The sequence below is a fragment of the Pseudomonas sp. CFBP 13727 genome, from assembly GCF_014841915.1.
In the GTDB taxonomy this organism is placed as follows: domain Bacteria; phylum Pseudomonadota; class Gammaproteobacteria; order Pseudomonadales; family Pseudomonadaceae; genus Aquipseudomonas; species Aquipseudomonas baltica.
In genome coordinates, this window is sequence record NZ_JACYUT010000003.1 from 446,784 (window position 1) to 504,454 (window position 57,671).

The following is a 57,671-nucleotide window of genomic DNA, read 5'->3' on the forward strand; positions in this document are numbered from 1 at the left end:
GTGCAGTCATCCAGGTGCGTCAGGACGCCACGCCGATGATTCTGGCGCAGTTCAGCGCCGCGGGCCTGGGCAACGACTGCGTGGCGGTGGTCGGCCAGCCGATCAACAACGGCGCGGTGAACATTCGCTACCACGACGACCTGCTGTTCAGCGGCGAGCGCCGCCTGCTGCAACGTCAGTGGGCCGAGACCAGCTACCAGATCCAGCGCCTGCGCGACAACGCTGCCGGTGCCGATCAGGAATTCGATGCGCTGCTCGAAGAAGACAATCCAGGGCTGAGCTTCAACCTCAGCTACGATGTCGACGAAGACATCGCCGCCCCGTACATCAAGAAGAACGTCCGTCCACAGGTCGCCGTGCTGCGCGAACAGGGCGTCAATGGTCAGGTCGAAATGGCTGCGGCCTTCGACCGTGCAGGCTTCAACGCCATCGACGTGCACATGAGCGATATTCTCGCCGGACGTGTCGACCTGAACGAGTTCAAGGGTCTGGTTGCCTGCGGTGGCTTCTCCTACGGCGACGTCCTGGGTGCCGGTGAAGGCTGGGCCAAGTCGGCACTGTTCAATGCCCGTGCCCGTGATGCGTTCCAGCAGTACTTCGAGCGCAGCGACAGCTTCACCCTCGGCGTGTGCAACGGCTGCCAGATGATGTCCAATCTGCACGAGTTGATTCCAGGCAGCGAGTTCTGGCCGCACTTCGTGCGCAACCGGTCCGAGCAGTTCGAGGCACGGGTTGCCATGGTCCAGGTGCAGGAGTCCAACTCGATCTTCCTCCAGGGCATGGCCGGTTCGCGCATGCCGATCGCCATCGCCCACGGTGAAGGTCATGCCGAATTCGCCACCGCGGACGCCTTGGTGCAAGCCGATGTGTCGGGCTGCGTGGCGCTGCGCTTCGTCGACAACCACGGCAAGGTCACCGAGCAGTACCCAGCCAACCCGAACGGCTCGCCGCGCGGGATCACCGGATTGACCAGCCGCGACGGCCGCGTGACCATCATGATGCCGCACCCGGAGCGGGTATTCCGCGCTGTGCAGAACTCCTGGAAGCCTGAGGAGTGGAACGAGGACGGCGCCTGGATGCGCATGTTCCGCAATGCCCGCGTGTGGGTGAACTGACAGGTCGGTGAACCAGCAGATGTTCAAACTGGCCTTCTTCGTTCCCGACAGCCATGTCGAAGCCGTCAAGAGCGCTGTATTCGCCGCCGGTGGCGGTCGCATCGGTGCTTACGACAACTGCGCATGGCAGGTGTTGGGGCACGGTCAGTTTCGGCCATGTGATGGCAGCCAGCCATTTCTGGGTCAGGCCGATACACTGGAAAAGGTCGAAGAGTGGAAGGTCGAGCTGGTAGTGGCCGATTCACTCATTGAACCGGTGGTCCAGGCATTGCGCCTGGCCCACCCGTATGAAACCCCTGCCTTCGAAGTGTGGCGACTGCACGATCTGTGAGTCGCCACGTTCCCCTCAGCGGATGCGTACCTGCTCATACAACCGCTTGACCGCCTCCAGGCCTGTGTTGCCCGTGGCTAGCTTGTGGCTGGTCTGCAGTTCATGGGCGCCTGCTGCCATTGCGTGAGTCGTGCCTCGTGCAACTTTGAGGCTCATGGGCTCGCTGCTGAACATTCCGGATTGTTCGCTCACGCCCGTTTTGTCGGTGCGGGTGAACTCGAAATTGGCCTGTTCGACTTCGCCTTTGCCAGCGTTTGGCTGCTGCGCCAGAGCTTCCTTGACCGGCGAATTCCACTTGCCGCCCAGCGCTGCCACTTCATTGAGCATTGTGCCTGGAGCCGTACCTTCGGCCAGCACGACACGCCCCTCGACACCGAGGATTTGCGTGCTGTCGGCGCGATGAGTGATCGCCAGCTTGCCCTTGACGTTGCCGCTCAGGTTGTCGGCCTGCAGACGTGCGCCGTCCAGACGTGCATCCATCTGGCTATCGAGCCTGAGCGTCGCAGCTCGTAGCTGCGCATTGTGCTGTGTCTGCTGCTGCTCGTTGCGGTAGCTGAGGCCAAGAGCCGGCTTGAGCGGATCACTGGCATCGGCGCTCAGTTGCTTGCGGTCCGATTGACGCTGGTCGCTGGCGCTTTCCAGATAGACACCGCCTGCGGTGGCCGCCAGCTTCATGCTGGCTGCGTCGGCCTGGACACCCTGCAGGTGCAGGGCGCGTGCCTTGCGAGCGCCGGCCTGCAGCGCCATGTCGCCCTTTACCTGCCACTGATTGCCGTGCTGATGTTGCGTGCTTTCGTCTCGTTGACCGAAGGTATGCAGACCTTCGGCACTCCTGGATTCACCACCACCCTTGAGGGTTGTCTTGTCCACGGCCGCGAGGCTGGTGAGGGTGCCTCCCGCCGTCACCTTCAGACTGCCAGCGGGCTTGTCCGGCGTGCCTATGTCCACACCGTTGAGCTGCACATCGCCGCTGGCGCGCAGGATCACGTCGCCTGGCGCATCGATCCGCGCCTTGCTCGCCGTGCGTTGCTGGTAAGCGCCGTCCTTGCCCATGCGGTCGAGGGTGGCGTGGGCGGGGTTGAACGCCAGGTTGGCACCGGCGTCGATCTGCACCGCGCCTTGCGAGGTGCCGATGCGGGTGCCTTCGTAGCGACCACTGCCGGTCAGGCGGATGTCGATGCCTTCGGCCGCGCTCAGGCTGCCGGCCTTGGCTGTGCTGGTGGTTGCCGCGCCCGCCTGGACCTTGTGCATGGCCGCCTTCATCTCATGGCTGTCGGCATGGATGGCGATCTTGCCCAGGGTGCTGGCGTACTCGGTACCGGTATCAGCCAGTTTGCCGCTGACATCCAGCGATACCGTGCCGCCCTGCAGGCGACTTGAGCCGGTATTGACCATGGATGCCGCGTTGACCTTCAACAGGCCGCCGCTGTTGATCTCCGCACCCTGGCTGCGCACACCGTCGGCGAGCAGGCGCACATCGGCTTCGCTGGCCAGGCGTGCCGCGCCCAGATTGAGCTGACGGCCGGCTGCCAGGTGGATCTCGCCCGCTCCGCCGTGCAGTTCGGTGGGGGTCTGTGGCTTGCCGGCGCGCGCAGGTGCATGCAGCGTGAGGTCGCCGGCCGATTCGATACGGATGCCTTGACCGGCCGTGAGTCGAGCGCCTGGCATCTTGATACCCGCGCCTTCCTCACTGCTGACGATGCGGATGCGCTTGTCCGTGGCCATCGCGCCGAGCAGGTTGGCATCGATGAGTTTGGTCGTGCGCGTGCTGCCGATCACACCATTGCTGGCGTAGTCGACGACATTGCTGCCCAGCACCAGGTCGATATCGGCGCCTGCGGCCATTGGCCCGCTGCTGACGATACTGGGTGCTATCAGCGCCAGGCTGCCGGCCGGGTTGCTGACACCGCCGCTGTCGACACGCAGCAACTGGTCGGTGGCCTGCGTATCGAACGTTGTCAGCCGACCGTCCTGGACAGTGGCCGCGCCGACCACGAAGGTGGCTCGTGGCGCGTTGACCAGGCTTGCGCCGTTGAGCGTGATGCCATTCGGGTTGGCCAGGACATAGTCTGCCGCGGCGCCGAAAACCACTTGCGGGCCGTTGATGTTGGAACGGTTGTGGCCGACCACCTCGTTGAGGATGGTGCTGGCGGCCGTGCCGCCCAGTTGTGGATTGGCCTTCAGCTCGCCGGCCATTTCACTCTTTCCAGCCACCAGGCTGTTGTTGAGCACCAGGCCCTGGGTGCCGACGTTGTATTCGCTGTAGACGTTGTGCGAAAGGCCGTTGGCATTGGGCGCAACGATGTCGATGACCGGTACTTTGTACTGGCCGTTGATGATTGGCGCCGTTTCGCCACCCGCAAACGCGGTCAGGCCATCGGCCCAGGCAGGGGAGCAGGGCACCAGCAGCGCGCTGGCGATGGCCAGCGGCAGCGAGCGCAGGGTCAGGTGGCGCAATTGTTCCATGGTATGAGGCATCGAGGTCTTTCCTTAGGTCCAGGATTGGCTGTGCATCGACCTGGGGGCCGATGCACGAGAGCTACCTTAGGAAGGGTGGGGCGGACGCGATAGCGGCAGCGCGCGCGGCCCATCGTAGGATGCGGCCCAAACGGATGTCGGGCCGGCGGAGAGTCATGCTCAGAGCGCGAGTTTTTCCACGCCCCCTGTCAGATACTGAGTGCGGTTGTGCCCGCCGGCGCGGAACAGCCCGGTATCGATCATCACCTCTTCGGGCTTGTCCTTCTGCAGATGGCTGTACAGGTCCTTGATCGCACCCAGTGACGGCGTCAGCGCCAGCAGGGAGACCGTTACCAGTCGGTCGCGCGCAGTCAGGTCACTGGTCTGCATCGAGTTCGGGTCCGGATGCAGCGCAGTGCCGCTGGTCTGCAATTGTGCGCCGACCAACTGGGTTGTCCCCAAGACCTCCAGGCCCAGGGTGTCGCGGCCATTGAGTACGGTACTCTGGGCCACGGTATCGCGCAGTTCGCGACGCATGTCGAAGCCCAGCTTGGCCGAGATATCGGTGGAGTAGGCGGCATTCAACTGGTCCAGGCGCTGCTTGCCCTTGCTCCCCCACTCGCCTGCCAGCTTTGCCAGGCTGCCGATCGCGCCCCACGGATCGCCACCCTTGCCGACTTCGGCCTCGGCATTGACCTTGGTCGCGTCAACGTTGTCCCTGACGCTGACTGCCCGCAGGCTGCCCACCGAACCGCTTATTGTGCCGGCATGCACTTGCGCGCCGCCCAGCAACAGCTCGCCCGGGCTGTTGTATTCCACTGTGCCCGCGGTGAGCCTGGCGTTGGCATAGGTGTCGCTCTTGAGCTTGTCGTAGTCGAGCTTGAACTGAACGTTGAACTCATCGAGTGCGTAGGACTGCTTCGCGCCGCCTGAATGGCCACCCAGGCTGAAGGTGGCGGAAATCAGCTTGTTGTCGCGATCGCTGGTCGACCGCGCGGCGATCACGGCGATACCCCCCTTGCGTGCGTCCAGCTTGATCCGGTCGGCCGTGGCGTGCAGGCCTTCGAGCAGTATCGCTGCCGCATGGTCACTGCCTGCCGTGACCGCCATGTCGTTGAGCACATGCCACTGTGCGCCGCGACGCAGTGCCGAATCCTCCGCAGTCTGACCGAATTCGAAGCCTGCGCTGCCTGCCACCGGCAAGCCGCCTGTCGATGGCCTGGCGCTGACCTTGAGCGAACCGCTGCCGCCATAGACATTGCCTTGGGCCCTGGCAGTGTCGATGCCGGCCAGTGCCACGACACTCTGGCCAGCGTCGATCGACAGGCTGCCCACCGGCGTCTGTTGCGAGCCGATGGCAGTGCCCTGCAGCATCACGTTGCCTTGCGCGCTCAATGTAACGGCGCCGGGGGTGTCCAGCCTGGCGCCGACGGCGAAGGTCTGGGTACTGTCGAGTACGGTGTATTGCCCGCTGCCGCCGATGGCGCCACCCTGAACCACAGGGGCTGGTGCGACCACCCCATTGAGCTGCGCTGCGCCCCGCCCGCGCGTGCCATCGTCATGCTTGACGATACTGTTGCCGGCTTGCAGGAACTGCAGGTTACCGCCGCTGTGGATCTGGATTGGCCCCTGCACACTGCTCATGACCGTGCCTTCATACAGGCCATCGGTGCCCAGCTGGATACGGATGCCGTTGTTGCCGAGCAGACTGCCGACTACTGCCGTATCCACCGTCTTGTATTGTGCGCTGCTGTGACCGCGGGCTGCGGCGCCCATGGCCCAGTCGGCGCCGGTCGAGGTTTCCAGCCTGGCAATGGCGTCCACCCCCAACGCGTCGATTGCGCTACGCACGCTGTTTCTGGCAGCGTCCATGACATGCCTGTCCGCGCTCAGCGCGATGGCGCCGATCGTGCTTTCGTACTGGGTACCGATATCGTGCAGCTTGCCGGTCACAGCGATATCGAGCTCACCCCCCTTGAACTGCGACACCCGGGCAATGTGCGTCAGCGACTGGGTATTGCGGTCCAGGTAGTCACCCTTGAGATTGATGCCCACGCTCCACGGCAGCAGGCCATCCTCCAGGCCACTGGCATACAGGCTGGTCTGGTCGACCCCGCTCCACAGCTTCTGTACCTGACGGGTAATGGCGCCGTAGTCCAGCGAGCTGCCCGCACTGAGCTTGATCTTGTTGTAGTCCAGGGCGGTCTTGGTGCTGTCGGTAACGGCCTGATTGTGGACACGGTCGGCGCGCACCTTCAACAACTGGCCTGCTTCCACCTGCGCGGCCTGGGTGGTCAGTGCCTTCGCGGTCAGGCGTACGTCGTTGCCGGCCTTGATCGAGCTGCGCGTGTTTACGTTCTCGCTGCGGCCGTCGGTGTCGGTCTGCAAGGCGAAAGCGGCGCCGGTACCGAAACGGTCAACGCCCGCAGTGATCTCGTAACCCACCGTTCTTCCGGTTTCCTGGTTGCGGAAACTGCGTTGCGCCTCGGTGGCCAGAATGCGCATGTCATCGGCATCGAGCAGCACGTTCTGTTCGGCTTGTACCGACGAGCCGACGATGGCCAGGCCCTGCCCGGCCTCGAGTGCGACGTTACCGCCCTTGAGCTGGCTGGCTTGATGCGTGTTCAGCCGGGCGGTGTCCAGCGTCCACTGTTGGCGCATCCCGGCACCGGCGTCCCACTGCCCGGCAGATCCCTGTGCGTCGCCTGGCTGGCCGGAGCCTGGCGTGGTCTGTTCGCCGAAAACGGTCAGTTTCCAGTCCTTGCCCTTGAGGGTGGATTCGCTGCTCTGCTGGCCGGCAGCGACCATCAGGTTGCGCTCGGCCTTGACCGTCAGATCGCCAGCGGTGGCAAGGCTCGATCCCACGATCAGGGTGTCGCGCTTGCCGTCCAGAAGCAGGGCGCCACTGGCGCTGAGGGAGCTGCCTTGATAGGTACTTTGCCTGCGGTCGTAGCGGCGGTCGGACGCGCTGAACAGCGCGGTGTCCTGGCGCGCATTCTCGATACGCTGGTGGGCTTGGGCACCTTGTACCCTGAGGTCTTGCGCAAGGCTTCGCAGGTCAATGTCCCGGGCCTCCAGCTGCGCGGCTATCAGGTCCACGCGATCGGCCTGGGCGGCGAGCTTGCCATTGCCTGCGGCAAGCCGGCTGCCGCGGTGGTCCAGGGTCTGCTCGCGGTCGTGCAGTTCGGTCGCCGAACGGCGGACGATCACGTGGCCCTCGCGACTGTCCTGCGCAACCGAGCCATGCAGAACGACGGTACCGATCTCCACCGCTTCGGTTGCTGCGAGGTTGAGGTCGCTGCGACTTTTCAAGTCGCTGCCCATGACTGTTATTGCCCGTCCCGTGAGGCTGATCGATTGGCCGTCGATCAGCGTCGAGGCTGCGCTCTGAGTGGTCTGGGTGGCCGTGCTGTCCAGGCGTTGAGCGCCCTGGCGTCGGTTGCTGACGGTGACGCGGTCAAGCCTGCGGTCGACATTGGCGGTCAGCTCCAGCGTATTGCCCGCGCCAATGCCTACGTCGCCGAGGCTGTTAACGTGGGTGGCGGCGAGCCTGGCATCGTTGCCCGCAGTCAGGGTCACGGACTGCGTGGCGTTCAGCGCATTCGCCAGATGCTCGGTATGCGTCAGCTCGACGGTGGTAGTGGTCGCCCCTGCCGGCAGGATGTACCAGTCGTTCTCCACACCGCTCCTGCGGCTGGATTCGACGGTGCGGGTCAACGTATCCAGGTTCAGATCGGCACCGGCGTCGGCGCTGATCGACGCGCCACTGATCGCCACCGACTTGATGTTCAGGTTCGCTGCCGAGCTCAGCCGCACATCGCCAGTGCCGGCGTCGAGTACACCCTGCGTGGCCAAGCCATCGCGCTTGGCGGTGCTGATCATGTTCAGTGCGCCCTGCGAAGCGATCTCGATGCCTTCACGCGCTGCGGTCCGACTGATGCCCATGTTGATGCCGGCACCTTCGCGGGTGCTCAGAATATTGATGCGATTGGCGTGCATGGCGCCCATCAGGCGCGCGTCGGTACTGAACGCGTTCTGCTGGACGTGGCTGACCTTCAGATCGCTGGCATCGACCTTGTGTGTGCCCAACAGAATGTCGAGCTTCTGCGCTGCGCTGATCGGCCCGCGCTGGTCGATCGTGGGGGAGATCAAGGCCAGCGAACCGCCGTTCACGGTCACCCCGCGGGTGTCTACCTTCAGCGCGGTGCGTGGGTCGATACCACCGTCGGTATTGAGCCCGGTGATCCTGCCGTTCTCGATCTGCGGCCGGCCAACCAGAAAGGTCGCCTGTTTGTCCATTTGCAGGTTGATTCGTGCGCCATTGAGCGAAATCCCGTTGGGGTTGCTCAGTACATAGTCGGCCGCTTGGCCGAAGATCACTTGTTCACCGTTGATGTCGGAGCGGCGTCGGCCGATCACTTCGTTGAGAATGGTGCTTGCCGCCTGGCCCTTGAACTGGCCGTTGGCCCGCACATTCAAGAATTCGCCGGCGACGTGCGCACGGCCGGCCTCAAGGCTGTTGTTCAGCACCACGCCGGGGACACCGACGTTGTATTGCTCGTAACGGTTGTGCGAAAGACCGGCGGCATTTGGCGCCACGATGTCGACGATCGGGGCGGCACCGGCATTGGTCATGACGATCGGTTTGGCACCCGGCTCGAAGGCCGGCTGGATGACGTCGGCGCTGGCCATGTAAGGCGCCAGTACGACACCGGCGATTGCCAGGCGCAAGGCGTCGCGCTGAACACAACGTGATGGTTTGGTCATGGGGATATCTACCTGTTTTTCAGAAGACTTGCGAAAGCCCGAAGGTCCAGAAACCTGGTTCCGGCGAAGCGCTGGCACGCCGATGCAGGCCGCGCTGATAATCCAGAGTGATCTGGCCGTCTGCCCAGCTCAGGGTGGCCCCGGCGCTCAAGCCGATGGCGTGCTGGGTCTCGACCTGGTTGTACGTGTGCCGGCCCCAGCCCGAGTCCAGCCCCGCATGTGGGGTCAGATACAGGCCTGGGGCGAGTAGCTGCGAAGTGCTCAGGGTGTTGCGCAACGTGGCCCCCTTGGAGACCGGCTGGCTGTCCAGACGATAGCCGCGCACGCTGGCGCTGCCGGCCAGGCGCATCTGCTCCAGGCTCGGTAGCGGGTCTGGGCTGTACTGCATGTCCAGTTCGCTGCTCCACGCCCAACGTCGATCGAGCAGATCGAACAGCGATCGGCGAGTGACGGTACCTCGGTATTTTTCGAAGTGCGGTTGCGGCGCATCATGCCGCAGGGGTGTGCGATCGCCCCCCAGCCAACCCTGCCCGCGGGAGTAGCCGAGGGCGCCACTCCACACCGAATCACCCAGGTGAGTCAGGTTGAGCCCGACGCTGGCGACGCTCAGCGTGGTGCGACCGTTGCGTACGGTAGTGCCGTCGAACAGCAGGTCGGTACGGGTCTGGTCCAGGCGCAGGTGACCATTGAGCAGGGTCGTCTGGTTGCGCCACAGGCTGCGATCCAGCTTCAGGCCATAGCTGTCCAGGCTCTGCGCCACCTCATGGCGGTTGGGCAGCGGGGCGCGGGACTCGAAACGACTCGCCGAAGCGTTCAGGGTCCAGCGCCCGTAGGGTATTTCGTAGAACATCCCGCCTTGGCGACTGCGGCCCGATCCACCGTCCAGGCTGTGGGCATAGCTGGCAGCCAGCGAATCATTGAGACGAAACGGGTTGTCCAGGCTCAGGCTCAGCTGTGCCTGGTGGCGCCCCGATGCATCGCTGCCACGGTTGTTCAGGCCGGTGCCCAGAGTCCAGGATTTGTGCGTGCCCTGTGGGCGCAGAACGATTCGCGTACCCCCCACCTGCTCGCCGGGAGCGATGTCCAGGATCAGGTCGACGGAGCGCAGCCGGTTGAGCTGGTCCAGGCCACTTTCCACATCGGTGAGCTTGAGCGGGCGACCGATCATCCCAGGGAAAGCGCTGCCCAGCGCCAGGTCGTCACTGCCGTCGGCGATTTCAATGGATTCGATGAAGCCTTCGAGCATGGCGATGACCAGCTCGCCATCTGCTGCGGGCATGCGAACGATATAGGGCCTGGCGGCGATATAGCCGGCCTTCACGTAGGCACCGGTCAAGGCCAGCAGCATCTGGTTGATGTCATCGACGCCGCTGCATGGCGCCACCCATGGCTGCAGGACACCTTGCAGCGCAGCGGTGTCCAGCAGCTGGTTGTCCTGCACGCGCACCGCGGACACCGGCCAGCACTCGCCATCACCTTGCTCGACCCGCTGCGGTGCGCGGCTGGCTGGCTCCGCCGCGTCTTCACGAAGGGTTTTCAGCCGTTGCGCCTGTTCGGCAGCGGCGCGCTCGTGGCGCTGGTTATCGAACTGACGCAGGATCTGGTCATTTAGCGGTTGCGCGCCGGTTTCGGCCAGCGCCATGGCGGGTGCGAAAAGCAGTGCGGATAACAGCCGGTCCTTGCGGAAAATCGTCATTGCAGCCCAGCCCCAATCGTCGACCAATCAATAGGCGGCCACTTTAAGAGGGGGGACTTCCCAGGGAACGGGCAGGGGAGAGGGGTTGTTGGTAGGAAGAATCTGACAGACAGTAGGAAAGGGCGGATTCGAAAAAGGAACCAGTTGTAGGATGGTTCCTATGACAGCTGAAGGAAGGTCAAGGCTGGGTCGGTAAAGAGAACGCCGTGCTCACGGCCGGATCTCGATCATTGTGCCGTCCTTGACCAGGCTCCACACCTCCCGCATGTCGTCGTTCTTCATGGCGATACAGCCATCGGTCCAGTCCAGGGTGGCGAAGTACCATTCCGGGTACTCCTCGTCGATCGGCGTGCCGTGGATCATGATCATGCTGCCCGGTGGAACGCCCTCGCGGCGGGCGCGGGCCGAGTCGCTGATGTTGGGATAGGAAACGTGCATCGCCAGGTTGAAGCGATCGCTGACCTTGCGCCAGTCGAGCCAGTAGAAGCCCTCGGGCGTGCGCTTGTCGCCCTCGCGCGCCTTCGCGCCCTGGGGTTGCTTGCCCAGCGAGATGCGGTAACTCTTGAGCGGCTCGCCACCGCTGATCAACTGCAACTGGCGACTGGTCTTGAGCACCAGCACCTTGTCGATCGGGTCCACGCCCAGGCGCTTGCTCGATTGCACCGCAGGGGCGATCTGGTCGACCGGCTTGCGTTCAACGGTAACGGTGAAGGCAGCCTGGGCGCTCACGGCGAAGCACAGGCAGAACAGGGCGGTCAGGCAACGCATCTATGGGATATTCCTGCAATGGAAACGCGCCGCTGGCGCCGGTGCGATGGGTCAGGCCTGTGGCCAGCGCGCGAGCAGCGGCCCCAGGCACTCGTTGCGAACCGGGTAGCTGTGCTCCAGCCGGTCGGCGAAAAAGTATTCTAAGGTACGGCCGACGGTGGGGAAAGCCAGCTCCGCCCAAGGGATCTGATTTTGCGCGAACAAGCCCACTTCCAGGCTTTCCTCGCCCACGGCAAACGAAGGCTCGGACATTTCGGCTCGGTAGAACACCTGCACCTGGCTGATGTGCGGCAGATCGAACACGGTGTACAACGCAAGGTTGGTCACCTGTGCGCAGGCTTCTTCGACGGTTTCCCGGCTGGCAGCCTGTTGCAGCGTTTCGCCGTTTTCCATGAAGCCTGCCGGCAGGGTCCAGAAACCACGGCGCGGCTCGATGGCCCGGCGGCACAGCAAGACCTGGTCCTGCCACACGGCGATGCAGCCCGCGACCACTTTGGGATTCTGGTAATGGACGAGGTGGCAATGCCCGCAGACGAATCGGGGGCGAGTATCGCCGGTAGGGATGCGCAGGGTTACCGGGTTGCCGCAATGGCTGCAGAAATTCATGCTCAGATCCTTGATGGCTGCCGCTATCTTGGCCGTAGTGCCGAGGTGCCGCAAGCCTGCGGCACGGCAAATCGAGCTTGGGCTGCCAGCGGCTTTTGGTGCATCATGCCAGCAGGCCACGGATCGAGAAACGCCATGCTGGACGAGCTACTTCGCCGAGTGAGCAACCATACGCCACGCACACTGGAAACCGACAGCCGTTTTCCCGAAGCGGCCGTGTTGCTGCCTATCACCCGCAGCGACGAGCCCGAGCTGGTACTGACACTGCGCGCCTCGGGGCTCTCGACCCATGGTGGCGAAGTGGCTTTCCCCGGCGGACGCCGCGACCCGCAAGACCCTGACCTGGTATTCACCGCCCTGCGCGAAGCCGAAGAGGAAATCGGCCTGCCGCCCGGGCTGGTGGAAATCATCGGTCCGCTCAGCCCGCTGGTGTCCAAGCACGGGCTCAAGGTCACGCCATTCGTGGGCATCATTCCTGACTATGTCGAATACCGACCCAACGATGCCGAAATCGCCGCGGTGTTTTCCGTGCCGCTGGAGTTCTTTCGGCAGGACCCGCGCGAGCACACCCACCGCATCGATTACCAGGGCCGCAGCTGGTACGTGCCCAGCTATCGCTTCGGCGAGTACAAGATATGGGGATTGTCGGCGATCATGATCGTCGAACTCGTCAACCTGATGTATGACGCCCGGATCAGCCTGCATCGGCCTCCCGAGCATTACACCGCCATCTGACCGTCATCTGAACGTAGTGCGGCGGGGCGCCGTGCCGACCATTGCCGCGTCGAGGAGATCACATGAAATACCGTCTGGGCGACTCGCGCGTCGAAACCCATCCCGACAGTTGGGTCGCACCCAATGCCACCCTCATCGGCAAGGTGCGCCTGCAGGCCGGGGCCAGCGTGTGGTTCGGCGCCGTGCTGCGCGGCGACAACGAGCTGATCGACATCGGCGAGCACAGCAACGTGCAGGACGGCACCGTGATGCATACCGATGCCGGCGTGCCGCTGACCATCGGTCGCGGCGTGACCATTGGCCACAATGCCATGCTGCATGGCTGCACTGTGGACGACTTCAGCCTGATCGGGATCAACGCCGTCATTCTCAACGGCGCCAGGATCGGCAAGCACTGCATCATCGGCGCCAACTCGCTGATTGCCGAGGGTAAGGAAATTCCCGATGGATCGCTGGTCATGGGCTCGCCGGGCAAGGTCGTGCGCGAGCTGAGCGAAGCCCAGAAGCGCATGCTCGAAGCCAGCGCCGCGCACTATGTGCACAATGCCCAGCGCTATGCTCGCGAACTGATCGAGCAGGACTCGTGAATTCTCTGCCCAAGCCGGTCAAGTCTCCGTGCATCAGTGTCTGCGCCCTGGATGAGCAGGATGTGTGCACGGGCTGCCAGCGCACCGCCGCGGAAATTACCCAGTGGGGGCGCATGAGCGACGACCAGCGCCGCGCCGTGCTGCGCCTCGCCCATGAGCGAGCCGTGGCCCAGGGCCTGGTATTTGCGGGCGGCTGATCCGGCCCTTGCCTGTGGGCGGCGAGACTGGCGCACGCAAAGCCGCGTTGAGTTAAAATGCCCGCCCCTGTCGGGTCGGCCTGCGTGCTGCCCCTCGATCCAGACGATTCCCTGAGGACCTGAAATGACCCGTATCGGAACCCCCCTGTCGCCGACCGCGACCCGCGTACTGCTGTGCGGCTGCGGCGAGCTGGGCAAGGAAGTGGTGATCGAGCTGCAACGCCTGGGCGTCGAAGTCATCGCCGTAGACCGTTACGCCGATGCGCCGGCCATGCAAGTGGCCCATCGCAGCCATGTCATCAACATGCTCGATGGCGCCGCCTTGCGGTCGGTCATCGAAGCGGAAAAACCGCACTATATCGTGCCTGAGATCGAGGCCATCGCCACCGCCACGCTGGTGGAGCTGGAGTCCGAAGGCTTCACCGTGGTGCCGACTGCGCGCGCAGCCCAACTGACCATGAACCGCGAGGGCATTCGCCGCCTGGCCGCCGAAGAGCTGGACCTGCCGACCTCGCCGTACCATTTTGCCGACACCTTCGAAGACTACGCGCGGGCCGTGCAGGACCTGGGTTTCCCGTGCGTGGTCAAGCCGGTCATGAGCTCTTCGGGCAAGGGCCAGAGCCTGCTGCGCTCGGCGGCCGATGTGCAGGAAGCGTGGGACTATGCCCAGGAGGGCGGGCGCGCCGGCAAGGGCCGTGTGATCATCGAAGGTTTCATCGACTTCGACTACGAGATCACCTTGCTGACCGTCCGCCACGTTGGCGGGACGACGTTCTGCGCACCGGTTGGCCACCGGCAGGAGAAGGGCGACTATCAAGAGTCCTGGCAGCCCCAGGCGATGAGCCCGGTGGCCCTGGCCGAGTCGGAGCGGGTGGCGCGTGCAGTGACTGAAGCCCTGGGTGGGCGCGGCCTGTTCGGCGTCGAACTGTTCATCAAGGGTGATCAGGTGTGGTTCAGCGAGGTCTCGCCGCGTCCGCACGATACCGGCCTGGTCACCCTGATTTCCCAGGATCTGTCCCAGTTCGCCTTGCACGCACGCGCCATTCTCGGGTTGCCGATCCCGCTGGTCCGGCAGTTCGGGCCATCCGCCTCGGCGGTGATCCTGGTCGAAGGCAACTCTCGCCAGACCGCCTTCGACAACCTCGGCGCGGCACTGGCCGAACCGGATACGGCGCTGCGTCTGTTCGGCAAGCCCGAGGTCAGTGGGCAACGGCGCATGGGCGTGGCCCTGGCCCGCGACGAATCGATCGAGGCAGCCCGGGCCAAGGCCACGCGCGCCTCGCAAGCGGTCAGGGTCGAACTGTAAGGTCTGAGTCGACCGGTGCCTGCCGAGCGGCGGCGCCGGTTTTGCGAGGGTGCGACACCGCCGTCACGCCGCTGGCAGGCTGCTCGCGTGCCATATAAGCACCCGTGACGCGCGGTTTTCCTCGGTCTCGAGAATTTCCATGCGATAGCGGCCGATCTTCAGGCACACCGCGCTGGCTGGAATGCTTTCCAGCGCCTCGGTGACCAGGCCGTTCAAGGTCTTGGGGCCATCGCTGGGCAGGTGCCAGCCCAGGCTCTTGTTGATGTCGCGAATGGAAGCCTGGCCTTCGACCACGAAGCGGCCATCCAGCTGCGGATGGATATGCGGATTGGCCAGCGCATCGTCATCTTCGAACTCGCCGACGATCTCTTCCAGAATGTCTTCCAGGGTGACGATGCCCTGTACCTCGCCGTATTCGTCGACGACGATGCCCAATCGGCGTTGCTGCTTGTGGAAATTCAGCAGCTGCATCTGCAGGGGCGTGCTTTCCGGCACGAAGTAAGCCTCATAGCAGGCGGCCAGCAAGGCCTCGATGGTGAGTTCGCGGTGAGGCAGCAGGTGGCTGATCTGGCGGGTATTGAGCACCCGTTCGACATGGTTGATGTCGTTGTGGAAGACCGGCAGGCGGGTATGGCGGCTGATCATCAGCTGGTCGATGATCTCGTCCAGCGAATCTTCCAGGTTGATGCCGTCGATTTCGTTGCGCGGCACCAGGATGTCGTTGACGGTGATCTTGTCCAGCGCATGGATGCTGTTGGCCAGGTGCGGTTTGTTGCTGCGCGCTTCGGCGGCCAGTTCGTCCAGCACACTGCGCGGTATGGCAGGCTCCTGCTGGGCGCCTTTGCCGGGTTCCTTGCGGGCGAAGGGCACGACCAGCAGCCGCGCGGCGCCGTCCAGTAGCCATGCCAGCGGCCAGACCAGCTTGAGTGGCGGCGCCAGCAACGCATTGGCCATGCCGATGAACGGCCGCGGGTAGCGCTGGGCAAGGCGGCGTGGCAGGTAGTCGGCCAGCACCAGCAGGGCGAGCGTGGTGCCCAGGCCACCGAGCCAGGCGCCATGGGCGCCGCGCAGATAGATGCCAAGCGTTACCCCCAGGGTCACCGCCATGGCACGGGCCAGGGTATTGAGCAGCACCAGGCTGGGCAGCGGCGCCTGCAGCGCCGGTCGATCGCCATTGCGCCCGGTAGGGCGCTGTGCGGCCAGCGTGTGCAGCGCGGCTTCCACTGCGCAAAGCAGCGCGGCGAGGAGAATTGCCAGCGCCAGCGCGCCGAGCATCGGCCCTAGGGGCAGAGTGTCCATGGGTGACCTGTCAGATGTGCAGAATGTATTCGCGAACCAGCTTGCTGCCGAAATAGGCCAGCATCAGCAGGCAGAAGCCGGCCAGGGTCCAGCGAATGGCCTTGTGCCCGCGCCAGCCCAGGCGATTGCGTCCCCACAGCAGCACGCTGAAAACGATCCAGGCCAGGCAGGCGAGCAGGGTCTTGTGCACCAGGTGTTGCGCGAACAGGTTCTCGACGAACACCCAGCCTGAAATCAGTGACAGCGACAGCAGTGCCCAGCCGGCCCAGATGAAACCGAACAGCAGGCTTTCCATGGTCTGCAGCGGCGGGAAATTCTTGATCAGCCCTGCCGGATGCTTGTGCTTGAGCTGGTGGTCCTGCAGCAACAGCAGCAACGACTGGAACACGGCGATGGTGAACATGCCATAGGCCAGGATGGACAGCAGGATGTGCGTGAGAATGCCTGGCTCTTCGTGGATCAGCGGTGCAGTCCCGCCGGGCGCGAACTGGGCGATCAGGATTGTCGCCAGACCCAGGGGAAACAGCAGCACCAGCAGGTTTTCCACGGGTATCTGGCTGGTGGCCAGCAGGGTCAGGGCGATCACCGCCACGGCGATCAGGCTGGCCGCGCTGAAGAAGTCCAGGCTCAGCCCCAGGGGGGTGAGCAACTGCGAGAACAACGCGCAGCCGTGGGCAATCACGGCCAGGAAGCCGAACAGGTAGAGCACGCGCTTGTCAGCCTTGCCGCCTTGGCCGATACGGGTTGCCTGATAGGCAGTCGCAGCGGCATACAGGCAGGCGGCGGCGAGGGTGGGGATTAGACTGGGTGACAAGGGGAGCATAGGTCCTGTGGAGCACAAGCCGGAAAGTGCCTGAGTTTGGCATCAAATGCCCGCCGACGAAAGACTGCATACCGCGCAGTGTCCGTGGCACCCACTCTTGGTTATAATCGCCGGCCTGCTCTTGCCGCCACAACCTCGGCTCAACCAGAGCCAGAAAGGATCGCGACATGTTTGAAAACCTTACAGACCGCCTCTCGCAGACGCTTCGCCACGTTACCGGCAAAGCCAAGCTGACCGAGGACAACATCAAAGACACCCTGCGCGAAGTGCGCATGGCGCTGCTCGAAGCCGACGTTGCCTTGCCGGTGGTGAAGGACTTCGTCAACAAGGTCAAGGAGCGTGCGGTCGGCACCGAGGTTTCGCGCAGCCTGACCCCAGGCCAGGCGTTCGTGAAGATCGTCCAGGCCGAGCTCGTCGAGATGATGGGCGCGGCCAACGAGGAACTGAGCCTGGCGGTGACCCCGCCGGCGGTCATCCTCATGGCCGGCCTGCAGGGTGCGGGCAAGACCACCACCGCCGGCAAGCTGGCGCGCTACCTCAAGGAGCGCAAGAAGAAGACGGTGATGGTGGTGTCGGCAGACGTCTACCGCCCGGCAGCCATCAAGCAGCTGGAAACCCTGGCCAACGATATCGGCGTGACCTTCTTCCCGTCGGACATCAGCCAGAAGCCCGTGGACATCGCCAACGCCGCGATCCGCGAGGCCAAGCTCAAGTTCATTGACGTGGTCATCCTCGACACCGCCGGGCGCCTGCACATCGACGCCGAGATGATGGGCGAGATCCAGCAGCTGCACGCGGCGGTCAAGCCTGCCGAAACCCTGTTTGTGGTCGACGCCATGACCGGCCAGGACGCAGCCAACACGGCCAAGGCCTTCGGTGATGCGCTGCCGCTCACCGGTGTGATCCTGACCAAGGTCGACGGCGACGCTCGCGGCGGTGCCGCACTGTCGGTGCGTGCCATCACCGGCAAGCCGATCAAGTTCATCGGCATGGGCGAGAAGAGCGAAGCGCTCGAGCCGTTCCACCCCGACCGCATCGCCTCGCGCATCCTGGGCATGGGCGACGTGCTCAGCCTGATCGAGCAAGCCGAGCAGTCGCTGGACAAGGACAAGGCCGACAAGCTGGCCAAGAAGCTGAAGAAGGGCAAGGGCTTCGACCTCGAAGACTTCCGCGACCAGCTCGTACAGATGAAGACCATGGGCGGCCTCGGTGGCCTGATGGACAAGCTGCCGAGCATCGGCGGTGTGAACCTCTCGCAGATGGGCAACGCCCAGAACGTCGCCGAGAAGCAGTTCAAGCAGATGGAAGCCATCATCAATTCCATGACCCCGGCCGAGCGTCGCGACCCCGAGGTGATCAGCGGCTCGCGCAAGCGTCGCATCGCCATGGGCTCGGGTACCCAGGTGCAGGACATCGGTCGCTTGATCAAGCAGCACAAGCAGATGCAGAAGATGATGAAGAAGTTCTCGACCAAGGGCGGCATGGCCAAGATGATGCGCGGTATGGGCGGCATGCTGCCCGGCGGCGGTGGCGGCATGCCCAAGATGTAACCCATTGCGTCGGTACGAGAACCCTGTGGGAGCCTGCTCCCACAAGCACATCCCTCGTGCCGATGAATACCCTGGCCATGTGGCCAAACTCCGTTGCTTGCAACGGCTCATAGGCAAATCCTCGCTGCAAGCCTCGACCTATCGGAAAAAGGCATTTGCAAATGTCCGTGTATTCCTTGAGAATATGCGGCCTTTCGGGCACCCGTGTGCCCGCTGTGCATTATGATTTGCAGCACCGACTACAGGAACGATGTTCAATGCTAACCATCCGTCTTGCCCGTGGCGGCTCCAAAAAGCGCCCGTTTTACCAACTGACCGTAACCGACTCGCGCAACCCGCGTGACGGTTCCCACAAAGAGCACGTGGGTTTCTTCAACCCTGTTGCCCGTGGTCAGGAAATCCGTCTGTCCGTGAACCAAGAGCGCGTCAACCACTGGTTGAGCGTTGGTGCACAGCCTTCTGAGCGCGTTGCTCAGTTGCTGAAGGAAAATGCCAAGGCCGCGGCCTGAGCAATATGAACGCGACGCCAGATTCCGCTGATGACTTGATCGTCGTCGGCAAGATTTTCTCGGTACACGGCGTTCGCGGCGAGGTGAAGGTCTTTTCCTTTACCGATCCGATTGAAAACCTGCTGCAGTACACCTCCTGGACGCTCCGGCGCGAAGGCGTGACCAAGCAGGTAGAGCTGGTCAGCGGCCGATCCACGCAAAAGGATCTGGTTGCCAAGTTGAAAGGCCTGGACGATCGCGACGAAGCACGTCTTCTGTCCGGTTACGAGATTTGCATCTCGCGCAGCCTTTTGCCCGACCTGGCCGAAGATGACTACTACTGGTATCAGCTTCAGGGCCTGAAAGTCATCGACCTGCAAGAGCAATTGCTCGGCACCGTCGATCACCTGTTGGAGACCGGCGCCAACGATGTAATGGTGGTGAAGCCCTGCGCGGGCAGCCTGGATGATCGTGAACGCCTGTTGCCCTATACGGCGCAATGCGTGTTGAAGGTCGACCTGGCCGCTGGCGAGATGAGGGTGGATTGGGACGCGGACTTCTAGGCGATGGCAACCCTTCGCGTGGAAGTGATCACCCTGTTCCCCGAGATGTTCTCGGCCATCAGCGAGTACGGCATTACCAGCCGCGCGGTGAAACAGGGGTTGTTGCAATTGACCTGCTGGAATCCGCGGGACTACACCACGGACCGTCACCACACAGTGGATGACCGGCCCTTCGGCGGTGGTCCGGGAATGGTGATGAAGATCAAGCCCCTGGAAGACGCTCTGGTTCAGGCCAAGGCTGCGGCAGGGGAAGCGGCGAAGGTGATCTACCTTTCGCCCCAGGGCCGGCCGCTGGTACAGGGTGCGGTGAAACAACTGGCGACCTCCGAATCCTTGATTCTGATCGCCGGGCGGTACGAAGGCATCGACGAGCGTTTCATTGAAGCTCATGTCGATGAAGAGTGGTCTGTTGGCGACTATGTGCTGTCGGGCGGTGAATTGCCTGCCATGGTCCTGATCGATGCGGTTACACGGCTGCTGCCCGGAGCTTTGGGGCATGCGGACTCTGCGGAGGAAGATTCCTTCACCGACGGTCTGCTGGATTGCCCGCACTACACCCGACCGGAGGTGTATGCGGATCAGCGTGTTCCCGACATATTGCTTAGCGGCAATCATGCACACATCCGGCGCTGGCGTTTGCAGCAGTCCCTTGGGCGGACCTACGAACGACGTGCCGATCTTCTGGAAAGACGCTCGCTTTCTGGAGAAGAGAACAAGCTGCTGGCGGAGTACCTCCGCGAGCGGGACGATAGTTAACGTATCGATGGTAAGTCAGACGATTTACCTTAGGAGCACAGCATGACCAACAAAATCATCCTTGCACTCGAAGCAGAGCAGATGACCAAAGAAATCCCTCCCTTTGCCCCGGGCGACACCATTGTCGTTCAGGTGAAAGTGAAGGAAGGCGATCGCTCGCGTCTGCAGGCGTTCGAAGGCGTTGTTATCGCCAAGCGCAACCGCGGCGTGAACAGTGCTTTCACCGTTCGTAAAATCTCCAACGGTGTAGGTGTAGAGCGTACTTTCCAGACCTACAGCCCGCAGATCGACAGCATGGCCGTGAAACGTCGTGGTGACGTGCGCAAAGCCAAGCTGTACTACCTGCGCGACCTGTCTGGTAAAGCAGCACGTATCAAGGAAAAACTGTCCTGAGTACAGTTTGTTTCTGATGCAGGAAAAGGCAGCCTTCGGGCTGCCTTTTTTGTGGGCGAAAGTGTGTAGGCGAGCGTGAACGGGTGGGTAAGGTTCATGTGGGAGGGGGGCGGGCGGCGAGCCCTCTGCCCGCGAAGGCGTCGCCCTGACGCTGCGCCCTGTTATCATCCCCGCACCCCCACAGCCCTGCGATTGCGATGCCTGCCCTCGACCACCCCCTGATCGACCAATTTCTCGATGCCTTGTGGCTGGAAAAAGGCCTATCGGAAAACAGCCGCAACAGTTACCGCAGCGACCTTGCATTGTTCAATGGTTGGTTGCACGAGCGCGGCATCGCGCTGGAGGCGGCGGGCCGCGATGTACTGCTCGATCACCTGGCCTGGCGGGTCGAGCAGGGTTACAAGGCGCGCTCCACGGCACGCCTGCTGTCGGGCGCGCGCGGCTTCTATCGCTACCTGCTGCGCGAAAAGCTGATCGGTGCCGACCCGACGCTGCAGATCGACATGCCGCAACTGGGCAAACCGTTGCCGAAATCGTTGTCCGAAGCCGACGTCGAAGCGTTATTGCAGGCGCCCGATCTGAGCGAGCCGATCGGCCAGCGGGATCGCGCCATGCTCGAGGTGCTGTATGCCTGCGGCCTGCGCGTGACCGAGTTGATCAGCCTGACCCTGGACCAGGTCAATCTGCGCCAGGGTGTATTGCGCGTGGTGGGCAAGGGCAACAAGGAGCGCCTGGTGCCGATGGGTGAGGAAGCGGTGGTCTGGGTCGAGCGGTACCTGCGCGACGGACGTCACGAACTGCTCGGCGGCAGGCCCAGCGACGTGGTCTTCCCCAGCCAGCGCGGCGAGCAGATGACGCGACAGACCTTCTGGCATCGGATCAAGCATCAGGCCCAGGTCGCCGGCATCGCCAAGTCGCTGTCGCCGCACACGCTGCGCCACGCCTTCGCGACGCATCTGCTCAATCACGGTGCGGATCTGCGCGTGGTGCAGATGCTGCTCGGCCACAGCGATCTGTCGACCACGCAGATCTACACCCACGTGGCACGCGCGCGTCTGCAGGAGCTTCATGCCAGGCATCATCCGCGCGGATGAAACAACGTGCTCCAAGGCTGTGTCGAGGGTTGTCCAGAGTCGGTCTTGGCCAATGAATGTGGTAGGCTTGCCCGGTTTATGCAGCGGGCTGTGACGAGCTGATCGTTCACCGCCCCTCAAGTCCGTCGCTCCAGGAGTTCCCATGCGCGTGACCCGCCTTTTCGCCGCCGCAGCCCTTGCGCTGGCCAGCACCTTTGCCGTTGCCGACCCGGCTGCGGAACAAGCGATCCGCAAGACCCTGCAGACCCTGCAACTGGAAGTGCCGATCGAAAGCGTCGCCGCCAGTCCGCTCAACGGCTTGTACGAGGTCAAGCTCAAGGGCGGTCGCGTGCTTTACGCCAGCGCCGACGGTCAGTTCGTCATGCAGGGCTACCTGTTCCAGATCCAGGACGGCAAGCCGGTCAACCTCACCGAGAAAACCGAGCGACTGGCCATTGCCAAGACCGTCAACGCGATCCCGGTAGCCGATACCGTTGTGTACCCCGCGGTGGGCGAAACCAAGTCGCACATCACGGTCTTCACCGATACCACCTGTCCGTACTGCCACAAGCTGCACGCCGAAGTCCCCGAGCTGAACCGCATGGGTGTCGAGGTCCGCTACGTGGCGTTCCCGCGCCAGGGCTTGAAGTCGGCCGGTGACGAACAGCTGCAGGCTGTCTGGTGCTCCAAGGACCGCAAGGCAGCGATGGACAAGATGGTATCGGGCGACACCATCAAGGCGCCTTCATGCGCCAACCCGGTGGCCAGGCAGTTCGAGCTGGGCCAGTCGATCGGCGTCACCGGCACGCCAGCCATCGTGCTGGAGAACGGTCAGGTCATTCCGGGTTACCAGCCGGCCGCCAACGTCGCCAAGCTGGCTCTCGACGCGAAAGGCTGAGTGGCACTCGCACGTCATCAATAGCCGAAGGCTCACGGCCTGCGGCCAGTATCACGACCGTCATCGAGGCGGTCGTTTCATGGGGAGTTCAGAGTGAAACCGGTCAAAGTAGGCATCTGTGGGTTAGGTACCGTCGGTGGCGGCACCTTCAACGTACTTCAGCGCAACGCCGAGGAGATTGCCCGCCGTGCCGGGCGCGGTATTGAAGTGGCGCAGATTGCGATGCGCTCGCAGAACCCCAATTGCCAGATCGCCGGTACCCCCATTACCAACGATGTCTTCGCCGTGGCCTGCAACCCGGATATCGATGTCGTCATCGAGCTGATCGGTGGCTACGGCATCGCGCGCGAGCTGGTACTCAAGGCTATCGAAAACGGCAAGCACGTGGTCACCGCCAACAAGGCGCTGATTGCAGTGCACGGCAACGAGATCTTCGCCAAGGCACGCGAGAAGGGCGTGATCGTTGCGTTCGAAGCCGCCGTGGCGGGTGGCATCCCGGTGATCAAGGCCATTCGCGAAGGTCTTTCGGCCAACCGCATCAACTGGGTCGCGGGCATCATCAACGGTACTGGCAACTTCATCCTGACCGAAATGCGCGAGAAGGGCCGTACCTTCGAGGACGTCCTGGCCGAAGCGCAGGCCCTGGGTTATGCCGAGGCCGACCCCACCTTCGACGTCGAAGGTATCGACGCGGCGCACAAATTGACCATTCTGGCGTCCATCGCCTTCGGCATTCCGCTGCAGTTCGACAAGGCCTACACCGAAGGCATCACCCGCCTGACCACGGCCGACGTCAACTACGCCGAAGCCCTGGGCTACCGCATCAAGCATCTGGGTGTGGCGCGCAGCACCGAGCGCGGTATCGAGCTGCGGGTGCACCCGACGCTGATCCCGGCCGACCGTCTGATCGCCAACGTCAATGGCGTGATGAACGCAGTGATGGTGAACGGCGACGCGGCCGGTTCAACCCTGTTCTACGGTGCCGGTGCGGGCATGGAGCCGACTGCCTCGAGCGTGGTCGCCGACCTGGTCGACGTGGTCCGCGCCATGACCTCGGACCCGGAGAATCGCGTGCCGCACCTGGCCTTCCAGCCGGATTCGCTTTCCGCTCACCCGATCCTGCCCATCGAGGCCTGCGAAAGCGCCTACTACCTGCGCATTCAAGCCAAGGATCATCCGGGCGTGCTGGCGCAGGTGGCGAGCATCCTCTCCGAGCGTGGCATCAACATCGAGTCGATCATGCAGAAAGAGGTCGAGGAACACGACGGCCTGGTGCCGATGATCCTGCTGACCCACCGCGTCGTCGAACAGCACATCAATGATGCCATCAAGGCGCTGGAAGCCTTGCAGGGCGTGGTTGGCCCGGTCGTGCGCATCCGTGTCGAGCACTTGAACTAAGCGGCAGCTGCCAGAGGAATTCGCAATGCGTTATATCAGTACTCGCGGTCAGGCCCCGGCCCTGAACTTCGAAGAGGTTCTGCTCGCCGGTCTGGCCAGTGACGGTGGCCTCTATGTCCCGGAAAACCTGCCGCGCTTCACCCAGGAAGAAATCGCCTCGTGGGCGGGGCTGCCTTATCACGAGCTGGCCTTCCGGGTCATGCGCCCGTTCGTCACCGGCAGCATTCCGGATGCCGATTTCAAGAAGATTCTCGAAGAAACCTACGCGGTATTCGCCCATGCATCCGTCGCACCTTTGCGCCAGCTGGGTGGTAACGAGTGGGTGATGGAGCTGTTCCACGGGCCAACGCTGGCGTTCAAGGACTTTGCCCTGCAGCTGCTGGGGCGGCTGCTCGACTACGTACTGGCCAAACGCAGCCAGCGTGTGGTGATCGTCGGCGCCACCAGTGGCGATACCGGTTCGGCCGCAATCGAAGGCTGCAAGCACTGCGAGAACGTCGATATTTTCATCCTGCATCCGCATGAGCGCGTGTCTGCGGTTCAGCGTCGGCAAATGACCACGATTACCGGCGACAACGTGCACAACATCGCCATCGAAGGCAATTTCGACGACTGCCAGGAAATGGTCAAGAACAGCTTCGCCGACCAGAGTTTCCTCAAGGGCACGCCGTTGGTTGCAGTGAACTCGATCAACTGGGCGCGGATCATGGCCCAGATCGTCTACTACTTCCACGCGGCCCTGCAGCTGGGCGGCCCGGCACGCTCGGTGGCGTTCTCGGTGCCCACCGGCAACTTTGGCGATATCTTCGCCGGCTATCTGGCGCGCAACATGGGCCTGCCGATCAACCAGTTGGTGGTGGCCACCAACCGCAACGACATCCTGCACCGTTTCATGAGCGGCAATCAGTACGTCAAGCAAACCCTGCACGCGACGTTGTCGCCGTCGATGGACATCATGGTGTCGTCGAACTTCGAACGCCTGCTGTTCGACCTGCACGGTCGCAACGGCGCGGCCATTGCAGGCCTGATGGACAACTTCCGCCAGGGCGGCGGTTTCAGCGTCGATGAGGAACGCTGGACCGAGGCGCGCAAGCTGTTCGACTCGCTGGCGGTCACCGACGAGCAAACCTGCGAGACCATCGCCCAGGTGTTCGCCGAATGCGGCGAGGTCCTCGATCCACACACGGCCATTGGCGTACGCGCGGCGCGCGAGTGTCGTCGCAGCCTCGACACGCCCATGGTGGTGCTGGGAACGGCGCACCCGGTCAAGTTCCCCGAAGCCGTGCAAAAGGCCGGCGTAGGCAAGGCTCTGGAGTTGCCTGCGCACCTGGTCGATCTGTTCGAGCGCGAAGAGAAGTGCACCGTGTTGCCCAACGACCTGTCGGCCGTACAAGCCTTCGTCAGCCAACATGGCAATCGCGGCAAACCGCTGTGATGGCATGCAGCCTCGCGTCTGACGCGATCTGAAACACATAAAGCCCGCCCGATGCGGGCTTTATGCTTTTTACAGTGCCAAGCTTATGCAACTTTTTCCTGGGCCCCTTTGGCCCGCAGGCAAGGATGCATGGCATGAAACCCACACTGACCTCGTTTCTCACGCTCGCAGGGGTGACGGCGTGGATGGCGGGGTTGTTCATGGCGGTTGCCATCCTTTCGCCCGGCCTGGCGTTCGCTGCCCAAAGCCTGCCCTTCGCCTTGGTTGCACCGTTCGCGCAGCTTTCTCCACTGCCCCTTTCCAGCACCGAACAGCAGTGGCTGCAACGCCACGGCACGCTCAGGGTGGGTGTTTCCCTGGCCGATCACGAACCCATCGACATCACCAGCGATCGCAACCGCTATCAAGGTGTGAGTGCCGACTACCTGAGCCTGATCGGCAGCCGCCTGGGGGTCGATCTGCGGGTGTTGGGGTTTGCCCAGCGCAGCGAGGCGGTGCAGGCGCTCAAGGATGGCGAAATCGATCTGCTGACCAGCGCCAATGCCTTCGAACAGGCCATCGACGGCCTGGCCTTTTCCAAGGAGTACATGCCTGACCGCGGCGTCATCGTACGGCGCGCGGGCAGCAAGCACAGCAGCGGCCTGGCCGGGGAGAAGGTCGCGCTGGTGGATGGCTATGCCGACGATGCCACGGTGCAACGCGTGTATCCCGACAGCCGCATCGTGGTCGCACCCAGCCTGAGCAGTGGCCTGCAGGCGCTGCACCAGGGCGATGTCGACGCCATGATCAGCAACGAGGTGATCGTGCGCGCCTACAACGCACTGCGACCCTACCTGGCTCTGGATATCGTCGGCCCCAGCGGTCTGCCACCCGTGGGTTACACCATCGCCAGTCGCCAGGCCGATCCGATATTGGGGCAGATGGTCGAGCGGGCCCTGGCCAGCCTCGACGATGGTTTGCGCCGCGAGATCCTGACCCGCTGGACCACCGGGCTGGGGTCGGAAATCGGCCACCATCGGGTACCGCTGGAGCCTGCCGAACAAGCCTGGATCGCCCGGCACCGCCAGGTGCGTGTGGTCGCGACGCAGTATCCTCCCTACCTGTACCGGGACCGCCAGGGAAACTGGGTAGGGCTCAACAGTGAAGTGCTGGCAACGCTGTCGCACATGACGGGACTGCAGTTCGTCTACCTGCCTTCCAACTCGATGGCCCAGAGCCTGGAAATGCTGAAGCTTGGCAAGGCCGATATGAATACCACTCTCTCGGAAACGCCGGACCGCAAGGCCTTCCTGAGTTTCAGCCATTCGTTCGGTGGCCAGGGCTGGGTGTTCATCGTGCGCGCCGAGGACCTGCCCATCGGTCATCTGGACGAGCTGGCCGGCAAGGTCCTGGCGATTCCGGCCGAGCACGCCTTGGAAAGCGCGATCCGCAGCCAGTACCCGCACATCAAGCTGCGCCTGGTCAGCACCTACGACAAGGCACGCGAGATGGTGGCGAGCGGCGAAGCGGATGCCACCATCGACAGTGAAGTCGGCGCCTATCGCGCGGTTGGCCGTTATCCGCCCGGCGTGCTCAAGGTCGGACGCAATGTCGACGGCGAATGGTCGCCCGACCGTTTTGCCATTCGTGCCTCGGAACCCGAGCTCACGTCCATCATCAACAAGGCGCTGGAGGCCTATCCGGTCGCGGAACTGCGTGCAGCGCGCCTGAAGTGGCTGGGTGCGGTAGTGCCTCCAGAGCCCATGTGGCAACGCATTGCCACCTGGGTCTATTGGCTGCTGGCAGCAGCGCTGGTGCTGGGCGCGGTGTCGCTGTTGTGGAGTGGTCGACTCAAGGCGCAGATTCGTCAGCGGCTCAAGGCCGAGCAGGCACTCAACGATCAGCTGGCATTCCAGCACGCGCTGCTCGATGGCATTCCCGGGCCCATCTATGTCCGCGACCTGCAGGCGCGACTGTTGTCCTGCAACAAGAGTTACGAGCAGAGCTTTGCCACCCGTCTGCAGGACATCAAGGGTCGTACATTGCTGGAAGTCGCCGTGGTCAATGCCGACGAAGCGCAGCAGATGCACCGTGACTACCTCAGGCTGCTGGACGATCAGCAGCCGGTGTCGACCGATCGGCAGATCCAGATGCGCGGCCGCAAGGTTCACGCCTGGCAATGGATCGTGCCGTTCTACAACGCCGAGGGGCAGTTGCAGGGCCTGCTCGGTGGTTGGATCGACATCTCCGAACGCAAGCGCCTGGAAGACCAACTGGTCGAAGCGCGGCACATTGCCGAACAGGCCAACCAGGCCAAAAGCGCTTTTCTGGCGACCATGAGCCATGAGATCCGTACGCCCATGGCAGCCATCATCGGTCTGCTCGAGCTCGAGCGTGAACGGCGCAAGCGTGACGACCAGCCAGTGTCGCAGGCGCTGGAAGTGGCCTGGCGTTCGGCGCGGGACCTCATCGCCCTGATCGGCGACAGCCTGGACCTGGCGAAGATCGAATCGGGCAGCATGTTGCTGGCCGAGCAGGTAACCGAAGTGAGGCCGTTCTTCGAGGGCATGCTCAGCCTGTTCTCGGCCCAGGCTCAGCGCAAAGGCGTAGCGCTGCACCTCGATATTGCGCCGGGCGTGGCCAGCGCGTTCTGGTTCGATCCGCTGCGATTGCGGCAAGTGGTGCACAACCTGCTCGGCAACGCCTTGAAGTTCACCCGCCAGGGCAGCGTCAACCTGGCGGTCGCGGCGCAGCCACTCAGTTCAGGCCAGTGGCACATGACCATTACCGTCAGCGACACAGGTGCGGGCATCACGCCCGCTCAACAGGCCAGGCTGTTCAGGCCGTTCGTCCAGGGTAACGTGGATGTGCAGCAGGAATCGGTCGGCACCGGCCTGGGCCTGAGCATCTGCAAGCAGCTGGTCCAGCTGATGGGTGGCACGATCAGCCTGCACAGTACCGAAGGCGAGGGGACACGGGTGGAAGTGCAGATCGAGGTGCGGCATCAGGCTGAACAGGACGCGATGCCGACCGTGCACGCTCGGCCCGACAGCGCTGCACTGGACATACTGGTCGTGGACGATCTGTCGGCTAACCGGATGGTACTGACCCAGCAGTTGCAGTTCCTCGGGCACCGGGTGCAGGACGCCAGCGACGGTGTGAGTGCGCTGGCGGCCTGGCAGGCCGGGCATTTCGATCTGGTGCTGACCGACTGCAATATGCCGGGCATGAACGGCCATGCCTTGTGCAAAGCCATCCGCCTGCAGGAGGCCGCGTCCGCCGCGCCTCCGGTCAGGCTCATCGGTTGCACCGCCAATGCCATGCAGGACGAGCGGTTGCGCTGCGCCGAAGCGGGCATGGACGAACTGCTGGTCAAGCCGATAGCGTTGGACAAGCTGGCGCAGATCATCGCCGACATGCAGCAGGGCCCGGCATTCTCCATGCAGGCGCTGCATCACCTGACCCAGGCGGATAACGCGGTCATCAGGCGAATGCTCGATGAGCTCTCGCGCAACCTTGAGGCTGAAAGCCAGACGTTGGCGGAAAGCGTCGAGACGCTCGATCGTGTGCGGCTGCACGAGGTGCTTCATCGGCTCCACGGCATCGCTTGTTTGATCGATGCCGCACCTCTGGCACGCGTGCTGGCCAAGGTGAACGCATGCTGCCGGTCGGGCAGCGATGAACAGTTGACCGTTCACGCTGCCGAGCTGAATCGCGAGATCGCCAGGCTGGCGACGGCGATAGCACGCTGCTAGGAAAATTCTCGGAAACTTTCGGACTTGTCCTATCCCAAGTGCGCCGCTTGCCCTTTAGAGTGCCCGTCAATGCGCAGCTCGATGCGCTCACTCGAGGTTTCATTCATGCGTTCGCTCAGAGTTCTGGTGCTTGAAGACATTCCGTACCAGCTGATCGCCATGCATCAGGTGCTCAATGCGTGTGGCGTGTTCGATGTCCTGACCGCGCAAAGTTTCAACGCGGCATGCCTTTCGCTGGAGAAGCGCCAGGGCGTCGACATTGTCATCTGCGAAATGACCGTGGCCGGCCTGGACATGGGCGAGCTGATCGGCCATCTGGCGGCAACCGGGTTGGCACGGGCGCTGGTCATCTACAGCAATGGGTCACAGCCGGTGGAACCGTTCACGGCATTGGTGCGGCAGCATCGGCTACCGCTGCTGGGCGTACTGCACACACCGGTGTCGGCCGCAGCAGTGCATGGCCTGTTGCAGGATTACCAGCAAAGCATGAGCGCACGGGCCTTGTTGCCCCTGCTGGAAGTGCACGAAATCAGCCACTTCGAGGGCGCCCGGTCTTTGCCTTTGCGTCCTTAGAACGGCCTGCCAACCCTGCGCACACCTGCCGCGGCTGGGTTCATTTCAGCCCGTGAGCCTGCAGGTAGATATACAGCGCAGCATCGTTGCCGATGCCCAGCTTGCGCATGGCGCTCACTTTCTGTGCACTGATCGTCTGCTTGCTACGGTTGAGCTGCGCGGCGATTTCGTTGACCGAGAGCCCCTGCGCCAGCAGTCGCGTTATCTCGAGCTCGCGAGGCGACAGGTCGACATGACCGGTGATCCGTCTTGCGGGGGTATCGCTGGGCAGTGCCAGGATGCTTTTCACCGATTGCGCCACGTAAGGTTTGTTGCGCTTGAGGCTGGCAATCGCCGTAGGCAGCTCGTTCACCAGGCTGGCCTTGCCCAGCAAACCAGCTACCCCCAGGTTGAGGATCGAACGCAACAGACCCGGGTTGGTCAGCATGGTCACCACCAGCACGGGCAGCTTTGGCCAATGCCGGCGAACGTAGGCGATCAGCCGCAGGCCATCGCCCTGTTCCGTGGAAGGCATCATGAAGTCGGTGATCAACAGGCCACATTCGGTTTCGCCCAGGCAGCGTGTCAGCTCCTCCGGCGAGGAAGCTTCGGCCACCACGCGCAAACCGGGGTCTCGTTCCAGTACGGCGCGCAGGCCAACGCGAAAGATCGGATGGTCATCGGCCAGCACGATCCGCAGCGGGGCGATCAGTGGGTCGGTCAAGGCAGGCTCCGGTGACGGGCAAATCAGGCGATGAATTCTGGCACACCTGTGGTCCATTCCTGATCTGTTTTGTAGTCCATTTCTAAACATGCAGGCGCCAAATCTGATATTCAGAAATGTCCTACATTCGCGCTGTCATATTCTATCGGCAACCTCGGTAATAGTCTGACACGGCTTGCTCAGAACTTTTTTCGCAGGGCAGGGGTCAGTGTCATGCACCTTAAGAATTCGAACAGACGAGTGGTGATGCGATGAAGAATATCAGCCTGTTGCTCAATGAAGCCCTGACGCCGTATCGCGTGACGCTCGAAGGGCAGGATAGCCTTGGCAATTGCCAGGTCGTGGTGATGAGCGCGGCTGGGAGCGTGGTGACCAAGCGTTTGGTCAACCGCAGTCAGTTCGAGGATCTGCGTTCGTTTACCGACGTGGTCGATGGTCTGCACCGCGATCTTCTGGTGGCAGAAGGGCGGCTGGAGCCGTCGATGATCGCGGCGCTGCGCAACGTTTCGCAAAATGCCGCTTTCAGCCACGCGCTGGTCTGACATTCATCGATGGATGGCCGCCTGTGTAATCCTCACTCAGCGCTGACTGCTCATGGCCTCTTTGCGCTGGGCATCGAACAGCGCAGTGGTTTCCCGCAAGTAGGCCGGCCGTTCGGCGGGCGCCAGCCATTGGGCGTAGAAATCTGCCAATTGACCGTTCCTGAGTTCCAGCAACACCGAATTCAGTGCCGTCAGTACGCGCCGGCTGGCGGGGCTGTCGGAGCAACCGACATGAATGAACTGCGAGCGCGCTGAGCCCTCGATGGGGACTTGCACCAACTGTTCCGGATCCAGACCTTCCTGACGTGCCTGGTAGCGCGCTTCGTGCCAGTAGCCGAGCAGCGCCTTGATCCGGCCGAGTCTTTCCATGCGCAGCAGGCTGCCCATGGCGTCGTTGCCATGATGGGCCAGAAGCTGATAGCTGTCGGTGTCGGCGAGAATCCGGTCCACCACAGGGCCATAGCTGCGCTCGGCAATAATGCCCAGGGCCAGGGTTCTGCTGCGTAGAAGCGCGCCCAGGTCGACCTTGCCGTCTTGCATGAACTCGGCAATCAGCGGCAGGTCGCTGCGCTGCATGATCAGCACATTGCTCAGCACATTCATGCTGGGCACGGAATAAAGAATGCTGCGCGCCCGCTGTGCGGTCCAGAGCAGCGCAGGGTCGCAGTTGAGGCCGGGCTCGCCAAGCATCTGCGAGGCACGCGCCCGATTGACCCTGAGGACATTGTGGTCGTACTCGGGCAAGGCTGCGCGCAGCAACGGCAGGGCCAGGTCGACGGCGCCCAGGTTGCGCGCCGGGCCGCTGGCGATGGTCAGCGGCGCCAGGTCGCGCAGCAGCCATGTAATGGTCTCGCGACCATGGGCGAGCGGTGAAGTGAGCAGGCACGAGCACACCGCCAGTGCCAGGAGAAGGCTGCTGGGCGGCAGAGTTCTGGAACACGAGTCCATGGCATTCCTTGCGCGGGGTGTGGGGCGTGGGTGTCCGTTTTTGAAACACTGCGCCATCTTTACCACACCCGGACCCATGATCAAAACGTGCCGCAGGGTCGCACTGCCCCGTGGTGGTCGTTGATCGGGCCCGCATCGGGTAGACTGTCGGCCTTTTCCTGTCCCCAAGAAGCCTGCCTAATGGCCCAGCCGTCGACCACCTACAAATTCGAACTCAACCTCACCGATCTTGACCGCAGCGTTTACCAGACCGTCAAGCAGACCATCGCGCGTCACCCCTCGGAAACCGAAGAGCGGATGACCGTGCGCTTGCTTGCCTACGCGCTGTGGTACAACGAGCAGGTGTCTTTCGGCCGTGGTCTGTCGGATGTCGACGAGGCTGCCTTGTGGGAAAAGAGCCTGGATGGCCGGATCCTGCATTGGATCGAAGTCGGCCTGCCCGATGCCGATCGCCTGACCTGGTGTTCGCGGCGTACCGAACGCACCAGCCTGTTGGCCTACGGCAGTTTGCGCGTATGGCAGATCAAGGTGGTCGATGCGGTGAAGAACCTGAAGAACGTCAACATCGCCGCGGTGCCTCAAGAGGTGCTCGAGACCCTGGCCAAGGACATGCCGCGGGTCATCAAATGGGACGTCATGATCAGCGAGGGCACGGTGTTCGTCACCGATGACCGCGGTCAGCACGAAGTCCAGCTCGAGTGGCTGCTGGGCGAGCGCTAGGCCGCCCAGTTTTCAACCTTCTTCCTTTGTCTTGCAGTGAGAACCGCCCCAGGCCCCATGCGCATCGAACCCCGTCAGCTGCCCCAGACCCTGCCTTTCCTCGGCGACATGCCGCCCTTGCTGAATCGTCTTTATGCGGCCCGTGGCGTGTCGAGCGCAGAGGAGCTGGACAAGAGCCTGGCGCGCCTGATTCCCTTTCAGCGGCTCAAGGGCATCGAGGCCGCCGTCGAGCTGCTGGTGACGGCGATCGACCAGCGCCAGCGCATCCTGATCGTCGGCGATTTCGATGCCGACGGTGCCACGGCCAGCGCGGTCGGTGTGCTCGGCCTGCGCCTGCTGGGCGCCGCTCACGTCGACTACCTGGTGCCCAACCGCTTCGAGTATGGCTATGGCCTGACCCCGGAAATCGTCGCAGTCGCCCTGCAGCGCGAGCCGCAATTGCTGGTTACGGTCGACAACGGCATTTCCAGCGTCGAAGGTGTGGCTGCGGCCAAGGCTGCCGGGCTGCAGGTGCTGGTCACCGACCACCACTTGCCGGGGCACGAGTTGCCGGCTGCAGATGCCATCGTCAACCCCAACCAGCCAGGCTGCGAGTTCCCCAGCAAGAATCTGGCGGGCGTCGGGGTGATTTTCTACGTGCTGATGGCACTGCGGGCGCGGCTGCGCCAGCTGGGCCGCTATGCACAGGTGCCGCAGCCCAATATCGGCGAGCTGCTGGACCTGGTGGCACTGGGCAGCGTGGCGGACGTCGTGCCGCTGGACGCCAACAACCGCATCTTGGTGCACCAGGGCCTGGAGCGCATTCGTGCGGGCCGTGCGCGGCCGGGCATCACGGCAATCCTTGAAGTGGCACGCCGAGAGCATGCGCGCATCACCTCGACCGACCTGGGGTTCATTCTCGGGCCGCGACTCAACGCAGCCGGCCGCCTGGACGATATGAGCCTGGGCATCGAGTGCCTGCTGAGCACCGATCTGCCCAGCGCCCAGACCATCGCGGCGCAGCTCGATGGCTTGAATCAGGACCGCAAGTCGATCGAGCAAGGCATGCAGCGCGAGGCCCTGGCCCAGCTCAAGGACCTGGCGCTGGAGTCGATGCCGTTTGGCTTGTGCCTGTTCGATGCGCAATGGCATCAGGGTGTGATCGGCATCCTCGCTTCGCGTCTCAAGGAGCGCTACCACCGTCCAACGATTGCCTTCGCCGACGCCGGTGACGGGCTGCTCAAAGGCTCGGCACGCTCGGTCCAGGGCTTCCATATCCGTGACGCGCTGGACGCGGTGGCGGCCAGGCATCCGCAATTGATCAGCAAGTTCGGTGGGCATGCGATGGCCGCCGGGCTGACCCTGCCGCAGGAGAATTTCCCGGCGTTCTGCGAGGCATTCGACGCGCAGGTGCGCACCCAGCTGTGCGAGGAAGACCTGACCGGACGCCTGCTGTCGGACGGTACCCTGGGCGTCGAGGAATTCCATCTGGAGCTGGCGCGCGCCCTGCGCAATGCCGGCCCGTGGGGGCAACATTTCCCGGAGCCGATGTTCCACGGGGTGTTCCAGTTGGTGGAGCAGCGGGTGGTTGGCGAGCGACACCTGAAGGTGACGCTCAAGACCGAGTGCGGCAGCGTCAGCCTGGACGGCATCGCGTTCGGCGTCGACCGCGAGGTGTGGCCCGATCCATCGGTACGCTGGGTGCAGTTGGCCTACAAGCTGGATCTCAACGAGTTCCGCGGGCGGGAAACGGTGCAGTTGCTGATTACCCACATCGAGCCGCGCTGAGCCGTACGACCCTGCTCGGCCGCGGAACCACGCTCGCGGCTCGGTTGTCGACTAGTCTTCGAGAACGAGACAGGCACGTCCGCAGCCGTGTTCGAGCGGACGCTTCTCGTCCCATCTGAAACTGCCAACCGAGGTGCCCGATGAGCATGTTGCTCGAACCCTATACCCTGCGCCAGTTGACCCTGCGCAACCGCATCGCCGTATCGCCGATGTGCCAGTACTCCAGTGTCGATGGCCTGGCCAACGACTGGCACCTGGTGCACCTGGGCAGTCGCGCCAGTGGCGGTGCCGGTCTGGTCTTCACCGAGGCCACCGCAGTGACGGCAGAGGGTCGCATCACGCCTGAAGACCTGGGCCTGTGGAACGACGAGCAGATCGAACCGCTGCAGCGCATCACCCGCTTCATTACCTCGCAAGGCGCGGTGCCGGCCATCCAACTGGCCCACGCCGGGCGCAAGGCCAGCACTTGGCGGCCTTGGCTGGGCAAGCATGGCAGCGTGCCTGTCAATGAAGGCGGCTGGGTGCCGGTGGGCCCGTCGCGTATCGCCTTCGACCCGCAGCACACCGCGCCGACCGCACTGGATGAAGCAGCCATCAAGGACATCATCCAGGCGTTCGTCGACGCGACCCGTCGCGCGCTGACCGCCAATTTCAAGGTGGTCGAGGTGCATGCGGCGCACGGCTATCTGCTGCACCAGTTCCTGTCGCCGATCAGTAACCAGCGTCAGGACAGTTACGGCGGCAGCTTTGAAAATCGCATCCGCCTGACTCTGGAAGTCACCCAGGCAATTCGCGACATCTGGCCTGAAGAATTGCCCGTGTTCGTGCGTGTGTCGGCCACCGACTGGGTCGAAGACGGCTGGAACCCGGACGAGACCGTCGAGCTGGCCAAGCGCCTGAAAGCGCTGGGCGTGGATCTGATCGACGTGTCGTCGGGCGGTACCTCGGCCAATGCCGAGATCCCGACCGGGCCTGGTTATCAGACGCGCTTTGCCGAGCGTGTCCGCAAAGAGGCGGATCTTGCCACGGGCACCGTCGGGATGATCACCGATCCCGCGCAGGCCGAACACATCCTGCGCACTGGCCAGGCCGACGTCATCCTGCTGGCGCGTGAGCTGTTGCGTGATCCGTACTGGCCGCTGCACGCCGACGAAGACCTGGGTGGTCGTCTGGCCACATGGCCAGCCCAGTACCAGCGCGCTACCCACCGCGACCAGCCGATTGTGGAATCGGACCTTCGCGACTGAGTGGCGCTGCGGCGTTTCGGTGATGTCATCCTCGCCCGCAAAAAGGGCGGGCGAGGATGCTGGCTGAGGTCAGCGCATCACACGTACTTGCGTTTCTCCGCCGCGGGCGGCAGGTACTGATAGAGCCAGGTTTCGCTGAGGGTGCGCCCCTGGGTCTTGATGAACAGGCGCATGTCCACCGGATCGACGCTATCGCTGGTCGGGTACCAGTCGAACAGCACGCGGAAGCCCTTGATGTCGGGCAGCTCGAGTACCTGAACGTCCTGCACCTTGCCACCCGAAGCCGTGATGATGGGCTCGATCGGCGTTTTCAGCGATTCGAGCCCGCCGCCGGCGAAGTCCACGGCAAAACGCCGCGCCCAGACATTCGGATAGTGTTCACCCGGTGCCCAGCCTTCGGTGAAACCGCCCATCCCCGAGCGCGTCGCTGCAACGCGGGCCAGCGGTGTACCGATCGGCGCCAGGGCGCTCCAGTACAGCTTGTAACCGAAATTCAGGGCATCGCCGGCCTTGACCGGTGACTTGGGTGTCCAGAAGGCAACGATGTTGTCCATGGTTTCACCGGTGGTCGGCAGTTCCACCAGGTCGATGGAGCCTTCGCCCCAGGCGGTGGTGGGCTCGACCCACAGGCTGGGGCGCTTGTGGTACCAATCGACCGTGTCCTGGTAGTTGCTGAAGTCGTGGTCGGTCTGGATCAGGCCGAAGCCTTTTGGATCGACATCGGCGAAGGCGTTGAAGCGCACCCGGTCCGGGTTGTTCAACGGCCGGCAGATCCATTCACCGTTGCCGCGCCACATGGCCAGCCGGTCGGAGTCGTGGATTTGCGGGTGAATGGTGTCGCACATGCGCCGCTCGTGGTTGCCGCAGCTGAACATGCTGGTCATCGGCGCCACGCCCAGTTGCTCGATGTCCTGGCGCGCATGGATGTGCGCGTCGATGTCCATCACCACGCGCTCGGCCTGGCAGTCAATGTCGAAACGGTAGGCGCCGGTGGCGCTGGGCGAGTCGAGCAGGGCGTAGACCACGAAGCGGGTACTGTCCTTGCCAGGCGTCTCGAACCAGAACTTGGTGAAATCGGGGAATTCTTCCTGCTTCTTGGCATAGGTGTCGATGGCCAGGCCGCGCGCGGACAGACCGTACTGCCCGGTGGCATCGACGGCGCGGAAGTAGCTGGCGCCGAGGAAGGACACCACGTCATGGCGGTCGAGCTTGGGTGCCTTGAACAGCTTGAAGCCAGCAAAGCCCAAGTCGCCCTTGAGCTGCGAGGTATCCACCGTGGTGTTCTTGTAGTCGAACAGCGGCGGATGGAAATGCACTTCACGCGCTTGTTTGCGCCCGGCGTCGACGCTGTACATGCGCACCGGCGTGCGGAACCCCATGCCCACATGGAAGAACTGCACGTCCAGTTGGCCCTTGAGGTCATTCCACAGCGAATGATTGGCGTCGTAGGCAATTGCATTGAATTGCTGGGGGGTCATGTTTGCCAGGGTCGGCGGCAAGGTCTGCTTGTTGCTGACATAAGCCTGCGCGGCGAGACTCTTGGCCTGGGCCTTGAGCATGTCGAAAGTGAACGGTTCGGCTTCGCCGTCGGCGGTGGCGGCCAGGGCCTGGGCAGCGAACAATCCGGTGCCGGACAGTCCGGTATAGGCCGCGAGGGCCATCGACGCTTTCAGAAGGTGCCTGCGGTGCATAGATAACCTGTTCTGAATCAACCTCGGTCGCTCCAAGCGACCGGCGAGGCTCAAGTAGGAAGGTTTGGGCCTGCCTTGTCCAAACGCAGAGAACTGTACACAGATACCGTAATGACCGATGTGTTCGCAAACTCCTGTAAAAATTTTTTCCCGTGCACTTTGTATCGACAGCGAGATCGGTGGTCGAGGCGCAGTGTTGAGAGCAAGCCTTTGCGCAACATCCCGAAGCAAATCACCGTGCGAGCCAGGCAACGGAATGCCCTTACTCTCGTCAAACGTATCTCCCATTGACGAGACCAAAAAATGAACACGCGTGGCTTGCTCGACCAGTTGTTCAAATCCGGCCAGGAACTGCTCAAGAACAAGGGCGGCGGTTCTTCCCCCCTGGGTGGTGCCGGTAGCACCGGTGGTGTTGCCGGCGCGCTCGGCGGCCTGCTCTCGGGCAAGGGCGGTGCTGGCGGCGCGCTGGGTGGCCTGCTGTCCGGCGGCAAGGGCGCACTGACCGGCGGCGCCATGGGCTTGCTGCTCGGCAACAAGAGCGCGCGCAAGTACGGTGGCAAGGCCTTGGCCTACGGCGGGTTGGCGGCACTGGGCGTGATTGCCTACAAGGCCTACGGCAATTGGCAGGCCCAGCAGCAGAACGCCCCTCGAGGCGAACCGCAGACGGTCGACCGAGTGCCACCCCAGCAGGTAGAGGAACACAGCCAGGCTATCCTCAAGGCGCTGGTGGCAGCAGCCAAGTCCGATGGCCACGTGGATGATCGCGAACGCGAGCTCATCGAAGGCGAATTCACCCGCCTGGATTCGGACAACGAACTGCAGCAGTGGCTGCACGCCGAACTGAACAAGCCGCTGGACCCGGCAGACGTGGCGCGGGCAGCCAAGACTCCGGAGATCGCTGCCGAAATGTACATTGCCAGCGTCATGATGGTGGATCAGGAGCACTTCATGGAGCGTGCCTATCTGGACGAGCTGGCCAAGCAGTTGGCCCTCGACCCTGCGCTCAAGCTCGAACTGGAGAAGCAGGTGCGTCAGGCCGAAGTCGAAGCCGTCTGACCCCGGACGTCAGGTCCGAAGGCTGACGCCGCCACTCATCTGCCGGAACTTACGTTGGTCGGCAATAGTGGCGCATTGATCTGCCAGTAACTGGCAATACCCTCGCGGATGAAGGAAAGTCAGGTACCAGCGCGAAATCGTCTGAGGTAGGGCTATACTCAGGCGATTTTTCGTTTGTAGCTGCAGGAATTTTCGAGGGTTGACTGTGAAGAACTGGTCCTTGCGCCACCGCATTCTGGCGAGTTTCGCCGTTGTCATTGCAATCATGCTGTTGATGGTCGTGGTCTCCTATTCACGTCTGCAGACCATCGAGACGAACGAAACCAAGGTGCGCACCGACAGCGTTCCGGGCGTGGTCTTCAGTTCCATGATCCGCAGCGCCTGGGTAGACAGCTACGTGTACACCCAACAACTGGTGGGCTTGAGCTATCAGCGCGAGTTGCTCACGGCCGACGTGGACCAGTACAAGAGCTTCGCCGAGCGCCTGACCCAGCAGATGGCCAATTACCGCAGCACCGTCCAGGACAGCGACGACCAGGCGGCCTTCGAAGAATTCGCGCGGATGCGCGTGACCTATGAAAAGACCTTGGCCGATGTGCTGGAGGCCTATCGACTGCGCAAGTTCAGTGAAGCCCAGCAGATGGCCATCGACGACCTCACGCCCGCCTGGGTGGCAGGTCGCAAGCAGCTCAATACCCTGATCGACCGCAATCGTGAAGCGGCCGAGAAGGCCACCAGCGCCATTGACGCTTCGGTCGCGGCGGCCAAGGTCAGCCTGGTGATTTCCCTGTTGGTGGCAATCATCGTTGCCGGTATCTGCGGGCTCTGGCTGCTGCGCACCATCATGGCGCCCATGCAGAAGATCGTGCGGATTCTCGAAGTGATGCGCACCGGGGACCTGAGCACGCGCCTGAGCCTGGCGCGCAAGGACGAGTTCAACGAGGTCGAACTGGGCTTCAACGACATGATGACCGAGCTCACCGCGCTGGTCGCCCAGGCGCAACGCTCCTCGGTGCAGGTCACCACCTCGGTGACCGAAATCGCGGCCACCTCCAAGCAGCAACAGGCCACGGCGACCGAGACTGCCGCAACCACCACCGAGATCGGCGCGACCTCCCGGGAAATCGCTGCCACGTCCCGTGATCTGGTGCGAACCATGGGTGAAGTCACCTCGGCGGCCGATCAGGCTTCCTCGCTGGCCGGCTCCGGCCAGCAGGGTCTGGCGCGCATGGAAGAAACCATGCACCAGGTGATGGGTGCCGCCGAATTGGTCAACGCCAAGCTGGCAATCCTCAACGAGAAGGCCGGCAACATCAATCAGGTAGTCGTGACCATCGTCAAGGTCGCCGACCAGACCAACCTGCTGTCGCTCAACGCGGCCATCGAAGCCGAGAAGGCCGGTGAATATGGTCGCGGTTTCGCCGTGGTCGCCACCGAAGTGCGCCGCCTCGCCGACCAGACCGCCGTGGCCACCTACGACATCGAGCAGATGGTGCGAGAGATCCAGTCGGCAGTGTCGGCCGGCGTCATGGGCATGGACAAGTTTTCCGAGGAAGTGCGCCGCGGCATGTTCGAAGTGCAGCAGGTCGGCGATCAGCTGTCGCAGATCATTGGCCAGGTCCAGGCCTTGGCGCCGCGCGTGCTCATGGTCAACGAAGGCATGCAGGCTCAGGCGACCGGTGCCGAACAGATCAACCACGCCCTGTCGCAGTTGGGCGATGCCAGCAGCCAGACGGTCGAATCCTTGCGTCAGGCCAGCTTTGCCATCGACGAGCTCAGCCAGGTCGCTACCGGCCTGCGCGGCGGCGTCTCGCGCTTCAAAGTCTGATGAACGCATTGCCGGTCACATCGCGCAGCAAGTTGTTCCTGTTGTTTCGCATTGCGCAGGAACGCTTCGCCCTGGATGCGCTGGAAGTCGCAGAGGTGCTGCCGCTGCTGCCGCTCAAGCCGGTCGCGCATGCCCCGGCCTGGGTGGCCGGTGTGTTCGCCCATCGTGGCCGGGTGGTGCCGGTGCTGGACGTCAGCGCGCTGAGCTTCGGCGTGGCTGCCGTGCGGCGCACCAGCACGCGTCTGGTGCTGGTGCATTATCCGCACGAGCAGGCCGGCCCCGAGGCGCGCCTGGGGCTGATCGTCGAACACGCCAGCGAAACCCTTCGCTGTGACCCCAACGGTTTCAAACCCATGGGAGTGCATAACCGTGCCACGCCCTATCTGGGGCCGGTGCTCGAAGACAGCCAGGGGCTGTTGCAGTGGTTGCGGGTACAGGATCTGCTCGAACCGTCGGTGCGCGACTTGCTTTTCGCACCGCAGTTGGCGGCCTCCGTATTGGGTGAAACAGGGTGATGGGTGATGCATCGTGATGGGTGAAGAGCAGCGCTTCGTACGTTTTCTGCGTGAGCGCATCGGCCTGGACGTGGCCTCGGTAGGCCCGGCGCTGATCGAGCGCGCGGTCGCGCAGCGCAGCCAGGCTGCGCATGTCCGCGACCTGGATGCCTACTGGAAGCTGCTGCAGGGTTCGGCGGCGGAACAGCAGGCGCTGATCGAGGCGGTGATCGTCCCGGAAACCTGGTTCATGCGTTATCCCGAGTCCTTTGCCGCGCTGTGCAAGGTCGCCAAGGCGCGGCTCGCCGAACGGCCTGGCGTGGCGCTGCGCATCCTCAGCCTGCCGTGTTCCACTGGCGAGGAGCCGTACTCGATCGCCATGGCCTTGCTCGACGCCGGGCTGGCGCCGCAGCAATTCAGTGTGGACGGCGTGGACATCAGCCCCCTGTCGGTGGCCCGGGCAACGCGAGGGATCTATGGCCGCAATTCGTTTCGCGGCGCACCACTGACCTTTCGCGACCGCCATTTCGTGCCTGCGGACGAGGGGTATCTGCTCGACGCTCAGGTTCGGGCCCAGGTTCGCTTGCAGGTCGGTAACATTCTCGATCCGTTGCTGCTGGGCGGTGAACTGCCCTATGACTTCGTGTTCTGCCGCAACCTGCTCATCTATTTCGACCTGCCGACCCAGCAGCAGGTGTTCGAAGTGCTGAAGACATTCACCCGTGAAGACGGCGCGTTGTTCATCGGTCCTGCCGAAGGCAGCCTGCTGGCACGGTTGGGCATGCGTCCGATCGGTATTGCCCAGTCCTTCGCGTTCGTCCGCGATCGCCAAGTCGCACCAACGCCCACGCCGCTGCCCCCGGCAACGGCGCGCCTGCAGATGCCGATCAAGTTGTTGCCCGAGCCGGGTAGGTTGCCCGTGCGAACGCGAACCCGTGCGCTGCCGGTGGCGAATGCCGCCGAGGCAGTGGCAAGCGATGGCGCCGGTCTGCTCGCGCAGATCGCCCGCTTGGCCAACGAAGGCAAGAGTGCCGAGGCGCAGGCCGCGTGCGACGCGTTCCTGCGCAGCCACGGTCCAGATCCCCAGGTGTTCTACTGGCTGGGCCTGCTCAGTGATGTCGGCGGCCAGGTGCTGCAGGCGCAGGGTTATTACCGCAAGGCGCTGTACCTCGACCCGCAGCACGCCGAGGCCCTGGCCCACCTGGCCATGCTGCTCACTGCCCAGGGCGACATTGCCGGGGCGCGGCGACTGCAGGAGCGCGCAGCACGCAACGACCGGCCGCACGTCCAGGAGCATAAGCGATGACCGCTCTGGACCTGATCGACAGCGACGCCCAGCAGATCGACGACTGCTGGAACCGTATTGGTATTCATGGCGACAAATCCTGCCCGTTGCTCGCCGAGCATATCCACTGCCGCAATTGCGCGGTGTACGCCTCGGCGGCCGTGCGCCTGCTGGACCGCTACGCGCTGGACCGCCAGCACGCGCCGATGCACTACAGCGAAACCCTGGGCCGGGTCGAAAGCAGGTCGCTGGTGCTGTTTCGCCTGGGCGATGAGTGGCTGGCGCTGGCCACTCGCTGCCTGGTCGAAGTGGCACCGGTGCAGGCAGTGCATTCGCTGCCGCACCAGCGTTCGCGCGCCTTGCGCGGGGTCGCCAACGTGCGCGGCGCACTGGTGCCATGCCTGGCGTTGGAGGAACTGCTGGGCATCGACACCCAGCACGTCGCACCGGTCGCTTCGGCGCGGGTCATGCCGCGCATGCTGATCATCGCCATAGACGGCGGCTCGGTGGTGGTACCGGTGGAGGAGGTGGATGGCATTCATCGGATCGACCTGGTCGAGCTCGAACAGGCGTCTACCGCCACCACCCAGGCGGGCGCCCGTTTCACTCAAGGGGTTCTGCCGTTTCGCCAGCGCAGTGTGCGCCTGCTCGATGACAAGGCGCTGCTGATCGCCATGAACCGGAGCCTGACATGACCCCGGAACAGATGCGCGACGCCTCGTTGCTGGAGCTGTTCAGCCTGGAAGCCGAGGCCCAGACCCAGGTGCTCAATGCCGGGCTGCTGGCCCTGGAACGCAATCCGACCCAGGCCGATCAACTGGAAGCGTGCATGCGCGCGGCCCACTCGCTCAAGGGTGCGGCACGCATCGTCGGCCTGGATGCCGGGGTGCGTGTGGCTCACGTGATGGAAGACTGCCTGGTCGCGGCGCAGGAGCGGCGTGTCTACCTGATGCCCGAACACATCGATGCGCTGCTGTTGGGCACCGACCTGCTGATGCGCGTCGGCACGCCCGGCCCTGGCGCACCGGGTACCCTCGATATCGATGCCTACGAGGCGCAGATGGCCGCGGTGATGGACCCGTTGGCGGCCGCGGCGGCGCAGGTACAGGTCAGCGTGCCCGTATCGGCCGTCCTGCTCGCGCCTGCCGAGCTGCCCATGGAGGTCGCGCCCGAGCCGCCTCGGGACATCGATCCGTCGCAAGCGATGCCGGGCCAGGACGACTCGGCCGCCGAACTACCTGCCAGCCGGGCGCGCCGGGTCAGCGATACCGGCGAGCGCGTGCTGCGGGTCACGGCGGAACGCCTGAACAGCCTGCTGGACCTGTCGAGCAAGTCGCTGGTCGAAACCCAGCGCCTCAAGCCCTATCTGCTGACCATGCAGCGCCTCAAGCGCATGCAGGCGCAAAGCATCCGCGCGCTTGGCGGGCTTGCCGAACAATTGCAGCTCGAGGGCCACAGCGCAGAGGTACGCGACGCCCTGGCGCAGGCGCAGTCGCTGCTGGATCAGACCCAGCAGATGCTGCTGCAGCAGACCGCCGAACTGGACGATTTCGGCTGGCAGGCCAGCCAGCGCGCGCAGTTGCTGTACGACACGGCGCTGGCCTGCCGCATGCGCCCATTCGCCGACATGCTCGGTGGTCAGGAACGCATGGTCCGCGACCTCGGTCGTTCATTGGGCAAGCAGGTGCGCCTGGATATCGAAGGCGAGAAGACCCAGGTCGATCGCGACGTGCTGGAAAAGCTCGAAGCGCCCCTGACCCACCTGCTGCGCAACGCCGTCGACCACGGCATCGAAACCGCCGAGCAGCGATTGCTGGCCGGCAAGCCCGCCGAAGGTCGCGTGGTGCTGCGCGCTTCGCACCAGGCGGGCTTGCTGGTGGTGGAACTGAGCGACGACGGGGCGGGTGTCGACCTTGCCGCGCTGCGGCGCAGTATCGTCCAGCGCGGTTTGTCGGCCGCCGATACGGTGGAGCAGCTCAGTGAAGAAGAGCTGCTGAGCTTTCTGTTCCTGCCCGGCTTCAGCATGCGCGACACGGTAACCGAGGTCTCGGGCCGCGGCGTTGGCCTGGATGCGGTATTGCACCTGATTCGCCAGCTGCGCGGCTCGGTCGAACTGATTCAAGTGCCAGGGCAGGGCAGTCGCTTCCATATCGAGGTGCCGCTGACCCTGTCGGTGGTGCGCAGCCTGGCAGTGGAAGTGGGGGGCGAGGCCTATGCGTTTCCGCTGGCCCACATCGAACACACCATGGACCTGCCGGCCGAAGACATCATCCAGCTCGAGGGGCGCCAGCACTTCTGGTTCCAGAACCGCCATGTGGGGCTGGTTGCCGCCAGCCAGCTGCTGCAGAGGCCGGCCAGCCAGGGCGACGAAGCGAGCCTCAAAGTGGTGGTGATTCGCGACCGTGAAGCGATCTACGGCGTGGCCGTGGAACGCTTCATCGGTGAGCGCACGCTGGTGGTGCTGCCGCTGGACGCCCGCCTGGGCAAGGTCCAGGATATTTCCGCCGGTGCCTTGCTCGACAATGGTTCGGTGGTGCTGATCATCGACGTCGAAGACATGTTCCGCTCGGTGGAAAAGCTGCTCAACACCGGCCGCCTGGAGCGTATCGACAAGCGCAGCCAACAGGCCGAATCGGCTCGCAAGCGGGTACTGGTGGTGGATGATTCGCTCACCGTCCGCGAGCTGCAGCGCAAGCTGCTCAGCCATCGTGGCTATGACGTTGCGGTGGCCGTCGACGGCATGGATGGCTGGAACGCGTTGCGCAGCGAGGACTTCGACCTGCTGATCACCGACATCGACATGCCGCGCATGGACGGTATCGAATTGGTGACTCTGCTGCGCCGCGACACCCGCCTGCAATCGCTGCCGGTCATGGTGGTTTCCTACAAGGACCGGGAAGAGGACCGCCGCCGCGGCCTCGACGCCGGGGCCGATTATTATCTGGCCAAGGCCAGTTTCCACGACGATGCCTTGCTCGATGCGGTGGTTGAATTGATCGGAGGAGCGCGGGGATGAGGATCGCCATCGTCAATGACATGCCCATGGCCGTGGAGGCGCTGCGTCGCGCGATCGCCTTCGAACCGTCCCATGACGTGGTGTGGGTGGCCGCCAACGGTCGTGAGGCGGTCGAGCGCTGTCAGGCCGTAACTCCGGACCTGATCCTCATGGACCTGATCATGCCGGTCATGGACGGCGTGGAAGCCACCCGGCAGATCATGGCCAATACGCCCTGCGCCATCGTCATCGTCACCGTCGACCGCCAGCAGAACGTCCACCGCGTATTCGAGGCCATGGGCCATGGCGCCCTGGATGTGGTCGACACCCCTACACTGGGGGTGGGCGACGCTCGCGAAGCCGCAGCGCCGCTGTTGCGCAAGATCTTCAATATCGGCTGGCTGGTGGGCCAGCGCAGCCCGGCGGTGCGCAGCGAGTTGCCGCTGCCGCGCTCGGGCGGCGTGCGGCAGAAACTGGTGGCCATCGGTTCGTCGGCCGGCGGTCCGGCCGCGCTGGAAATCCTGCTCAAGGGGCTGCCACGCGATTACCCGGCGGCGATCGTGCTGGTCCAGCACGTGGACCAGGTGTTCGCCGCCGGAATGGCCGAGTGGCTGAGCAGCGCAGCCGGCTTGCCGGTGCGTCTGGCCCGCGACGGAGAAACGCCGTTGGCTGGCACTGTGCTACTGGCAGGCACCAATCATCATATTCGTCTGCTGAAAAATGGTACCTTAACCTACACGGCAGAACCGGTGGACGAGATCTACCGGCCCTCCATAGATGTTTTTTTCCGAAGCGTGGCGCAATTCTGGAATGGCGATGCAGTGGGCGTACTGCTCACCGGCATGGGCCGCGACGGCGCACAGGGCTTGAAGTCGATGCGTCAGCGCGGCTTCCTGACCATCGCGCAGGACCAGCAGAGCAGCGCTGTCTACGGAATGCCCAAAGCGGCGGCGGCCATTGACGCAGCTGTTGAAATTCGTCCGCTGGAGCGGATCGCACCCCGACTGATGGACGTATTTTCACGATGAACTCGAGCCACCGCGTAGGCAGTATCCAGGTGACAACGCATGATTGATCTACAGATCGAAGCCTTCAGGTCCAACGACAACAACAAGTCGATGGTACTTCTGGTGGACGACCAGGCCATGATCGGTGAAGCCATCCGTCGCAGTCTCAGCGACGAGGCCAACATCGACTTCCACTTTTGCGCCGATCCGCAGCAGGCCATCAATCAGGCCATGCGCATCAAGCCGACGGTGATCCTCCAGGACTTGATCATGCCGGGGCTCGACGGCCTGTCGCTGGTGCGTGACTATCGCAACCATCCGGCCACCCAGGATATTCCGATCATCGTTCTGTCGACCAAGGAAGACCCGCTGATCAAGAGCGCCGCCTTCGCCGCAGGCGCCAACGATTACCTGGTCAAGCTGCCCGATACCATCGAGCTGGTGGCGCGCATACGCTATCACTCCAAGTCGTACCTGACCCTGCTGCAGCGCGACGAAGCCTACCGCGCGCTGCGCGTGAGTCAGCAGCAGCTGCTCGACACCAACCTGGTGCTGCAGCGGCTGATGAACTCCGATGGCTTGACGGCGCTTTCCAATCGCCGTCATTTCGACGAGTACCTGGAACTGGAATGGCGTCGCGCAATGCGTGACAAGACCCAGCTGTCGCTGTTGATGATCGACGTCGACTATTTCAAGTCCTATAACGACAACTTCGGCCACCTGGCAGGCGACGAAGCCTTGCGCCGCGTCGCCGACGCCATTCGCCATTCCAGCAACCGCTCCAGCGACCTGCCGGCGCGCTATGGCGGCGAAGAGTTCGCCCTGGTGCTGCCGGGTACCTCGCCTGGCGGCGCGCGGCTGGTTGCCGAGAAGCTGCGGCAGACCATTGCCGCCCTGAACATCCCCCACATCGCGCCCCAGGCCGATGCCTGCCTGACGGTGAGCATCGGCCTGTCGACCATGACCCCGCAGCAGGGCAGTCATTGCCGCGAGCTGATCCTGGCCGCCGACAAGGGCCTGTATACGGCCAAGCATGCCGGGCGCAATCAGGTAGTGGTCGGGGATCAGGGCTAGGCCGCCCGATCTTCCAAAAAAAAAGCCCGTCCCCTGCTCGGCGGGCTGCTGTCATTGGCCGGCTGCGGTATACTCTCCGGCTTTTGACACGTTACGCACGAGAGCTGCCCGCCATGGAAATCAACCCGATCCTTAACAGCATCAAGGACCTGTCCGAGCGCTCCGAAACCATTCGGGGGTATCTTTGACTACGATCAAAAGCATGAGCGTCTGACCGAAGTCAATCGCGAGCTTGAAGATCCCGCTGTCTGGAACAACCCTGCCTACGCCCAGGAACTGGGCCGCGAGCGTTCGCTGCTGGCGCAGATCGTCGACACCCTCGATGAAATGAACGCCGGCCTCGGCGATGCCCGCGACCTGCTGCAAATGGCGGCCGAAGAAGAAGACCAGAGCGCCGTCGACGACGTCTCCGCCGAAGTCGAGCGCCTGCGTGCCCAGCTCGAGAAGCTGGAATTCCGCCGCATGTTCAGCGGCGAGATGGACGCCAACAACGCCTACCTGGACATCCAGGCCGGTTCCGGCGGCACCGAAGCCCAGGACTGGGCCAACATCCTGCTGCGCATGTACCTGCGCTGGGCCGACAAGCGCGGTTTCGACACCACCATCATGGAGCTGTCGGCCGGTGAAGTCGCCGGTATCAAGGGCGCCACCCTGCACATCAAGGGCGAGTACGCCTTTGGCTGGCTGCGCACCGAAATCGGTGTCCACCGCCTGGTGCGCAAAAGCCCGTTCGACTCCGGCAACCGTCGCCACACCTCGTTCTCGGCCGTGTTCGTCTCGCCGGAAATCGATGACAACATCGAAATCGACATCAACCCGGCCGACCTGCGCATCGACACCTACCGCTCCTCCGGTGCCGGCGGCCAGCACGTCAACACCACCGACTCGGCGGTGCGTATCACCCACGTGCCGACCAACACCGTGGTCAGCTGCCAGAACGAACGTTCGCAGCATGCCAACAAAGACACGGCGATGAAGATGTTGCGTGCGCGCCTGTACGAACAGGAAGTACAGAAGCGCAATGCCGCCTCGCAGGCGATGGAAGACAGCAAGTCTGACATCGGCTGGGGTCACCAGATTCGCTCTTATGTGCTCGACGCTTCGCGGATCAAGGATCTGCGTACCAACATCGAACGCAGCGACTGCGACAAGGTGCTCGACGGCGACATCGACGAATACCTCGAAGCCAGCTTGAAACAAGGGCTGTAACACCGCCTGGCAGGCTGGCGCAGCCACTGCGTCGGCCTGCCACGGCTGGCCTGCCCGCGATCCCGGCGCCGTAGTCGGGAGCAACGAACCCGTGATGGAAAATCCAAGACATGAGCGACCAACAACCCGACCCGCAAGACCTGCAACAGGAAGAGAACAGCCTGATCGCCCTGCGCAAGGAAAAGCTTGCTGCCGTGCGTGCCCAGGGCCAGGCCTTCCCCAACGATTTTCGTCGCGACAACTATGCAGGCGACTTGCAGAAGCAGTACGTTGACAAGACCAAGGAAGCGCTCGCCGAAGCGGCGATTCCGGTCAAGGTCGCCGGTCGCATCATGCTCAACCGTGGCTCGTTCATGGTGATCCAGGACATGACCGGGCGCATTCAGGTCTACGTCAATCGCAAGACCCTGCCCGAAGAAACCCTGGCTCAGGTGAAAACCTGGGACATGGGCGACATCATCGCGGCTGAAGGCACCCTGGCCCGTTCCGGCAAGGGCGACCTGTACGTCGAAATGACCAGCGTACGCCTGCTGACCAAGTCGCTGCGCCCGCTGCCCGACAAGCACCATGGCCTGGTCGATACCGAGCAGCGCTACCGTCAGCGCTATGTCGACCTGATCGTCAACGAGGAGGTGCGCGACACCTTCCGTGTGCGCTCCCAGGTCATCGCCCACATTCGCAGCTTCCTGGCCAAGCGCGACTTCCTCGAAGTCGAAACGCCGATGCTGCAGACCATTCCCGGCGGCGCTGCGGCCAAGCCGTTCGAAACCCACCACAATGCCCTGGACATGGAAATGTTCCTGCGCATCGCCCCGGAGCTGTACCTCAAGCGCCTGGTGGTCGGTGGCTTCGAAAAGGTCTTCGAGATCAACCGCAACTTCCGTAACGAAGGCGTTTCGACCCGGCACAACCCCGAGTTCACCATGCTCGAGTTCTACCAGGCCTACGCCGACTACGAAGACAACATGGACCTCACCGAAGAGCTGTTCCGTGAGCTGGCCCAGTTGGTACTGGGCAGCACCGATGTGCCCTACGGCGACAAGGTGTTCCATTTCGGCGAGCCGTTCGTACGCCTGTCGGTGTTCGACTCGATCCTCAAGTACAACCCCGAGCTGACGGCAGACGACCTCAACGATGTCGACAAGGCGCGTGCCATTGCCAAGAAGGCCGGCGCCAAGGTGCTGGGGTTCGAAGGCCTGGGCAAGCTGCAGGTGATGATTTTCGAAGAACTGGTCGAGCACAAGCTCGAGCAGCCGCACTTCATCACCCAGTATCCGTTCGAGGTGTCGCCACTGGCGCGCCGCAACGACGACAACCCCAACGTCACCGATCGCTTCGAGTTGTTCATCGGTGGCCGCGAGATCGCCAACGCCTATTCCGAGCTCAATGACGCCGAAGACCAGGCCGCACGCTTCATGGCCCAGGTGGCGGACAAGGATGCCGGCGACGACGAAGCCATGCACTACGACGCCGATTTCGTTCGGGCGCTCGAATACGGCATGCCGCCGACGGCCGGCGAGGGTATCGGTATCGATCGCCTGGTCATGCTGTTGACCGATTCGCCTTCGATCCGCGATGTGATCCTGTTCCCGCACATGCGACCACAAGCCTGACGGTCGTTGATCAGCCGCCCCATGGGGCGGCTTTTTTATGAGCGCAGATCAGCGGTGTCATTGCCGGCCCCGACGCGGCTTGCGCCGCTGCTACAGGGATTGCGATCTCACGCCGTCGTTACAGGCGATTACGCTATCGTGTAGCAGCGGCGCAAGCCGCGTCGGCACCCACTCCCACTCACTCAAAGGATACGAGCAGTGATCCCAGCCACACCCAGACAGGGAGCCGCCAGCGTTGCCTCGACGCTCGCCCGCAACGTCCAGTATCAAGGCCGCAAGGCCAGCCGACAGGGCAGCGAACTGCGCCGCCAGGAAATCCTCGACGCAGCCATGCGCATCGTCGTGCGCGATGGGGTGCGGGGTGTGCGCCATCGCGCCGTGGCCACCGAAGCCGGGGTGCCGCTGTCGGCTACTACCTACTACTTCAAGGACATTGATGACCTGCTCAACGATGCCTTCGCCCAGTACGTCGAGCGCAGCGCCGTGTTCATGGCCAAGCTGTGGAGCAACACCGAAGAGCTGCTGCGCGCCCTGATCGCCCGCGGCGACGGCAGCCCCCAGGCCCGCGCTGCCCTGGCCGACGAAATCGCCCGCCTGACCGCCGACTACGTCATGCATCAGCTGCAGACCCGTCGCGACCAATTGATTGCCGAGCAGGCTTTCCGCCAGGAAGCGTTGCTCAACCCGCGCCTGGCCGAACTGGTGCTGGCGCATCAGGACATTCTGCTGCAGGGCGGGCGGCAGATGCTCGAGGTGCTTGGCTCGCGCGAACCGTCGCAGGACGCACAGGTGTTGACGGCGATTATCGGCCGGATGGAATATCAGGGTCTGCTGGCCAGTGCCCCTGCCGATGCCGACCGTGAAATGCTCGGCATCCTTACCCGTTTCATGCAGTGGGTACTGAGCTGAGCCCCATGCAGTGAGAGGTCCGCTGCCGGCGGGCCGAGCCAGAACGAGGAGCAGTACGGTGGACGAGTATCAGCAGACGATTCGAGACCTGTCCGACCGCATCGTGCACGCGCAGACGCCGATCCGCGTGCTTGATGCGGTGAAATGGGACGACTCCATTCGTCACGGCTTTCTGCAGGCGGGCGGCAAGCAGATGCCTGCGGTCGACCGCGACTATTACCAGAACCGCGCACTGGGCTTCGACTCCAGTGCGGTCAAACTGGAATTCCAGAACATCGAGCGCGACATCACCCGTCAGCTCGGCCAGTTCAACCCGGTCGGGCAGATCATGCGGCGCATGTGCAAGGAGTACCGCATGGTGGTGCGCATGCTCGAGGCGCGTGGCACCGAGGACTTCGGCCTGATCTCGCAGGAGCTGTACGGCGCCGCGTCGGATGCGTTTCATGCTGGCGATCCGACCCTGGCCGACCTCGGCCTGATGCTCTCCGATTACCTGAACAACATTGCCGGGCGTGGCGATCTCAAGGACGAAGCCAAGACCCTGACCGCCAAGGATGCAGTGAACATGCTGCAAGGACGCCTGAACCGTGTGTTCGGCGAAACCGAGGGCACCATCCGCGTGTTCGAATCCGATGGCATCGTCGCCGACGCTGCCGCAGGGGCGGACTACATCAAGATCCGCAGCGATGCCATGTTCAACGAGCGCGATGTGCGCGCCCTCGAGGTGCACGAGGGCCTGGTCCATGTTGCCACCACCCTCAATGGCCAGAACCAGCCGATCTGCACCTTCCTGTCCAAGGGTCCGCCGTCGTCCACGGTGACCCAGGAAGGCTTGGCGATCCTGATGGAAGTGATCGCCTTCGCTTCCTACCCCAGCCGCCTGCGCAAGCTGACCAATCGCACGCGCGCGATCCACATGGTCGAGGAGGGCGCCGACTTCCTGCAGGTGTTCGAATTCTTTCGCGAAGAAGGCTTCGAGATGCCCGAGGCCTACGGCAACGCCAGCCGCGTGTTCCGCGGCTCGACTCCGACCGGGCTGCCGTTCACCAAGGATTTGTCGTACCTCAAAGGCTTCATCATGGTCTACAACTACATTCAGCTGGCCGTGCGCAAGGGCAAGCTGGAACAGGTGCCGCTGCTGTTCTGTGGCAAGACCACCCTGGAGGACATGCGCACGTTGCGCCAGTTGGTCGACGAAGGATTGGTGACGCCGCCCAAGTACCTGCCCGAACAGTTCCGTGACATGAACGCACTGTCCGCCTGGATGTGCTTCTCGAACTTCCTCAATCACCTGAGCCTGGACCGAATTGAAGCCGACTACTCGAACATCCTCTGACCTGCCGACGCAGCTGCATCGACCCCCTGTAGCAGCGGCGCGAGCCGCGTCCGGGCGTTGCACATGAAGGCCTGCCTGCCGCGACGCTCGCCGACATTGCTGCATCGCCCCCCTGTAGCAGCGGCGCGAGCCGCGTCCGGGCGTTGCACATGAAGGCCTGCCTATCGCGACGCCTGCCAGCGCTGCTGCTACTGACCGCGGTACTGAGTGGCTGCAGCTCATTATTGTTCTACCCCGAGCGGGGGTTGCCGTTCACCCCGGAAAAAGCCGGGCTGGGTTTCGAGGACGTCAACCTCACGGCCGCCGACGGTACCCGATTGCACGGTTGGTGGCTGCCTGCCAAGCCCGGTGTCGAGGTCAAGGGCACCGTGCTGCACCTGCACGGCAACGGCGGCAACCTGGCCTGGCACCTGGGCGGTAGCTGGTGGTTGCCCGAGCAGGGCTATCAGGTGCTGATGCTCGACTACCGTGGCTACGGGATGTCCGGGGGGTCGCCCAGCCTGCCGGCGATCTACCAGGACATCGACGCCGCATTCGCCTGGCTGGCGAGCAAGCCGCAGGTGCAGGCCAAGCCGTTGGTCCTGCTGGGGCAAAGCCTGGGCGGCGCCATGGCCGTACACTACCTGGCCGAACACCCCAAGCAACGCCAGCGCCTGCAGGCGCTGGTGCTTGATGGCGTCCCTGCCAGTTACCGCGCCGTTGGCCAGTACGCACTGAGCACGTCGTGGCTGACCTGGCCACTGCAGGTGCCGCTGTCCTGGCTGGTGCCCGACAGCGACAGCGCGATCCGCTCCATCGCCCAGCTCGAGGGCACACCGGCGCTGCTCTTCCAGAGCATGGACGACCCTATCGTGCCGTTGGCCAACGGTATCGCGCTGTACCAGCAGGCACCGCTGCCGCGAGTCCTGCAGCTGACCCGCGGGGGACACGTGCAGACGTTCGCCGACCCTACCTGGCGCCAGGTCATGCTGCGCTACCTGGATGACCCGCAGCATTTCAATGGCCTGCGCCGTCTGGGCGAGATTCCCAACTACCCAGCGCCCGCTGCGGACAAATGAAAACGCCCCGGTGATCACTCACCGGGGCGTTCGATTACAGCGCGAGGATCAACGCATCGACGAGCGTGGAGCCACTGGCTGGTTGTCGTTGGAAATGGTCACTTCCACGCGACGGTTCTGGGCGCGGCCCGAGTTGCTGGTGTTGTCGGCAACCGGGTATTCCTTGCCATAGCCCTGGGCGACGACGCGCGAAGGCTCGACGCCAGCGCGGACCAGTGCGGCCATTACCGAAGTGGCGCGACGCTCGGACAGGCTCTGGTTGTAGGCAGCCGAACCGGTGCTGTCGGTGTAGCCTTCGACGATGACCTTGCGATCAGGGTTTTCCTGAAGGAACTGGGCCAGCTTGGCCACGTTGACGAACGCGGACGATTTCAGCTCGGCCTTGTTCAGGTCGAACAGCACGTCACCAAAGGTCACCAGGGTGCCGCGGTCAGTCTGCTTGGCGTTCAGGCTTTCCTGAAGCTTCTTGATCTGAGCGTCGCGGGCATCCAGGCGAGCCTGAGCGCGCTGGGCAGCTGCGCCTTTGAGGTTTTCCTCGGCGCTGCGCAGGGCGATGGTCTGCTTGGCCACTTCAACGCGCTGGTTGGTCAGGTAGGCCAGTTGGTCGACTTTCTTCGCGTCGGCGTCGTCGCGGAAGGCTTTGTCAGCCTTGTCCAGCCACTCCGACGCGTCCTTGGTTTCCAGGGCCGCCAGTTGTACCGACTTGGGGTTGGTCTGCAGGGACGAGAAATTGGTCCGCGCCTGTTCCAGGTTAGGGTTCGGCGGAGTGGAGCAAGCTGCCAGGCCAACGCTGAGAGCCAACAGAGCAGGAACCATCAATTGTTTACGCATAATCTTCATCCTTTATTCGAGTTCAAGTCGCGATGGGCAGCTTACTGAACGCTGCGGCCGGCTTCGTCACGCAGGTCCTGTACACCCTGCTTGGAGTCTTGCAGGGCCTTGGCGGCTTTGCCGGCCTGGGCCTTGCGCTCGGCCAGACGTGCGTCCCACTCGGCCTGTTCGGCCAGCATCTTGGCTTTCTCGTAGTTCTTGTCATGCATGGCGATTTCCGCCTGCTTGAACTTGTCCTGCGCCGCTTTCATTTCGACGGCAGCGTATTCGGTACCGCCAGCGCTAACGGCGCTGTTCACGGCCGACTCGGTCACAGCGTACTGTTCGGTCGGTGGCTTGCCGGCGCAGCCAGCCAGGACGAAGGTGGTACCCAGTGCCAGGGCAGCCAGTTTCAGCCCGCGCAGAGGGTTGGACGAGGTTTTGGCAGTACGGGTATTCATGGCTTTCAACTCCATTGGATAGCTCCTGAAAAACATCAAAATCCATGACAGTCGAACGTTTCGCGCGCCTGGGTCAAGCCCGGCGACTCACTGACGCCGCTGGCTGTAATGGTTAAACGTTGGGACACAAGAGAATTTTGAATAGTTCAGAAATTTGTCCGAATGGGTGGTTTTTTTCTGACGCCGTGGGTTTGGCGCCATGAAAAAAGCCGTGATACGGAGGTCGACCACATACCGTGTCGACAGCTGCCTGGAACTCGACTAGGACTCCGCGCCCAGCTGGGTAGCAAAGCTCTCGACCGCGCCCAGCACGCGCTTCGCACCGTCCTGAATTTCGGTGATGACCGTGCCTGCCTGGTTCGCCAGTTGCAGGCCAGACTCGGCTTTGTGTTTGCCGGCGCCGATGGTGGCTACTGCACCGGTGGCCAGTTTCTGGTTCTGCTGCACCACGCTCTCGATCTCTGCAGTGGCTTGGGTCGTACGCGATGCCAGCTGCCGGACTTCATCGGCGACGACTGCAAAACCGCGACCCTGTTCACCGGCTCGCGCAGCTTCGATAGCGGCGTTCAGCGCCAGTAGATTGGTTTGCGCGGCGATTCCGCTGATCGTCTTGATGATGTTGGAAATGACCTGGCTCTGCTCGTCCAGCGCCTCGATGCCTTCGGCGGCGCTTTGCATATGATGAGCCAGATCTTTCATCACTTCGACCGTCTCACGCACGACTTGCGCCCCGCGCAGTGCAGTTTCATCCGTGCGCACCGACGTGTCGTACGCCACCGTGGCGGCTTCGGCGATGGCTATTTCACGCTCTACCATCTCGGTAATGACGGTAGCGACCTTCACCACCTTGTAGACTTTGCCATTGCCATCCCGGACCGGGTTGTAGGACGCTTCGAGCCATACATCCCGGCCCTTGCTGTCGATGCGTTTGAAGCGCTGGGCAACGAACTCCCCCCGGCGCAGCCGATCCCAGAACGCCTGGTACTCGCTGGAGTCGGCGATGTCGCTGCTGCAGAACAGCCGGTGGTGCTTGCCCTTTACCTGCTCCAGACGATAGCCCATCGCCTGTAGAAACAGGTCGTTGGCGGTGAGCACGTGCCCGCCGAGGTCGAACTCGATCACCGCAGTAGAGCGCAACAGTGCCTGGATGAAGTTCTCGTGGGCGCGAGAGGTTTCGATGGTATTGGTCAGGTCGCTTGCGTAGCAGGAGAATTTGAGCAACGTGCCGTCGGTGGCGCGTACAGGGTGCATGATGACGCGCAGCCAGGTTTCGCCGCCGTCCTTGCGCAATAGCCGCCAGGCGCCACAGAAATGTTCGCCCTGCCGGATCGCGGTCCGCACCCGCGCATAGTGCGGGTCGCTGCGCACCTGTTCGGCAACGAGGCTTTCCAGCGGTTTGCCCGCCAGCTCGTCATTGCGGTATTGCAGCACTTCCTCGAAGTTGGCGTTCACGCCGAGAATGCACCCGCGAGGGTCGAGCCTCAGGTGGATGGTTTCTTCGTCCAGGCCCTGACGGATCTGCCTGACCATTGCCACTTCCTCACGCAAGGCGGCCATTTCGTTTTTCATGCGTTTGAAAGAGAACATGTCGCAGGCCTCGGGTAGGGGAAGGGCACCTAGATTATCGACCGCGCAGAACCATACTTAAGGCCAAGGCTCGCGAGCCTACCGCGCGTTCGTCGCTATGAAACGCCCGGGCATGAAAAACCCGGCGCGCAGGCCGGGCTTTCCGAGGCATCGTGGATCAATGCAGCGAAGCGCGGCTCCTGACCGGCTGGTTGTCGTTGGAAATGGTCACCTCTACCCGGCGATTCTGTGTCCGACCCGAAGCGTCGCCGTTGCTGGCAACCGGGTAGGCCATACCCAGCCCCTGAGCCACGATACGTTCGGCACCCACGCCCGTACGCACCAGCTGCACCATGACGGCATTGGCGCGTCGCTGTGAAAGGGCCTGGTTGAAGGAAGCCGAACCCGTGCTGTCGGTATGCCCTTCGACGATGACCTTGCGGTCCGGATTGTCGCGCAGGAACTGCGCCAGGCGGCCTATGTTGTCGTAGGCATTGGCGCGCAGCTCGGCTTGGCCCACTTCGAACAGTACGTCGCCGAAGGTCACCAGGCTGCCGCGCTCGGTCTGTGCCACGGCCATCACTTCGGCTGCGGGCTGCTTGGCATTGAGGCTTTCCTGCAGTTTCTTGATCTGCGCATCGCGAGCTTCCAGGCGGGCCTGCGCACGCAGCGCGGCGACACCCTGGATCGCGTGCTCGGCCGTGCGCAGTTCGATGGTGTGCTTGGCAACTTCGACACGCTGATTGCTCAGGTAGGCCAGATGACCCACGTGCTCATCGGCCTCGTTGGCGCGAGCGGCCGCTTCGGCGCGCTCCAGCCAGTCGGCGGCGTCCTTGGTCTCCAGGGCGGCCAACTGTACCGACTTGGGGTTGCCCTGCAGGCCGGCGAAGTTGGCCTGGGCCTGCACCAGTTGTGGGTTGGGGGTCTTGGAGCAGGCAGCCAGCAGTACGAACAGCGCCGACAGGGCGGGGAACTTGAATGTGTTGTTCACGGTATTTTCCTGAATCTTGAAAGAAGAACGCGAAGGCCAGGCTCAAGAAGCAGCGCGCAGGCCTTCCTCGCGCAGGTCCTGGACGCCCTGGCGGGCATCGTCGACGGCGCGGCGAGCCTTGGCGGCCTGAGCCTTGCGCTCGGCCACACGGGCATCCCACTCAGCCTGCTCGGCGAGGCGCCGGGCTTCATCGTGGTGCTTGCGGTGCAGGGCGATTTCAGCGTTCTTGAGTTTGTCCTGGGCGGACTTCATTTCGATGGCGGCGAACTCGGTGCCACCGGCGCTCACCGCCGCATTGACGGCCGACCGGCTCAGCGCATATTGCTCGACCGGTGCGTTGCTGGCACAGCCTGTCAGCACGACACCGGCAGCAAGGCATACAAGGGCTGTTTTCAAAGGGCCGAAAGACGACCTTACGCTGGATGTATTCACGCGATAGTGCTCCATTGGACAGCGATTGATTGCTTCGTCCGCTATCCGCGACGCGCCGGAGTGGGCCTGTCGCTGGGATGCGCTGCGGACGGATCGGTGGCCATTACCCGGCTCTTTTTTTCGAGTCTACAATCGCTATGGAACACTATCCTATTGATTTATATGATTTTATACGTGGAGGCCTGGTTTTTTTTCTGACCATTTGACCCGGCGCGTTATGGGTGTAGGAATATTCTTAAAGTTAATAGTCCATGTTCAGTCTGGAGTGTCATCCGCATTGTGTTTCAAGCGCCCAAGGTGTTCACGCGACAGCGCCAGGAAACGCGGCGTCGCGCCGATGTCTTCGTACATCGGGTCGCCTTCTTCGTCGGTAGCGATGAC

General features: G+C 63.3%; 50 protein-coding genes and 1 pseudogene (2 of these 51 cut by a window edge). 34 read left to right on the forward strand and 17 right to left on the reverse strand.

The genetic code is table 11. The annotated features are described in order from the left end of the window. Positions 1-1,115, forward strand: partial view of a phosphoribosylformylglycinamidine synthase gene (purL, locus tag IFT76_RS12770; RefSeq protein ID WP_192058651.1) — the 3' end only. The gene continues 2,785 nt to the left of window position 1, outside the view; the window shows 1,115 of its 3,900 coding nt (coding positions 2,786-3,900); its start codon lies beyond the left edge, outside the window; the stop codon is at positions 1,113-1,115. 19 nt (positions 1,116-1,134) lie between these two features. After that, a complete protein-coding gene (locus tag IFT76_RS12775; RefSeq protein ID WP_122475694.1) occupies positions 1,135-1,446 on the forward strand; it encodes a Nif3-like dinuclear metal center hexameric protein in 312 nt (103 codons plus the stop codon). A gap of 15 nt (positions 1,447-1,461) precedes the next feature. Here the strand turns inward: IFT76_RS12775 and IFT76_RS12780 are convergent, their stop codons facing one another. From IFT76_RS12780 to IFT76_RS12800, 5 genes are all read right to left on the reverse strand, one after another. Beyond that, positions 1,462-3,924, reverse strand: a complete 2,463-nt coding sequence (locus tag IFT76_RS12780; RefSeq protein ID WP_192058653.1) for a two-partner secretion domain-containing protein — start codon at positions 3,922-3,924, stop codon at positions 1,462-1,464. Between the two features lie 159 nt (positions 3,925-4,083). Then, positions 4,084-8,670: a hemagglutinin repeat-containing protein gene (locus IFT76_RS12785; protein WP_192058655.1), complete on the reverse strand. Its 4,587-nt coding sequence runs from the start codon at positions 8,668-8,670 to the stop codon at positions 4,084-4,086. 19 nt (positions 8,671-8,689) lie between these two features. Continuing rightward, positions 8,690-10,366 (reverse strand): ShlB/FhaC/HecB family hemolysin secretion/activation protein, encoded by a 1,677-nt coding sequence (locus IFT76_RS12790; RefSeq protein ID WP_192058657.1) that lies wholly within the window; start codon positions 10,364-10,366, stop codon positions 8,690-8,692. 210 nt (positions 10,367-10,576) lie between these two features. Further along, on the reverse strand, positions 10,577-11,134 hold the full coding sequence (locus tag IFT76_RS12795) for a L,D-transpeptidase family protein (RefSeq protein WP_122475109.1): 558 nt from the start codon (positions 11,132-11,134) through the stop codon (positions 10,577-10,579). A 51-nt stretch (positions 11,135-11,185) separates the two neighbouring features. Continuing rightward, positions 11,186-11,740 carry an NUDIX hydrolase gene (locus tag IFT76_RS12800; RefSeq protein WP_185795054.1) on the reverse strand — a complete coding sequence of 185 codons (555 nt, stop codon included), beginning with the start codon at positions 11,738-11,740 and terminating at the stop codon, positions 11,186-11,188. 135 nt (positions 11,741-11,875) lie between these two features. Here IFT76_RS12800 and IFT76_RS12805 point away from each other — a divergent pair, with 135 nt between their 5' ends. From IFT76_RS12805 to purT, 4 genes are all read left to right on the forward strand, one after another. Further along, entirely contained in the window at positions 11,876-12,475 is a 600-nt protein-coding gene (locus IFT76_RS12805; RefSeq protein WP_192058659.1) for a CoA pyrophosphatase, read from the forward strand. A 62-nt stretch (positions 12,476-12,537) separates the two neighbouring features. After that, the gene (locus tag IFT76_RS12810) at positions 12,538-13,062 is read left to right on the forward strand and encodes a gamma carbonic anhydrase family protein (RefSeq protein ID WP_122475104.1); all 525 of its coding nucleotides are present in this window, start codon (positions 12,538-12,540) and stop codon (positions 13,060-13,062) included. Continuing rightward, positions 13,059-13,259, forward strand: a complete 201-nt coding sequence (locus IFT76_RS12815) for a DUF1289 domain-containing protein (protein WP_192058661.1) — start codon at positions 13,059-13,061, stop codon at positions 13,257-13,259. Before IFT76_RS12810 ends, IFT76_RS12815 begins: the two co-directional genes overlap by 4 nt. Positions 13,260-13,383: 124 nt before the next feature. After that, positions 13,384-14,565: a formate-dependent phosphoribosylglycinamide formyltransferase gene (gene purT, locus IFT76_RS12820; protein WP_192058663.1), complete on the forward strand. Its 1,182-nt coding sequence runs from the start codon at positions 13,384-13,386 to the stop codon at positions 14,563-14,565. Between the two features lie 63 nt (positions 14,566-14,628). On the opposite strand, the gene IFT76_RS12825 is transcribed toward purT, so the two are convergent. Both IFT76_RS12825 and IFT76_RS12830 read right to left on the reverse strand, forming a co-directional pair. After that, positions 14,629-15,864, reverse strand: a complete 1,236-nt coding sequence (locus IFT76_RS12825) for a transporter associated domain-containing protein (protein WP_122475098.1) — start codon at positions 15,862-15,864, stop codon at positions 14,629-14,631. A gap of 10 nt (positions 15,865-15,874) precedes the next feature. Beyond that, positions 15,875-16,687, reverse strand: a complete 813-nt coding sequence (locus IFT76_RS12830) for a cytochrome C assembly family protein (protein WP_122475097.1) — start codon at positions 16,685-16,687, stop codon at positions 15,875-15,877. 167 nt (positions 16,688-16,854) lie between these two features. Between IFT76_RS12830 and ffh the strand changes: the two genes are divergently transcribed. The 11 genes from ffh (at position 16,855) to IFT76_RS12885 (ending at position 29,548) form a co-directional block, all read left to right on the forward strand. Beyond that, positions 16,855-18,237: a signal recognition particle protein gene (gene ffh, locus IFT76_RS12835; RefSeq protein WP_122475095.1), complete on the forward strand. Its 1,383-nt coding sequence runs from the start codon at positions 16,855-16,857 to the stop codon at positions 18,235-18,237. A 257-nt stretch (positions 18,238-18,494) separates the two neighbouring features. Next, positions 18,495-18,746 carry a 30S ribosomal protein S16 gene (gene rpsP, locus IFT76_RS12840; RefSeq protein WP_043193034.1) on the forward strand — a complete coding sequence of 84 codons (252 nt, stop codon included), beginning with the start codon at positions 18,495-18,497 and terminating at the stop codon, positions 18,744-18,746. Positions 18,747-18,751: 5 nt separating this feature from the next. Continuing rightward, the gene (gene rimM / locus IFT76_RS12845; RefSeq protein ID WP_122475093.1) at positions 18,752-19,288 is read left to right on the forward strand and encodes a ribosome maturation factor RimM; all 537 of its coding nucleotides are present in this window, start codon (positions 18,752-18,754) and stop codon (positions 19,286-19,288) included. Between the two features lie 3 nt (positions 19,289-19,291). Further along, the gene (gene trmD, locus IFT76_RS12850) at positions 19,292-20,044 is read left to right on the forward strand and encodes a tRNA (guanosine(37)-N1)-methyltransferase TrmD (protein ID WP_122475091.1); all 753 of its coding nucleotides are present in this window, start codon (positions 19,292-19,294) and stop codon (positions 20,042-20,044) included. A 42-nt stretch (positions 20,045-20,086) separates the two neighbouring features. Further along, complete coding sequence (gene rplS / locus IFT76_RS12855; protein ID WP_043193039.1) at positions 20,087-20,437, forward strand: 50S ribosomal protein L19; 351 nt, start codon at positions 20,087-20,089, stop codon at positions 20,435-20,437. A gap of 197 nt (positions 20,438-20,634) precedes the next feature. Next, positions 20,635-21,531 (forward strand): site-specific tyrosine recombinase XerD, encoded by an 897-nt coding sequence (gene xerD, locus IFT76_RS12860; protein WP_122475089.1) that lies wholly within the window; start codon positions 20,635-20,637, stop codon positions 21,529-21,531. Positions 21,532-21,673: 142 nt separating this feature from the next. Further along, positions 21,674-22,408: a DsbC family protein gene (locus tag IFT76_RS12865; RefSeq protein ID WP_122475087.1), complete on the forward strand. Its 735-nt coding sequence runs from the start codon at positions 21,674-21,676 to the stop codon at positions 22,406-22,408. Between the two features lie 93 nt (positions 22,409-22,501). Beyond that, positions 22,502-23,806, forward strand: a complete 1,305-nt coding sequence (locus IFT76_RS12870; RefSeq protein WP_122475085.1) for a homoserine dehydrogenase — start codon at positions 22,502-22,504, stop codon at positions 23,804-23,806. A gap of 25 nt (positions 23,807-23,831) precedes the next feature. After that, positions 23,832-25,241 (forward strand): threonine synthase, encoded by a 1,410-nt coding sequence (gene thrC, locus IFT76_RS12875; protein WP_192058665.1) that lies wholly within the window; start codon positions 23,832-23,834, stop codon positions 25,239-25,241. A gap of 134 nt (positions 25,242-25,375) precedes the next feature. Next, positions 25,376-28,975 carry an ATP-binding protein gene (locus IFT76_RS12880; RefSeq protein ID WP_244647945.1) on the forward strand — a complete coding sequence of 1,200 codons (3,600 nt, stop codon included), beginning with the start codon at positions 25,376-25,378 and terminating at the stop codon, positions 28,973-28,975. A gap of 105 nt (positions 28,976-29,080) precedes the next feature. Then, positions 29,081-29,548, forward strand: a complete 468-nt coding sequence (locus IFT76_RS12885) for a hypothetical protein (RefSeq protein WP_192058667.1) — start codon at positions 29,081-29,083, stop codon at positions 29,546-29,548. Between the two features lie 40 nt (positions 29,549-29,588). Here the strand turns inward: IFT76_RS12885 and IFT76_RS12890 are convergent, their stop codons facing one another. Next, positions 29,589-30,227 (reverse strand): response regulator, encoded by a 639-nt coding sequence (locus IFT76_RS12890; protein ID WP_244647082.1) that lies wholly within the window; start codon positions 30,225-30,227, stop codon positions 29,589-29,591. Positions 30,228-30,502: 275 nt separating this feature from the next. Here IFT76_RS12890 and IFT76_RS12895 point away from each other — a divergent pair, with 275 nt between their 5' ends. Next, positions 30,503-30,793 (forward strand): DUF3509 domain-containing protein, encoded by a 291-nt coding sequence (locus IFT76_RS12895; RefSeq protein WP_122475077.1) that lies wholly within the window; start codon positions 30,503-30,505, stop codon positions 30,791-30,793. Positions 30,794-30,829: 36 nt separating this feature from the next. Here IFT76_RS12895 and IFT76_RS12900 read toward each other — a convergent pair whose 3' ends face one another. After that, positions 30,830-31,741, reverse strand: a complete 912-nt coding sequence (locus IFT76_RS12900; RefSeq protein WP_244647946.1) for a TIGR02285 family protein — start codon at positions 31,739-31,741, stop codon at positions 30,830-30,832. 180 nt (positions 31,742-31,921) lie between these two features. Between IFT76_RS12900 and IFT76_RS12905 the strand changes: the two genes are divergently transcribed. The 3 genes from IFT76_RS12905 (at position 31,922) to IFT76_RS12915 (ending at position 35,475) form a co-directional block, all read left to right on the forward strand. Beyond that, positions 31,922-32,461, forward strand: a complete 540-nt coding sequence (locus tag IFT76_RS12905; protein ID WP_192058669.1) for a YaeQ family protein — start codon at positions 31,922-31,924, stop codon at positions 32,459-32,461. 57 nt (positions 32,462-32,518) lie between these two features. Beyond that, entirely contained in the window at positions 32,519-34,228 is a 1,710-nt protein-coding gene (gene recJ, locus IFT76_RS12910) for a single-stranded-DNA-specific exonuclease RecJ (protein WP_122475073.1), read from the forward strand. Between the two features lie 140 nt (positions 34,229-34,368). Continuing rightward, a complete protein-coding gene (locus IFT76_RS12915; protein ID WP_192054608.1) occupies positions 34,369-35,475 on the forward strand; it encodes an NADH:flavin oxidoreductase/NADH oxidase in 1,107 nt (368 codons plus the stop codon). A gap of 77 nt (positions 35,476-35,552) precedes the next feature. On the opposite strand, the gene IFT76_RS12920 is transcribed toward IFT76_RS12915, so the two are convergent. Beyond that, positions 35,553-37,166 carry a glucan biosynthesis protein D gene (locus IFT76_RS12920; protein ID WP_122475070.1) on the reverse strand — a complete coding sequence of 538 codons (1,614 nt, stop codon included), beginning with the start codon at positions 37,164-37,166 and terminating at the stop codon, positions 35,553-35,555. A gap of 303 nt (positions 37,167-37,469) precedes the next feature. Here IFT76_RS12920 and IFT76_RS12925 point away from each other — a divergent pair, with 303 nt between their 5' ends. The 13 genes from IFT76_RS12925 to IFT76_RS12985 all read left to right on the forward strand — a co-directional run bounded on the left by IFT76_RS12925 (position 37,470) and on the right by IFT76_RS12985 (position 53,030). Then, complete coding sequence (locus IFT76_RS12925; RefSeq protein ID WP_185795064.1) at positions 37,470-38,222, forward strand: tellurite resistance TerB family protein; 753 nt, start codon at positions 37,470-37,472, stop codon at positions 38,220-38,222. Between the two features lie 205 nt (positions 38,223-38,427). Continuing rightward, positions 38,428-40,050, forward strand: a complete 1,623-nt coding sequence (locus tag IFT76_RS12930; protein WP_122475688.1) for a methyl-accepting chemotaxis protein — start codon at positions 38,428-38,430, stop codon at positions 40,048-40,050. After that, complete coding sequence (locus tag IFT76_RS12935; RefSeq protein ID WP_185795066.1) at positions 40,050-40,565, forward strand: chemotaxis protein CheW; 516 nt, start codon at positions 40,050-40,052, stop codon at positions 40,563-40,565. Before IFT76_RS12930 ends, IFT76_RS12935 begins: the two co-directional genes overlap by 1 nt. Positions 40,566-40,581: 16 nt before the next feature. Next, positions 40,582-41,850 carry a CheR family methyltransferase gene (locus IFT76_RS12940; protein WP_192058774.1) on the forward strand — a complete coding sequence of 423 codons (1,269 nt, stop codon included), beginning with the start codon at positions 40,582-40,584 and terminating at the stop codon, positions 41,848-41,850. Continuing rightward, a complete protein-coding gene (locus IFT76_RS12945; RefSeq protein ID WP_192058671.1) occupies positions 41,847-42,524 on the forward strand; it encodes a chemotaxis protein CheW in 678 nt (225 codons plus the stop codon). The genes IFT76_RS12940 and IFT76_RS12945 overlap by 4 nt, the downstream gene beginning before the upstream one ends. Then, the gene (locus IFT76_RS12950; RefSeq protein ID WP_192058673.1) at positions 42,521-44,845 is read left to right on the forward strand and encodes a hybrid sensor histidine kinase/response regulator; all 2,325 of its coding nucleotides are present in this window, start codon (positions 42,521-42,523) and stop codon (positions 44,843-44,845) included. Before IFT76_RS12945 ends, IFT76_RS12950 begins: the two co-directional genes overlap by 4 nt. Then, the gene (cheB, locus tag IFT76_RS12955) at positions 44,842-45,852 is read left to right on the forward strand and encodes a chemotaxis response regulator protein-glutamate methylesterase (protein WP_185795068.1); all 1,011 of its coding nucleotides are present in this window, start codon (positions 44,842-44,844) and stop codon (positions 45,850-45,852) included. Before IFT76_RS12950 ends, cheB begins: the two co-directional genes overlap by 4 nt. A gap of 39 nt (positions 45,853-45,891) precedes the next feature. After that, positions 45,892-46,905: a diguanylate cyclase gene (locus IFT76_RS12960; RefSeq protein WP_122475057.1), complete on the forward strand. Its 1,014-nt coding sequence runs from the start codon at positions 45,892-45,894 to the stop codon at positions 46,903-46,905. A gap of 113 nt (positions 46,906-47,018) precedes the next feature. After that, a protein-coding gene (prfB, locus tag IFT76_RS12965) for a peptide chain release factor 2 (RefSeq protein WP_122475055.1) occupies positions 47,019-48,114 on the forward strand; the annotation gives its coding sequence in 2 pieces (ribosomal slippage) (positions 47,019-47,090 and positions 47,092-48,114; 1,095 coding nt in all). A gap of 110 nt (positions 48,115-48,224) precedes the next feature. After that, positions 48,225-49,727, forward strand: a complete 1,503-nt coding sequence (lysS, locus tag IFT76_RS12970) for a lysine--tRNA ligase (protein ID WP_122475054.1) — start codon at positions 48,225-48,227, stop codon at positions 49,725-49,727. 198 nt (positions 49,728-49,925) lie between these two features. Next, positions 49,926-50,636, forward strand: a complete 711-nt coding sequence (locus IFT76_RS12975) for a TetR/AcrR family transcriptional regulator (protein ID WP_185795070.1) — start codon at positions 49,926-49,928, stop codon at positions 50,634-50,636. A 58-nt stretch (positions 50,637-50,694) separates the two neighbouring features. Further along, entirely contained in the window at positions 50,695-51,972 is a 1,278-nt protein-coding gene (locus IFT76_RS12980; protein WP_122475052.1) for a flavohemoglobin expression-modulating QEGLA motif protein, read from the forward strand. Between the two features lie 149 nt (positions 51,973-52,121). After that, positions 52,122-53,030, forward strand: a complete 909-nt coding sequence (locus tag IFT76_RS12985) for an alpha/beta hydrolase (protein ID WP_192058675.1) — start codon at positions 52,122-52,124, stop codon at positions 53,028-53,030. Between the two features lie 48 nt (positions 53,031-53,078). On the opposite strand, the gene IFT76_RS12990 is transcribed toward IFT76_RS12985, so the two are convergent. The 7 genes and pseudogenes from IFT76_RS12990 to IFT76_RS13015 form a co-directional block, all read right to left on the reverse strand. Next, on the reverse strand, positions 53,079-53,861 hold the full coding sequence (locus IFT76_RS12990) for an OmpA family protein (protein ID WP_122475048.1): 783 nt from the start codon (positions 53,859-53,861) through the stop codon (positions 53,079-53,081). A gap of 41 nt (positions 53,862-53,902) precedes the next feature. Next, positions 53,903-54,316: a DUF4398 domain-containing protein gene (locus IFT76_RS12995; protein WP_122475046.1), complete on the reverse strand. Its 414-nt coding sequence runs from the start codon at positions 54,314-54,316 to the stop codon at positions 53,903-53,905. 246 nt (positions 54,317-54,562) lie between these two features. Beyond that, on the reverse strand, positions 54,563-55,117 hold the full coding sequence (locus tag IFT76_RS21025; RefSeq protein WP_446730996.1) for a methyl-accepting chemotaxis protein: 555 nt from the start codon (positions 55,115-55,117) through the stop codon (positions 54,563-54,565). Beyond that, a pseudogene (locus tag IFT76_RS21030) lies at positions 55,115-55,888 on the reverse strand (PAS domain-containing protein); the annotation flags it as partial. The pseudogene IFT76_RS21030 and the gene IFT76_RS21025, both read right to left, overlap by 3 nt. 157 nt (positions 55,889-56,045) lie before the next feature. Then, complete coding sequence (locus tag IFT76_RS13005; RefSeq protein ID WP_192058679.1) at positions 56,046-56,858, reverse strand: OmpA family protein; 813 nt, start codon at positions 56,856-56,858, stop codon at positions 56,046-56,048. A gap of 42 nt (positions 56,859-56,900) precedes the next feature. Continuing rightward, entirely contained in the window at positions 56,901-57,305 is a 405-nt protein-coding gene (locus IFT76_RS13010) for a DUF4398 domain-containing protein (RefSeq protein ID WP_185795075.1), read from the reverse strand. A 240-nt stretch (positions 57,306-57,545) separates the two neighbouring features. Then, positions 57,546-57,671, reverse strand: the final stretch of a protein-coding gene (locus tag IFT76_RS13015; protein ID WP_192058681.1) for a pilin assembly protein. The gene runs 219 nt beyond the window's last position; the window shows 126 of its 345 coding nt (coding positions 220-345); its start codon lies beyond the right edge, outside the window; its stop codon occupies positions 57,546-57,548.

What these genes read in the sequence shown, in the direction of transcription:
- IFT76_RS12775 (WP_122475694.1), top strand. Translation starts at nt 1,135, where the DNA reads ATGTTCAAACTGGCCTTCTTCGTTCCCGACAGCCATGTCGAAGCCGTC.
- IFT76_RS12780 (WP_192058653.1), bottom strand. Translation starts at nt 3,924, where the DNA reads ATGCCTCATACCATGGAACAATTGCGCCACCTGACCCTGCGCTCGCTG.
- IFT76_RS12785 (WP_192058655.1), bottom strand. Translation starts at nt 8,670, where the DNA reads ATGACCAAACCATCACGTTGTGTTCAGCGCGACGCCTTGCGCCTGGCA.
- IFT76_RS12790 (WP_192058657.1), bottom strand. Translation starts at nt 10,366, where the DNA reads ATGACGATTTTCCGCAAGGACCGGCTGTTATCCGCACTGCTTTTCGCA.
- IFT76_RS12795 (WP_122475109.1), bottom strand. Translation starts at nt 11,134, where the DNA reads ATGCGTTGCCTGACCGCCCTGTTCTGCCTGTGCTTCGCCGTGAGCGCC.
- IFT76_RS12800 (WP_185795054.1), bottom strand. Translation starts at nt 11,740, where the DNA reads ATGAATTTCTGCAGCCATTGCGGCAACCCGGTAACCCTGCGCATCCCT.
- IFT76_RS12805 (WP_192058659.1), top strand. Translation starts at nt 11,876, where the DNA reads ATGCTGGACGAGCTACTTCGCCGAGTGAGCAACCATACGCCACGCACA.
- IFT76_RS12810 (WP_122475104.1), top strand. Translation starts at nt 12,538, where the DNA reads ATGAAATACCGTCTGGGCGACTCGCGCGTCGAAACCCATCCCGACAGT.
- purT (WP_192058663.1), top strand. Translation starts at nt 13,384, where the DNA reads ATGACCCGTATCGGAACCCCCCTGTCGCCGACCGCGACCCGCGTACTG.
- IFT76_RS12825 (WP_122475098.1), bottom strand. Translation starts at nt 15,864, where the DNA reads ATGGACACTCTGCCCCTAGGGCCGATGCTCGGCGCGCTGGCGCTGGCA.
- IFT76_RS12830 (WP_122475097.1), bottom strand. Translation starts at nt 16,687, where the DNA reads ATGCTCCCCTTGTCACCCAGTCTAATCCCCACCCTCGCCGCCGCCTGC.
- ffh (WP_122475095.1), top strand. Translation starts at nt 16,855, where the DNA reads ATGTTTGAAAACCTTACAGACCGCCTCTCGCAGACGCTTCGCCACGTT.
- rpsP (WP_043193034.1), top strand. Translation starts at nt 18,495, where the DNA reads ATGCTAACCATCCGTCTTGCCCGTGGCGGCTCCAAAAAGCGCCCGTTT.
- rimM (WP_122475093.1), top strand. Translation starts at nt 18,752, where the DNA reads ATGAACGCGACGCCAGATTCCGCTGATGACTTGATCGTCGTCGGCAAG.
- trmD (WP_122475091.1), top strand. Translation starts at nt 19,292, where the DNA reads ATGGCAACCCTTCGCGTGGAAGTGATCACCCTGTTCCCCGAGATGTTC.
- rplS (WP_043193039.1), top strand. Translation starts at nt 20,087, where the DNA reads ATGACCAACAAAATCATCCTTGCACTCGAAGCAGAGCAGATGACCAAA.
- xerD (WP_122475089.1), top strand. Translation starts at nt 20,635, where the DNA reads ATGCCTGCCCTCGACCACCCCCTGATCGACCAATTTCTCGATGCCTTG.
- IFT76_RS12865 (WP_122475087.1), top strand. Translation starts at nt 21,674, where the DNA reads ATGCGCGTGACCCGCCTTTTCGCCGCCGCAGCCCTTGCGCTGGCCAGC.
- thrC (WP_192058665.1), top strand. Translation starts at nt 23,832, where the DNA reads ATGCGTTATATCAGTACTCGCGGTCAGGCCCCGGCCCTGAACTTCGAA.
- IFT76_RS12880 (WP_244647945.1), top strand. Translation starts at nt 25,376, where the DNA reads ATGAAACCCACACTGACCTCGTTTCTCACGCTCGCAGGGGTGACGGCG.
- IFT76_RS12885 (WP_192058667.1), top strand. Translation starts at nt 29,081, where the DNA reads ATGCGTTCGCTCAGAGTTCTGGTGCTTGAAGACATTCCGTACCAGCTG.
- IFT76_RS12895 (WP_122475077.1), top strand. Translation starts at nt 30,503, where the DNA reads ATGAAGAATATCAGCCTGTTGCTCAATGAAGCCCTGACGCCGTATCGC.
- IFT76_RS12900 (WP_244647946.1), bottom strand. Translation starts at nt 31,741, where the DNA reads ATGGACTCGTGTTCCAGAACTCTGCCGCCCAGCAGCCTTCTCCTGGCA.
- IFT76_RS12905 (WP_192058669.1), top strand. Translation starts at nt 31,922, where the DNA reads ATGGCCCAGCCGTCGACCACCTACAAATTCGAACTCAACCTCACCGAT.
- recJ (WP_122475073.1), top strand. Translation starts at nt 32,519, where the DNA reads ATGCGCATCGAACCCCGTCAGCTGCCCCAGACCCTGCCTTTCCTCGGC.
- IFT76_RS12915 (WP_192054608.1), top strand. Translation starts at nt 34,369, where the DNA reads ATGAGCATGTTGCTCGAACCCTATACCCTGCGCCAGTTGACCCTGCGC.
- IFT76_RS12920 (WP_122475070.1), bottom strand. Translation starts at nt 37,166, where the DNA reads ATGCACCGCAGGCACCTTCTGAAAGCGTCGATGGCCCTCGCGGCCTAT.
- IFT76_RS12925 (WP_185795064.1), top strand. Translation starts at nt 37,470, where the DNA reads ATGAACACGCGTGGCTTGCTCGACCAGTTGTTCAAATCCGGCCAGGAA.
- IFT76_RS12935 (WP_185795066.1), top strand. Translation starts at nt 40,050, where the DNA reads ATGAACGCATTGCCGGTCACATCGCGCAGCAAGTTGTTCCTGTTGTTT.
- IFT76_RS12940 (WP_192058774.1), top strand. Translation starts at nt 40,582, where the DNA reads ATGGGTGAAGAGCAGCGCTTCGTACGTTTTCTGCGTGAGCGCATCGGC.
- IFT76_RS12945 (WP_192058671.1), top strand. Translation starts at nt 41,847, where the DNA reads ATGACCGCTCTGGACCTGATCGACAGCGACGCCCAGCAGATCGACGAC.
- IFT76_RS12950 (WP_192058673.1), top strand. Translation starts at nt 42,521, where the DNA reads ATGACCCCGGAACAGATGCGCGACGCCTCGTTGCTGGAGCTGTTCAGC.
- cheB (WP_185795068.1), top strand. Translation starts at nt 44,842, where the DNA reads ATGAGGATCGCCATCGTCAATGACATGCCCATGGCCGTGGAGGCGCTG.
- IFT76_RS12960 (WP_122475057.1), top strand. Translation starts at nt 45,892, where the DNA reads ATGATTGATCTACAGATCGAAGCCTTCAGGTCCAACGACAACAACAAG.
- lysS (WP_122475054.1), top strand. Translation starts at nt 48,225, where the DNA reads ATGAGCGACCAACAACCCGACCCGCAAGACCTGCAACAGGAAGAGAAC.
- IFT76_RS12985 (WP_192058675.1), top strand. Translation starts at nt 52,122, where the DNA reads ATGAAGGCCTGCCTATCGCGACGCCTGCCAGCGCTGCTGCTACTGACC.
- IFT76_RS12990 (WP_122475048.1), bottom strand. Translation starts at nt 53,861, where the DNA reads ATGCGTAAACAATTGATGGTTCCTGCTCTGTTGGCTCTCAGCGTTGGC.
- IFT76_RS12995 (WP_122475046.1), bottom strand. Translation starts at nt 54,316, where the DNA reads ATGGAGTTGAAAGCCATGAATACCCGTACTGCCAAAACCTCGTCCAAC.
- IFT76_RS21025 (WP_446730996.1), bottom strand. Translation starts at nt 55,117, where the DNA reads ATGGTAGAGCGTGAAATAGCCATCGCCGAAGCCGCCACGGTGGCGTAC.
- IFT76_RS13010 (WP_185795075.1), bottom strand. Translation starts at nt 57,305, where the DNA reads ATGGAGCACTATCGCGTGAATACATCCAGCGTAAGGTCGTCTTTCGGC.